Raw genomic sequence first — 57,671 nt, 5'->3', positions numbered from 1 at the left:
CCGTCTACGCTGTATCGGGGCTACCACACCGCAGGAGTACCGCATGATCGAGAAAGACGCGGCGATGGAGCGCCGCCTGCGCCCAATCATCATCGAAGAGCCATCGCCGGAGGAGGCGCTGCAGGTCCTGCGGGGGATGCGGGAACTCTACGAGCAGCATCACCATGTCAGCATTACCGAGGAAGCCCTTCAGGCCGCCGTCCATCTCTCGGTCCAGTATCTGCCCAACTTGCGCCTGCCTGACAAAGCCTGCAGTGTCCTCGATGAAGCTTGCTCGCAGGCCCGCGTCTTCTGGGTGGAGGATGAATCGGTCGAGCAAGACAATCGCGATGAATTAGGCGAGGAGCCGGTGATCACAGCGGCCACCGTAGCCGAAGTAATCTCTGCGCGCACCGGTATTCCTGTCAATGCGCCGGGCCGTGAGGAGCGCGATCGCCTGCTCAACCTGGAGAGCCGGCTGAAAGCCCGCGTGATCGGTCAGGACGAGGCCATCCGGCGCGTGACCCAGGCGATTCAAGTGGCGCGAGCCGGCTTGAAGCCGCGCAATCGCCCCGCGGGGGTCTTTCTCTTCTTGGGACCGACGGGCGTGGGCAAGACCGAGCTGGCGCGGGCTTTGGCTGCCGAGGTCTTTGGCTCCGATGAATATCTAATCCGTGTGGATATGTCGGAGTACATGGAGAAGCATGCCGTCTCGCGTATGGTCGGCGCGCCGCCGGGCTACATCGGTTACGACCAGGAGGGGCAGCTTACCGGCAAGCTGCGCCGCCGTCCCCACTGCGTGGTCTTGTTGGACGAAGTGGAGAAGGCTCATCCCGAGGTCTTCGATCTCTTCCTGCAGGTCTTCGATGCCGGGCGCCTGACCGATGCTCAGGGACATACGGTCGACGCTCAGCATGCCATCTGGATCATGACCTCCAACGTAGGCACCGAGATGCTGGGACGTTCCCTACCCAGCGGCTTCCGCGCCGCCAGTAAGACCTCGCTGGAGGAGATGCAGCGCGAGCAGCTGATGGAGCGCCTGCGCCAGACCTTCCGCCCCGAATTTCTCAGCCGCATCGATGAGGTGGTCATCTTCCACCCCTTGACTCAGGAGCATGCGCGGGCGATTACTCGCCTGCAGATGAATGAACTGGCCTCGCGCTTGCTGGAGCAGGGATTGACCTTGCAAGCCGATGAGAGCGCCATCGATCTGCTCTGTAAAGAGGGCTTCAGCCGCACCCAGGGGGCCCGTCCTCTGCGTCGGGCCATCGAGCGCTTGCTGACCGTGCCGCTCAGTTTACGCATTTTGATGGGGAACATTCCTAAGCCGGGTGTGGTGCATGTGACGGCGATTGAGGGCCGCCTGGAGATCAGTGTACGCGAACCGGGTGAGGAGCCGTTACTGGCCCCAACGCCGACGCCCGCCACCTCGACCTCAGAAGAGATGGCGCTCGAGGCCGATGCCACCGCTTACCCCGACCCTTGATCCTCTCTCCTGCAAGGTGGGCGTGGTGTGGTGATCGTCTAACGGCTCGGAGCCAGTCGGCTTGGCCTGCAGGGCTGCGCCCGGCTCAACGAGCCAGGGTCGGAACTCTGCGCTGCAGCCTCGCGCAGGGTCAGGCTCAACGGACCCTCTGCTGTGGCACGCAACAGAGCGCAACCGGAGCCTGTCCTGGGCTCCCCGGGCGCCGCGGCGCGGCGCGGCTCAACGGCCTCCGGTTCGGAGCACACGGGCATGCTGGCCTGAAGGCGCCCGGCTCAACGAGCACGCTGGCACCCAGACGATCACCACAGGTGACCCGACGCCACTATCTCTAGTTTACTCCCGCCCACTTCATGCTCACTTTCCTCTCACTAGCGGCCCGGCCTGCTCGGAAGTTCGTTCTTGGACCAGGTTCTCACACTTTTTGCTGCGCGCTGCTGCGCAACTTGCTCGCTTTGTCTCTCTCTGCTCCTCGCCTCGCTGCCGTCCGCAACCTGGTCCGACTAGAGAAGATTGGGACGCTCTTACATAAGACAAGATTCTGGCTGAGCTTCCTTCTAGAGAAGCGGAGGGTGCGCTGGTGTGCTCACTGTGGTATCATATAGGATGGCAAATCCTCTCTGAAGATCGGTACACGTTGACCCTCCTCGCTCACGCTGAGATTGTGCAGCGAGTGGCGTCGGTACCTGCCTATAGACCGCGGTAAGGAGGTTCTCTTTTTTTCTCATGAAAGCAGTGAAAACACATGTGGGCCGCTGCGATACCTGCGGCGAGCCGGCAGCCTATGCTCAGCTGCTCTCCGGCGGGCGGACCTTCCGCTTCTGCGAGCAGCATGTGCCTCCTCTAGTGAAAAGGCAAGCAGAAGCCACTGCCGCCAAGGAAGAGCAGAAAAAGTAAGCGAGTGCCTGAGGCTGGTGCGGTGCGGGCGGGCGGGCGAGTGGGGCAAGCGGCCAGATAAGTGGATCGGATGATCAGGCAAAAGGCAGAAGGGCAGAAAGAGAGGTGATTGTCTCTCCTCCTCCCCGCTGCCCTCTCTACTCTCCGCTGCCTGCCCATGCCTCCCTGGCCCTGGCCAGCCATATAGATCGCGTGAAGAACGCTGAGATTGCGCCGATAGAAGAAGCAATGATGGTGGGATCTCGCGACTGCTCCAGGCTCCTCCGCTAGCTAGCTGAGGCCGTTGCCCATCAAGGGTAGCTCAATAGTGAAAGTCGCTCCTTCCCCCGGTACACCGCTGCTCTCCACCCAGATTTTCCCCCTCATCGCCTCTACCAGGCGGCGCGAGATGTAGAGACCCAGGCCAGAGCCACGGACGGGACTGTTGACATCGCTCTCCAGGCGCACAAAGCGCTGGAACAGCTTCGGTTGGTCTTCGGGACGGATGCCTTTGCCACGGTCGCTGACGCTGATCAAGGCGCAGGGCCGTAGTGAAGTGCTATCTAGCGAAGCGCGGGCGCGGAAGGTGATCGGCGTACCAGGCGGTGAGTACTTGAGCGCATTCATGGCCAGATTGCGCAAGATCTGACGCAAGCGTACCGGATCGGCCTGCACTGCCAGATCGGGAGGGATGTCCAGATAGACGATCCGTTCCTCCTGAGTGAGCTGCGGCTCCATCATATCGACGACGCTCTGCACGATGTCCTCCACTGCCACCGTCTCGATATGGGCCGGGCGAATGCCAGCATCGACCTCCAGGCGGCTGGCATCCATGACGTTATTGAGCAGGAGCACCAACTCGTCGCAGGCCAGGCGCGTCTTATGCAAGAACTCGTGGCGCTGCTCGGGAGAGAGGATCTCATCGTACTGGGCCAGCAGCTCCAGATAGCCCTGCACAGCGGTCAGGGGGGTGCGCAGCTCATGGGAGGCTGTGATCATGAACTGGTCCTTGAGCTGGTCCAGTTCCTGCAGCTGCTGATGAGCTGTACGGAGCTGCTGGTAGAGCGTGGCATTGGTATAGGCGACGGCGGCCTGCTCGGCAAAGCCCTGAGCGCGTGGCAGATCGGGCAGGCCCAGAGGCTGGCGCTCCTGGGTGCCTGGGCGTAGCGAGCGTGCCAGGACCAGCAAGCCGACGGGGACGTTGTGTGAGAAAAGCGGGGCCAGGATGGCTGTCGGTACGTAGCGTCTGGCGAGCATCTCGCGCAGCGAGAGGGCGCGATGCATGCGTTGCCGCCGCGGCGGATGCGGCGACCAGGCCGTCGCCCCCACGGCGACAGCCCGGGCCTGGGCCTGCAGCGTCACCGGCGTTGGCGGCTGCGGCGGGTCAAGCTGGTAGAAGTGAGTCAAGGGGATCAGCGTAGGCTGGGGCGAGGCCAGGGCCTGGGCCTCGTACTCGTGCTCGTAGATCACCGGCCACTCACTCAGCTCGCTGGATGGCTCGCCGGCGCTGGCCGCAATGGCCTGGGGCAGCAGGCTGCCGTGCTGGTCGGGAGTATAGAGCAGCACATAGTCAGCATCGAGCGCATTGGCACCCTCGCGACAGATGATCTGATGGATCTCCGTCGGCTCGACAATGGCCGAATTGAGGCGGGTGGCGATATTGGCCAGGGCCTGGGCGAAAGCCTCCTGCTCGCGGGCCTCCTGGTACAGAAAAGCATGTTCGAGCGCAGTGGCGGCCTGCTCGGCGAAAGTGCGCGCCGTCGTCTTCTGCGTTGGTGAGAACGGGCGGTCTGAGCGGCTACAGAAGATCAAATTGGCCAGGTGTTTCTCTTGATACAACAGGGGGATGACCAGGCTCGTGCGGATGTCCATGTGGGTGTACCAGGCCACAAGCTCCGCGGGCAGATGCTCGGGCGTCATTACAGGCCAGCGCACCTCCAGCTCGCGTGGCTGCAGAATCGTGCAGACGTCGAGGCGCTGTCCCTCAAAGCGCCAGAGAATCACTGGCCCGGCAGGCGGAGCAGCCACATAGACCCTCACGCTGGCTGGCATCTCAGGAAAGGGAGCTTTCTCCTGGATGAAAAGCAGCGCTGCCTCGCAGCCCAGAGCTGTGGGGGCCAGGCTCACGATGCGCTCCAGTAAAGGATTCAACTCCAAAATCTCGCTGAGCTGGGCCGTTAGCAGCCGCAGACGCTCGGCCTCCTGACGGCGCTCTTCACGCTCGCGCAGCAGTGCACTATTCTGACGATCGGTCAGCAGATAGCGCAGAAAGAGGCAGATGGCCACCGCTGCCGTCAGCGTATCGAGGAAGGCGGCCCGGACACCATCATGGATGAGGCTGGAATAGAGCGTCAGCACGATCTCGATGGTGAACGGTAGATAGATCAGCAGGCTCTGGAAGAGCAAAACGTGATCGGAAGGGTACTCGCTGGCCGGAGACTCCTCGTCGCCCCTGGCGCGACTGGCTGTTTCCAGGACCTGGCTAAGCTCACGAAGCGGGACCTGCTGGCGGTAGGCATGCCGGGCGAGCGCAGTGTATTGCCAGGAGGCGGTCAGCCCCAGCGAAGTAAAGAAGAGCAGCCAGCCAGTATCGACATAGGGCGTTCCTGAAACGTAAGCCTGGTGTAGCACCAGGTAGCAATACCAGCTATCGGACCAGAGCAGAGAGCAGGCGCCGACGATGAGGAGCAGCAGCGAGGGGCGCAGAGGCCGCTCCACACGGACCAGGGTCAGGAGCATGGCGCTGGCGAGCACGACCTGCAGATCGAGGAAGGGATAGCTGAGGCTGATCCCCAACGTGGCCGGATCAATACCGCTCTGGCGCAGAGAAGCGTAGGAGGGGCCGATGAGAAAGAACCAGATCGCCCCCAGCAAGCAGAGTGTTGTGATCAGCGAGTCCAGCAAGATCAGGAGAACAGTGCCGTTCAGTTTGAAATCGCTCAGGATGAGTAGCTGGCTGCTGATTATCAGCGGATAGTTGAGCAGGAAGGCGAGGTCGGCCAGGGAAGGAAGAGCGTTGGCCTGTCCTGTCCAATCGCGATAGAAGTAGAGTAAGCCGCCGAGGGCGTCGAGCAGCAGAGCGATGCTGACGAGCGACCAGGCGGCCTGATAGCGAACAGTTAGGCGCAAAGGGCCATAGCGGCTTCGCCAGACGGTAAGGGCGGCCTGGGCGGCGGCACCCAGGGCGCAGAGGCAGTACATGGCATCAGCAAAAAGGGCGGTAGCCTGGCTGCCTCCCAGGCGCAGAGCCATCCAGAGGAGGCTCAGGAAGACAGTGAGGGCCGCTGCTCCGGCTTCCAGGCTGCTTTCGCGGTAGAGCCGTTGAAGATAGCTGGGCGTCAGGCGCTTCGTGACAACCGTTCTCATCGCTTGTCCCCACCATCCTGGCTTGCTAGTTCTCTTCCGATCTTGCCAGCCGACGTGCTCTCCTGTGGGCTGGCTGGCCCTGCCGATCAGGAGGCTGAGCGCGAAAGGCTTCTGCTTGCGCGTGGCAGGCCGGGGTAGAGAGTAGGGATGAACATAGTATATCATAGATCAATTTAAGTGGAGCATTTTTTCGAAAAGGATGAGGGAATATTGCGCCAACAGAGGAACAACTGATCGGGTTATTTACGGTTCTGCCAGTCTCCTGGCCAATAACGATCTATTGTGGGAAAAAGGTAGCAAGGAGAGAGGAAAGCGATGGTTGATCTCTCTGCTTGAAAAAGCTGTCTTGCCAGAGAACAAACGGTAGGGTGCGAACGTGAGCTTGATTCGGCCTGCCCAGCTCCAGCGGCATGGAGGCCGGGCAGGTGCGCAATCACGTAGCTCAGTAAGCTTAGCAAGAATGGCTCTAATGAGAGAGCTGGGCATGAAGGTCTGCCGCCAGCCGTTCCAGCTCGCTGCGCTCCGCCGGGCAGCCCTCCCAGCGCAGGAAGACGCGGCCCAGGGCGGTATCGTGAGGGAAGCGAGGCAGCAGGTGGAGATGGAAATGGCGCACCCGCTGCTGAGCAGCGTGGCCATTCGCCTGAACCAGGCTTAGCCCAGGGCAGTTGCTGGCGCGACGGATGGCGCGAGCCACGTGAACGGTGGCCTGGAAGATACGCGCGGCAAGCTGATCATCTAGATCGTAGATGGTCTCAATATGCTTGCGCGGCGCGACCACCACTTTGTAGGGATTGGGCTGCTCTTCGCTCAAAAAGGCCACCACCTCATCGCTCTGATAGACAAAGTTGGCCTCCACTTTTCCGCTGATCATCTCACAGAAGATGCAGCTCACGGCTGACCGCCTTTCCCACAACGCCAGTCTGGTCAGGCGTTGCGTTCCAATTTCGCTGAAAAATAGCTACGGTTCTGATGAGGAGAGAGCCGGCTTGAGCAGAGGAGTGACGGCCCTCTCCCCGGTGCATTAACAGTATACTCTGCAGCTCGTTGTAATGCAATTGTGCACAAGGCTCAAGACCGTCAAGGCCATCCCCGCTGGCAAGCGCTTGCCGGCCAGGGGGACGGCCTGAGTGCTCTTCTTCTCCCGCTTGAAGCGGCTAGGCGAGGTACTCCGCCACCAGTTGCGCCAGGTGCAGCACACGCAGAGGGCGGCCATTGGCGTCAACGCCGCCGCGCAAGTGCATCAGGCAGCCAGGATTGTCGGAGACCAGCAGCGTGGCCCCGGTCTCTTCGGCGTGCCTGAGCTTTCTCTCCAGCAGGCGCTCGGCAATCTCTGGGTGCTCGATCGAGGTAGAGCCGCCGAAGCCGCAGCAGACATCAGAGTCTCTCATCTCGCGCAGCTCCAGGCCAAGCACGTCGCGAATGACCTGGCGTGCCTCTGTGCGCAGGCCCAGGCAGTTACACGACTGACAGGAATCATGATAAGTCACGACGGGCGCCGTCTCCCCGGGCCTGAGACGGCGCAGCGTTGGCAGCCGCTGCTGGGCTACCAGGACCCGCAGCAGGAAGCTGGTAAAATCCATGATGCGCCCGGCCAGGGAGCGGGTGCGGTTGAGCCAGCTCTGCAGCTGGAGATCTTCAAAGAGGCGCAAGTAATCCTGGATGAGGGTCACGACGCAGCTGGTGGAGGCACAGACAATGTAATCTGCCCCGCTCTCGTCGAGGGCGCGCTCCAGCATGCGCACAGTCTGCTTGGCCATTGCCACGCCGTGCTGGCGATCGCCTGAATTGAGAGCTGGCAGGCCGCAGCAATGTTGAGCGCGCGGGAAGACCACGCGCAGGCCGCAGCGCTCCAGGACCTGGATGACGGCCTCGCCCATCTCGGGATAGAGGCGGTCGGTCATACAGCCGGCAAAATAGCAGACCGTCATCTCATCGGAACGACGTCCCTCCTGGTGAGTGGCGGCCAGATTGGCGCGGACCCCAATGCGATCGCGCAGGGGGCGGCGCGCGAACGCTGGCAGGCTGCGCCAGCGGGTCAACTGGGCCAGCGGGCGCAGGCCTGGCAGGCCCTCGAAGGGGCGCAGGTAGCGATAGCGCACATAGGGCGTACCCCTGGTGGCCGGCCACTGGCCGACGGCGGCCAGGCGTGTGAGCAGATCGAAGAGGCGTGGGCGGGCCAAAACCCCAAAAATGAGGCGTTTGAGCCAGGGCAGGCCCTCGCTGGCCACCACGCGGCTGCGCACATCCAGGATAAGGGAAGGCAGAGGAATTTCCACAGGACAGACGGTCTCACAGGCGTTGCAGCTCACGCAGAGGCTCTGTGGACCGGCGGCGGCCTCCAGGCCATGATGGAAGGGCGTCACGACCAGACCGATGGCTCCACTGTAGATGTAACCGAAGGCGTGGCCGCCGACCTGCTGATAGGGTGGGCAGATATTGGCGCAGGCGGCGCAGCGAATGCAACGCAGGGCCTCCTTGAAGCGCGGGTCGGCGCGCATGGCGCTGCGTCCATTGTCCAGCAGGACAATGTGCACCTCCTTACCGGGCCGGTCCGGTCCCGTAATAAAGGTCGTATAGCTGGTCATGGGCTGGCCGGTAGCGCTGCGGGCCAGCAAGCGGATCTGCGTCATGGCATCGGCGAAGGTGGGCAGCAGCTTATCGTAGCCGGCCAGCACCACATGCACTGGCGGTAGTGAGGTGACCATGCGCCCATTGCCCTCGTTGGTATTGAGCATCACTGTGCCGCTCTCGGCAATGAGGGCATTGGCGCCGCTGATGCCCATGCCGGCGGTCAGGAACGCCTGGCGGTGCTCGCGGCGGATAACCGCCACCTGCTCGGCCACATTCTCGCGTGAAATCTCGCGTCCGGTGGCGCGGCTGAGGACCTCGCCCACCTGCTGGCGGGTCTTGTGAATAATGGGCATCACCATATGCGAAGGGCGTTCATGGTCAAGCTGCGCCACCCACTCGCCCAGGTCGGTCTCGACGGCCTTGATCCCTCGTTCTTCTAGATAGTGGTTCAGCTCGATCTCTTCGCTGACCATCGTCTTGGACTTGACGATCAGCGTGATACCCTTGCGGCGGCAGAGTTCATAAATATAGCGGTTGGCGTCCTCAGCGCTGCGGGCCTCATAGACCACGGCGCCGGCGGCTGTGGCCTGCTCCTTGAAGCGAGCCACCAACTCCTGCTGGTGAGCAATTGCCTCATCCTTGGCGGCGCGCAGGCGCTGGCGCAGGGAGACGAAGCTATAGTCGGAACCATATTCTGCCGCTGTGGCCTCGAAGAGGGCCTGGCGTGACTGACGCCAGCTGGGCGCGAAGCGCTCCAGGGCGCGGTGCATGTTCTCATCCTCCAGGCCTCGCTGCAGGCGCTCTGCAAACGGGGGCATATCGTGAACAGCCGGGACTGGCCTGGCAGTGCCTGGTCGGGAGGTCGGGGTCTGCGCCTCGTTTGCCTGTGCATGCTCCTTATTGCTCATTGTCCCTGTCCTTTGCTTCCTCGCTAGAGAGAGATGGATCACTCGCAGGAGTAGCGACGACAATCACGCAGAGCGTGCGTGGCCCCTGCACGCCGATCGTCAGCGTACGTTCGATGTCGGCGGTGCGGCTGGGACCGGTGACCAGGGAAATATAGTGCTGTTGCTGGGGACCCGGGCGGGTCAAGGTCTGAAGCAAGGTAGCTGCCTCATCGAGGAGTGGAACTAGCTGTCCAGCGGAGACGAGAACAAAGTGGGTCAGCGTCAGCATGCCCACGATGCGCGCCGCCAGGGCATTGTCGGCCAGGAAGACCGAGCCAGTCTCGGCGATGGCCAGGGAGGCGCAAGAGAGGCCAGCCGGGGCATCGGCGACATGCTCGGGGGTCGTGGCCTCCTCCAGACGAATGCCGCGCGCGCTCAAAAGCGGCAGGAGTGCTCCCCAGGGCTGGCAAGCCGCAAAAGCAGGTGGGACAATCAGCCGCTGTTCAGCGAGCGCGGGATGGGTAGCGATGATCTCAGCGGCCTGAGCCAGGTCCTCGGCCCAGTGGGCAACGCCGCCGGCGGCGCTCAGACGGCTCTGAAACTGAGCGAACAAAGCTGAACTCTTCATTCGTGTAACCAGAGAATTTCAGCAGATAGCAGCGATCACTCAGGCTGATGCCTGCAACAAGCAAAATGGCGCGCCAGCAGTGAGACCTGGCTCGTCGCCAGCGACCGCGCTGCTGGATGCGCCGTAGGGTAGTAGGCCGAAGGCAATGATACACCCAGGCAGGTACTGGTCCGGCTCTCATCAGTCAGCGTGCAGCTGGCGTGGCGGGCGATTCTGCCGGAGCGGAAGAGGCCACACCGGCAGCAGGACGCACCAGGTCCAGATACCACAGCGGCTGGCGCTTGCGCAAGAGCGGCTTGGCGCGGACCACATTGCCGGGGATGGTTTCGCGGATATCGTAAGCCAGCTCGCCGGTCAAGGAGCCGGCCACATCGCCGGGCATATAGGCTGGCGAAAGCGTCGTCGAGCGTCGACCAGTGCGCTGCTCACGCGTATCGATGGTCATCAGCATCAGCGTTGACTCGCCCTCCTCGGCGATTACCTCACGCCAGGGGTAGCTGGAGCAAGAAGGCGAGTAGATGCCACTGAAGCCATTGGCGCGAACCCCCTGGGCCTCGCCGCTCCAGTTGGCAATGGTCAGGTAGACATGATGCTCAGCAGCGCGAATGCGCCAGGGTAAGTAATGCAAAGGATCGTAGCCCTCGGGGGCCACGTGTGGGCCGAAAGGGATCGCCGTCGGCCCCAGCCCGCTGGGGTTGGGGAAATTGAGCAGCGTCGGGGCACAGACGAGATCGCAGCCCTTGCCCGCCAACACACGCAGCGTCTCCGGGAAAAGCACGTCGTAGCCTGTGGCCAGGCCGATGCGTCCTACGGGGCTATCGAAGGTTGGCAGACCCAGGTTGCCTGGACTGGCCCAGCGCCGGTCGGCGCGCGTGAGATGCAGCTTGCGGTAGATCCCGTGAACTCCCTCGGGGTCGAGCAACAGCACCGTATTATAGTAGACTGGCTCAGGGTTTCCATCAGCATATGTACATTCAGCGACCCCCAGCACAATGCTGAGCTGGAACTCTGTGGCCAGGGCTACCAGGGCCTCGATCTCGGGGCCGGGCACACGAATAGCGCCGGCGCGTATCCGGGCCGCGAAATCGGGATGGGAGGGGTCGGATGGTCCTGGTAGCGCCAGCTCGGGCAATACCAGCACATCTGGATAGGCAGGTTCATGGACACGCAGCAGCGAGCGCACTAGAGACCGGAGACGTTCCAGACGCTCCTCGTTCGAGACAGTAGCAATAGCTGCTGTTTGCTCCTCCTCGGGCGCGGCGAGCATCTCACGTAGCTCAAGCTGAACAAAAGCGGCGCAGGAGAGCTGGCCGGGCGGCAGCTCGTGGGATTGATAGAGACCGTGGAAGCGCAGCGGCTCCCACAGATAGGTATTGTGCACCAGCGAGACATATTCACGGGGGCGACGATCCGCCAGGCGATCGCCCAGCGGCTCTTCGCCGGCAGGTCCCCACTGCTTGTTGCGACAGCGCTCTAGATCGACCTCGCCGTAGACAATACCCTCGCCATCGTCGCGGTAAGCCTGGATCGAGCCATCGGGATTCAGAATGCAGCTCCCGCCACTGAACTGCACCCCGCGCTCGCGCCCGTAGCGGTTGGCGGCGATCAGGTAGACGCCGTTTTCGAAGGCGCGCAGCATCCACCAGCTGCTGGGGCACTTTTCGTCTAGCCAGCCACAGGGGAAGAGCAGGACCTCGGCCCCGCGAACAGCGGCCAGGCGTGCGGCCTCGAAATACATCGCGTCCATGCATACCAGGATCGCCAGGCGTCCCAGAGGCGTATCCCAGACCGGCAGGCCCAGATCGCCATCGCGGGCCCAACGTGGTTCAGCAATGTATGAGTGCAGCTTACGATACTTGCCGAGCAGGCCCTGGGGGCCGAGCAGCGCCGTCGTATTGTAGTAGACGTCGCTTTCGGGGTCGACCTCGGCCAGGCTCAGCGCGATGTAGCAGCCGTAGGCGGCGGCCAGCTCGGCGAAGCGCAGGCAGGTAGGGCCGGGGACAGGCTCGACGTAGGGGGCGATCTCCTCGCGCGACTCCCAGCAGTAGCCGGTCGTGGCCAGCTCTGGTAAGACGATCAGTCGCGCGCCGTGACGGGCGGCCTCCTCGACGAGACGCAACAGGTCGCCGATGTTCTGCTCCTTTTGGCCCGGCGTGGGTTCGTACTGGATAGCGGCGACCCGGTACCTGGTAAAGGAGGACGCGGATGTACTCATGCTTGCAAGCTCCAGGCGTGATTGAGCAGGCGGCGCTGGTCGCGCCGCGCCCACAACCCCTATTATATACCATCGTGACGAGGAAGCGAGTGAGTGAGAAGATCGGATCGCTCACTCGGGTCAGCTCTCTCCGGGGCCGCGACGATAAAGAACGAACTCGAAAGCGTCAGGAACGTGATATCCCTGCGAGAAGAGCACAGGCCGCTGCTCCAGCGTATAGTCAACTTGCTCGATATAGAGCAAAGGCACACCAGGGGAGAGGCCGAGCTTCTGCGCCAGCCAGACTTCGGCCAGTACAGGCCGGAGCTGGGCCAGGCCGTGATGGATGGTGAGACCAAGGCGCTGGATAAGAAAATCGTAGAGCGAGTCGCTATAGAGATCGGTCAATTCATAATTGACCGTCTGCACCAGGGCCATCGGCAAAAAATCGATCGAGAAGACCACAGGACGCTGATCGGCCAGACGCACGCGCTCGATCGCCAGCACCTCGTCGGCGGGTGCCAGAGAGAGCTGCGTGGCCACATGGGGACTGGCTGGCATTGTCTGAATGACGACGTCACGTGTGCCGGGCAGGTGCCCCGAGGCCCGAATCAGCTCGCTGATGTCAAGGTTGCGGTCAAGGCTGCCCTGCACTTGCTGCGGATGCCGGTTCACAAAGGTCCCCTGACCATGTCGGCGCAGGATCAGCCCTTCCTCGGCCAATGCCTGAAGCGCCTCGCGTAGCGTTGTGCGACTGACTCCTAGCGTCTCAGAAAGCTCTTCCTCGTTCGGGAGGCGAGAACCGGGGGGATAAAGGCCCGTGCTGATCAGGATGCGCAGCCGCTGGCGCACCTGGCTGGCCAGTGCTCTCCTTCCTCTGAGCACCGTTCGACCCCCTTCCTGCTTCTGCTTGATTGTTGTGGGTAGAGCAGGTAGACTAGAGATATGGCAGAGAGCCAGTCACGAGTGTTTGATGTTGAGTTTACACTCGTGATGCAGAGATGTCAAGTGGTTCGTATGATTGAATGTTCCTGCTGTATAAAAGGCAATTGTCTTTAGAATTGGTGCGACCGTTGCAAGCGAAGGAAGGATATCCCGGCAGGGGGCTTGTGCTGTGCATTGTGAATCAATGCGCGCCCGGTGGCCAAGCCGCCTTATCAATGCGGCCAGTGATCCCCTTGTCTGGCTGTTTGTGACGGCTTTGTGGACAGCTGCCCGGTTGAACGTTAGTTAGTTCCACAGGCAGCAGGATCGCCGGAGGAAGCTCGGGAGTCAGCGAACCATGACTGATGAGAGTGCAGGCAAGCTGATGGATAGAAGGTGAGGCCGAGAGGAACCTGCTGCAAGGCAGAGGCCACTGCGAGCCGATCTCTCCCTGCTCACCAGAGTCAGGGCTGAGGTAGACCGCGCGCCTGGCATAGCGTGCGGGGAAGCGGACGAGACAGTGATGCTTCCCGCCTTTGTTCCTCGACTTGTATCCCTCTACTATAGTGAGAAGGAGCGAGCGAGAAGGCTGGCGGCCCGGCCTTCTTCATGTCACATCTGCGCCATCCGCTACGTTGGTGATCCATGCAGAGCAGCGAATCGTTTACTAATTCTAGTGTAGACTCGTTTGAGTTACTACCTCCCTATCTGGCCGCTGCCGGCGCTGAGCCATTGCATTTCGAGCAGTTGCGCCGGCAGGAGCAGATCATTAGCGACACCAGTCTGCTACCGGCGCCCTTCCGCGCTCGGCTCTTTACCCTTCTTACTTACCAGCGGCATGTGCCCTACTGTCTTCATTACTTACTCGCCCGGCTCCTCAGCCAGGGACAAAGGGCCGCGGCCATCGCCGCTCTCCTCCAGGAGCCGGAGAACGACGAGGAGCGAACAGTCCAGCTTGAGCTACTGGCGGCTCAGACAGAGTCCCTCCAGAGCTGGCCCGAGCCAACCTCAGCGCTGGAGCAGGCCCTGCTCTGGGCTGCTGTGGCGCTGCTCTTACCGGGCGAGCAGACGGAGCAGGCTCGCCTGGAGCTGCGGCGCCTGCTGCCGTCGAGCACCTATGCATCGCTTCAGGCGTTCCTGTCCTTTGTCCAGACCTGTCATCTCTGGATCATTGCGTATCCAGAGCGGGCGCACGTTGCCGACGAGCAGGCGCGGCAGTACTTACTACGGCTCCTGCAAGGTTGTGAGTCTGAGGAGCAGGAGCATCTGCGTTCGCTGCTAGAGCGGCTCGGCTCCTGCACGGACGAAGCTGTCTTCAGGCACGAGCTTGAGCTGTACCGTCGCCGACTGCGGGCCGTATTAGAGGCCATTGGCGATAGCGTTCTGCTGTATGATCATCGCGGGCGCCTGGTCTATGTCAACGCTGTCGCCCGTCGACTTCTCCCCCTCTTGCGACCGGATCACGCCCGTCGGGCGGCCCTGGCCAGTGCGGGCGTGAACGACCAGGGTGGGGCGGTAGAGACTGGAGAGACGGCGGAGGCGCTACTGCTCGCTGATACTCCCACCGTTGCGCCGCTGCAGCGTATTCTCCAGCAGGGATATGCCATTGCTGGCGAGCAGGCGGTTGATATCAAGATCAAGCTGACTGGAGGAGAGGAAGCCATCTTCAGCTTCAGCGGCGCGCCCGTACGCAGCAGTCGCGGGCAGATCATTGGTGCCATCATCATCGGGCGCGAAGTCACTGCGCGGCGGCGGCTGGAGCAGCGTGCTCATACCGCGCTCAGCGCCCTGCTGGCGATGGCCGAAGCGCTCGTCCAGGTCGACGATGAGCCGCTTCCTCTGCAGGAGTCCCAGAGTGAAGGGCAGACGCGTCTGATCATGTTGCGGCTCGGCGAGCTGACGCGCCAGGTACTTGGCTGTCGGCGCGTTGCCATGCTTGGGCTGGAGCGCGAAACCGAGCGCGTTCAGCATGTAGCGGTCACGGGCGTCACTCCTCAGCAAGAGCGCCTCTGGCAGGAAATCGTCCTCGGAGCCCCCCTGAGCGCCTTTCTCAATGCGGCCCTGCTGGAGCGGCTGCGTGCTGGCGAAAGCCTGCTCATCGACCTGGAGGCGCCCGAGTTCGATCACCTGCGCCGTCAGGTCCGCAGCTACTCGGTGCGGGCCTTGCTTGTTATTCCCATGTGCCTGCGCGAGCGGCTCATTGGCATCTTCACCGTTGACTATGGCCCCGAAGAGCACAGCTACAGCCCCGATGAGTTAGCACTCGCGGCAGCGGTGGCGCGCATGGCCACCCTCGTCCTGGAGCGCGAGCATCTGCTAGAAGAGCGGGCTGAGGCGCGGGCCAGCGTCCTGGCGCTGCGCGAAGCCAATCGTCGCATGGACGAGTTCATCAGCTTTGCCAGCCATGAGCTGCGGGCCCCCCTGACCGTCCTCAAGGCCAATGCCCAGCTCATCAAGCGGCTCCTGCAAAAGGCCAGCGCTCTCGGTCGTGATCTCGGTGGCGGCAGCTCCAGCGAAGACAGCGCCGACCGGTCCACGCTCCAGGCTCATCCTGTCCTCCAACGCCTGGCCACTATTCCCGAGCTTCTCGATCGCTCGATTGCTCAGGTTGACTTACTGGATCGTCTCGTCGGGGACCTGCTTGACTTCTCGCGTATCCAATCAGAGACCTTGCAGCTGGTCCGTCGACGTCTGGACCTGGCCGCTATCGTGCGTGACGTAGTGCAGAGTCAGCAGCAGGTCCACCCGGGGCGCGACATTCGCCTCAGCGTCGAGAGTGCCAGCGAGGTGCCGGTCGAGGTTGACGCCGCACGTATCAGTCAGGTGCTGACCAACTATCTGCTCAACGCCATTCGCTATGCGCCGCCCGACCGCCCTATCGAGGTCCGTCTACGCGTCGAAGGACAGCGGGCGCGGGTGCTGGTGCGTGACGAGGGACCGGGGGTACCGCCTGAGCTGCAGCAGCGCATCTGGGAGCGCTTCTATCGCGCGCCGGGCATCCCCGTGCAGGAAGGCTCGCCGGTTGGCCTGGGGTTGGGCCTGCATATCTGTCGCACCATTATCCAGCTTCACGGCGGTGAGGTGGGCCTGGAGAGTCAGCCTGGCCAGGGAGCAACCTTCTGGTTCGCGCTACCCCTGGCTCAGGTCTCAGAGAAGCCAGATGGTTGACTGACTCTGCTGGGGTGGGGGATCGAGGGTTCTCTCTCAGGCCAGGGCCACCTGCTCACTGATGCGCCGTGCCAGGGCCTGGAGGGCCGTGGACAGCTCGGGAGGATGGCGCACCCACAGACGGCAGTCCAGCCCGACCAGCACATGGGCGGCCCAGTCCAGATTATGCGTCGAGCAGCGCAGGAGGGTCGTCTGCTCATTCTCAGGCAGCGGCTCTAATACCGCCAGAGCAGGTGGTAGTCGCTGTTGCACCTCGAAGAGTGGCAACTCCAGGACCACCTCGATCTGCCAGGGGGCCGGTGTGAGCGCGATGGCGTGTTGAATCGCTCCCAGACAGTCGAAATCGACTGGTCGCGTAAACGTAGCGGGACGTTCCTCGGCCAGCAGGATGCGGTCGAGCCGGAAGACGCGCAGAGCCTGACGCAGGTGACAGTAGCCTGCCAGATACCAGCTGCCGTAGCAATAGGCCAGCCCATAAGGGTCAACCTCACGCTCGCTCTCGGCCCCACCCCAGGAGCGATAGCGCAGCCAGAGACGCTGGCTCTGCTGCGTGCAGTGGCTCACGGTCAGCAGCACCCCGGCAGCAGGTCGCTGGCTGGCCTGTGGCAGGTCGAAGAGCAGAGTCTCCTGCACCGCCTGTAGACGCTCACGCAGCGTTCCGGGGAGCACACGCTCAATCTTGGCCAAAGCCCCCTCGACAGCGCTCTGATCGCCAATGAGATTCAGACGTCGCGTCAGCAGCAGACCCAGAGTCAGAGCCAGGGCCTCCTCGTCGCTAAAGATCAGAGGCGGTAGGCGAAAGCCCGGGCGCAGGAAGTAGGCTCCGTAGCGGCCATGCTCCGCCTCTACCGGGATACCAAGATCCTGCAACATGGTGATATAGCGACGCACCGTCCGCGGACTTACCTCCAGGCGCGCTGCCAACTCGGCCCCGCTCATCCGCCCACGGGCCTGGAGCAGCTCCAGCACCGTGAGCACGCGCGTCGTGGGAAAGTACATAGCGACCTCGCTTTCTCCATCTGCGCCAGATGATCAGATCAGTATCAACGAATTAGGACGAAGTATAACCGCTTTCGCTGCTATGCTCAAGAGAGTGTAACACTGGTAGAGGTGCAGTGCTCGTAGAGAAATTGGCTTCTGCCGATGGAGCAGCAGACCAGAGAAGAACAGGAGAAGTCATCTATGGAGAAAGCTCGACTGCTCAGCGAGATGAAGCGTTGCTATCGGGAATGGAATAGCCTGCTGGCCACTTTGACCTCGGAAGAGCTGTTCCTGCCAGGGGGGGCGGGCGCTTGGTCTGTGAAAGATGTGATTGCCCATCTTACTGCCTGGCTGGAGCTGGCCTTCAGTGATATCTCCGCTGCCCGGGAGGGGCGGGAGCCGATGCTATGCTTTGACACCATGAGCGAGGAAGAACTCGAAGAACTCAACCAGCGTTTCCACCGCGAGCGTCAGGGGCAAACGCTGGAAGAGGTGCTGACGAACTTTCACACGACCTGGCGTCGTCTCTACGATGAGGCTATGGCTCTCGATGAAAGGCTTCTGCAGGAGACAGCCCAGCTGGTGCTGAATTGGCAGGCCAGGCCCCTTGGAGAGCTGATCTATGGCGAGGCCTGTGAGCACCTGGTAGATCATACCAACGCCCTGCGAGCCTGGTTGAGCGCCCGGCGTGGGAACGCCGCCGAAGCCTGAACCAGGCCAGGTTGAAGCCAGCTTCCTTCTCTCTTACTGGCCGCAGCCTGGCCTGACGACCCTGGCTCAGCTGCCCAGCACCGCCACCAGCATTGCCAGCAGGCCGATGATGCGCAAGCCATCGCCGATATTATCAACCAGCAGAGAGTTCACAAAGAAATACTTCTGGAAGATCATCAGATAGCCCAGGCCCAGGAAGAGGAAGGCCGTGCCCATCAGGAAAGCGAAGCGCGTTGGCTTCTTCAGCAGGGCCGTGGTATACAGATAGAAAATGCCCAGGCAAAGGAGCGAGCGAGAACCGCTCAGGGTAGCGCGGAGGCCCACATTGGGCAGGTCTGGCAGAATAGGGGATAGCAGCCCGACACAGAGGGCCACCAGCGAGCAGATGATCTGCAAGCGGAGCAAGGCGCTCAAATACTGATCAGAATTATTGAGCAGGCTGAGCAGGATAAACAGATAGGCGCAGGCTTGACCCAGATAAAGAAACCAGTCCGTGTGTAGGGTGACGCTCGTCACCAGCATCGACAGCAGATCGGCCAGGCCAGTGAGGGCGATCATTCCCATCGAGATTCCCAGCATCAGCAAGCGTGTGCTGCGCACCTGGGGATAGGCAACCGCCACACGTAAGGTCACAAAGAGCGTAATCGCAATCAGAATAATCGCGAGCACGATGGGCATCCAACTGAAACCCACGTCGGCCTCCTTCCTAGCGAGCCAGAGCTAGCAGAAAATCTGGAAAATAGCTAAAGTAAAGAAAGAAAGAAAAAAGCCTCAGCGATCCAAGGCGCCTTGACAGATCCCTTCCTGGCTGGCTCACGACTCAAAAAGCCGCTCAGCGCTGACGGGGCGCCCGTCGGGATCAACTAATTCCACGCGCCGCATCTTCACCAGGATCTGCAGAGCGGCCAGGACATCGGCCAGCTCCATGCCTGTGCTCTGGACCAGCTCCGCGATGCTCTGCTCGCCATCGATAGCGCCGTGAAGGCGGCGGGCGCGTTTATCGGCGATGGCGGCGGAGCGTGCAAAAGGGTTTTCTGAAGTCAGCAGTTCTGCATCCTCCTTGCGTCGTGGGATCAGGGCGGTCAAAGGAACTGGCTGCGATTGGCGACCTGGGCCTGGGACCCTGGCTGAGGTCCCTGGTGGACCAGCGACCACTGTTGTCGGCCCAGGCCCAGAGAGGGGGGAACCTGGGGCCGGGAGCGGGAGGAGCAGGCCACGCTGAGTTGCCAGGCCAATTGCCTGACGCAGCAGCATTGTAATTGCCTGCTGAAGATCAGTTTGGGGCTGGTAACCTACGAAGAACAGGTAGGTCAGTGCGAAAGGGAGCGGCTCCTGGGGACCCGGTGTGGCAGGCGGGGCGGGGAGCAGCACGGGACTGCTCATGAATCCGCCAAGACAGTAGTGGCAAGCGTACTGGTGCAACAGGCCCACCTGCTGCGGAGGAAAGAGCATCTCAATGGAGAAGGTCTGGATCGGACGTTGCTCAAAGGCAAAGCGCTGGGCAATGAGCAGCATCTGCTCATTGTAGGTGATCTGCTCCGGCAGGTTGGGGTCGCGGGGAAGCATCGTGCGCAGATGGAGCACGGAGGTACGGGCTGGTGTGAGGAGCGGTGTCCAAAACTCGATCAACTCAATCTGGAAGTGCTCGATAAAAGCATAACAGAGCCACTGAAAGAGTTCATCGATCGTATACATAGCGGCAACAGCGCGCAGGAGGAGATTCATCATTACAAACTGTTGCCGACGCGCGTCAGGTGAACCGGCTCTGCCTTGAGGGTACTGGCTGCTCATGAGCAAAAAAACCTCTGCGTTCAGGTGACGATCTAACCTAGTTAACCAGCTCCGGCGGTCACAGCTAGCTCCTTCCGCCTCTTCTTCAGAACGCCAGGAAAGGGGAAAATTTTCTCTTTTGGACCAACTCTCTTCAGCGAAGATGGCGGCTGCCAGCCCTTGGGCGGTGAAGATGGCGGGACCCCTATACTCGCACAAGGCCCAAGGTCACAATATTACCATAGCAGGCACTACACATAGTGTCAATGAAAATTGTATTAAAGTCAAGTTGAGAGATCGACACATTCTGGTCAATAATTGGTTATCATTCAACTGTGGGCCGGAGACACAGAGACGCCTGCTCTCAAGCATCGTGGACGACGGAGAGGAGAGCAGAGCAGGAGAGCTGGCTGGCCAGAACGAGGGGCCAGGCTGCTCCTGCCCTGATGAGGGGCGTAGCGCACGCAGCTTCAACAAGCAGGCATGCTCACGCCCCTGTCTTGGCAGACCTTCCTCGACGGAGAGTAGAGCGGCGTCGCTTACTGTGGAATAATGCCAGGTATCAGGTACTGCTGGACCATGACAATCACTCCCAGGATGCAGGCCAGGATGATACTGTGCCAGAATGTGCGACGTACCACCAGGCCCTCCTTGCCGGTCAAACCAATGGTCGAGGCCCCCGTTGTCAGATTCTGCGGAGAGATCATCTTTGACATCACTGCCCCGCTGGAATTGGTGGCCGCCATCAAGATCGGACTCAGCTTCAACTGCTGGGCCGCCACCACCTGCAGATTGCCGAAGAGGGCGTTCGACGACGTATCGCTGCCGCTCAGGAAGCAGGCGATCCAGCCCAGGAAGACGGAGAAGAAGGGGAAGACCACGCCCAGCGAGGATATAGCCAGGCCGATGGTATAGGAGATGCCTGAGTAGTTAAAGAGGTAAGCCAGACCCACGATGAACATCACCGTGAGAATAGCGTAGCGCAACTGACGCCAGGTATCGGTCAGTGCCTGCCAGAGAATAACCGGGCGCGCCCCGGCGGCGATCATCACCGCTGCCGTCAGCAACATAGCCAGCAGAATAGCCGTCCCTGTGCCCAGGGGCTGGAAGCTATAGATCGCGGCATAGGGCTTCTTGTAAAGGGTCAGATAAATCGCGTTATGCAGATTGGGCCAGGGCACGTTGATCTGACCGATCTTCGCCACGCCGGCGAAGGTCCAGATAATCACCACTGCGCTCACCAGCAGCCAGGGCAACCAGGCCAGGAGCGTCTCCCCCAGCGTCGGGCGCTCTGTGGTCGGCTGGCCCGTCCCGCCCTCGCCACTGGCGCTGGAACTGGCATTCGCAAAGGCTGCCATATACTCCGCCGTATCGCGTGGCTGCCAGATCTGTACAAAGAGGATCACGCACAGCAGCGACACCAGCGATGCCAGGACGTCGGGCAATTCCGGGCCGATGAAATTAGAGACCGCGAACTGGGTCAGGGCGAACGAGAGACCTGCCACCAGCGCTGCTGGCCAGCAGGTGCGCAGGCTGCGCACACCGGCATAGACCACCAGGGCATAGAACGGCAGCAAGAGACTAAAGATAGGAAGCTGGCGCCCCACCATTGCCGACAGGGCCAGCGTTGGCAGATTCGTCACGCCATGCAAGGTAGTGATTGGCACTCCGAGCGCCCCAAAGGCCACCGGCGTGGTATTGAAAATCAGGGCCATCACGATGGCATCCAGCGGCTCAAAGCCGAGGCCGATCAGGAGCGCGCTGCAGATTGCCACCGGTGTTCCGAAGCCCGAGATTCCCTCCATCAGCGCCCCGAAGCTGAAACCGATGATGAGCAGCAGAATGCGGCGGTCCGCTGGCACATTATGGACCATCCAACGGCGAAATAGCTCGAATTTCCCCGAGCGCACCGCCACATTGTAGAGCCACATCGCGTTCCAGACGATCCACATCACTGGCCAGAGGGCAAAGACCATGCCATTGAGCGTCGAGCTGGCCGCCAGCTGAAAGGGCATTTGCCAGACGAAAACGGCGATCAGCAACCCGACGATCAGCCCGATCAGGGCTGAGAGCCAGGCTGGCAGACGGATCACCCCCAGCAGGATCAGGACGACGGCGATGGGAATAATCCCTACAAGGAAGGAGAGAAAGAGGTTATTAGCAACGGGAGTCAGTAACTGGTGAAACATCGCTGTTTGGCTCCTTGCGTCCAGACTACGGTATCCTGGTTGCGCTCTCCGTGCCTGTAACAGCGTCCGCCTCAGCGCGAACGCCATGCTCAAGGGACAAGCCAGCGGGTGGCAGTCAGCGGAGCCGGACCAGATCAGACGCATCTGCCTTGGCATCATCGCCGTGCAGAGCAGAGCAAAGCAGAAACTACCCACTGAACCCAGGGGCGAGCGCCTGGCAGAAGAGAACAAGGAACCGGACTGTTTGGCCTGTCCTGCTGCGCTCCCTGCCTGTCTGCCTGCCTGGGGTGCCTGATCTGCTTGACGAGCTGAACTGAGCTGGCTGACTCACTGCCAGTGGCCTGTGCCAGAGACAAAGAGAGCGCGCCTCACGTTGCTGAGGTAAGCAGAATAGCGACCTCGCTCGTGGCTTGGCTAGAGCGCTGATGAGTGTATAGGTGTGGACGGATGTGAACGGATGCGAGTAGCGACCGGACCGGGCCATCGCCTCCTTTCATTGGGGCCGTCGCCACCGTCCGCCGTCGCCTTACGGTAGCTAGCTCGCCCGAAGGCGGCGAGGCGGCAGCGCCGCGACGCGCCAGGCGCTGGAGACGTCGTTTGGGGCAGGCATAGCAGACAACGAGGGGAGAGGAACTACGGGGGTAGGCCCTGTGCCTATGGCGAGATGGCCTTACTTAGCCAACCAGGAGGCGGCAAGCCATCAGTGGCCCGTCTGATGGGGTTGCCTGTCGGTGACCCACCCTGTTCTCCTCTTGGGACTGCTGGCACCGCTTCGTCTTGAAAAGAGGCGCGAAGCGGCTGAGCTTTTCAAGAGAGCAGTGAGCGGCTTACTCTGGCCGTTCCTTCCCTCCCTGTCATAGAGCCTTATTACTATAGAGTGTGGCATTACATGCTGTCACCTGTCAAGATGCACCATGCGGTCGGCCTTCGCGCCCGGTAGAGACGGGGTGTGATATAATGAATGAGAACATGGGCCGGTCAACTGGCGTCATCACCATAAGAGGGCACCCACCGACCAGCGCCAGCCAGGGATGCGGACGACCATGCCAGCCGGGCTGCAGGAGAAGAGAGCGACATGCAACTGCTAACAAAGATTCTGGGAGATCCCAATCAGCGCGAACTGAAACGCATCCAGCCGATCATTGATCGGATCAATGCCTTAGAACCTGAAATTCAGAAGCTGAGCGACGAAGAACTGGCGGGCAAAACAGCAGAATTTCGCGCGCAGCTCGCCCTGTATCTCAAGGGGGGGCGTGTCCTGGAGGACGAGCTGCTCAAGCTCTTCCGTGAGGCGGTCACCAACGTTGAGCCTCTGGCCGAGCGCTGCAGCGATGAGCAGCTTCGGGCAGCCATTACCGACTACCGTCAGAAGCTTGACCGGCGACGCGACGAGGAGGAGGTCCTGCGCGATCAGCTGGCAGACGTTTTAGACGAGCTCTTTGCCGCTGGCTATGAGCGGCTCAATCCCACCTTCAACGCCCTGCGCGTCGAAGCCGTCATGGACCTGGTGGAAGAGCGGCAGCTGTGGCCGGAGGAGGCGCCCAACCCTGAAGAGGCCATCATGGGCTTGCTCCAGGAGGTAGAACCGGACCTGGCGCAGCTGCCGGAGGAGGAGCGTCGGCGCGCTTTTGCCAAAGCCTGGGCCATCTTCGAAGAGGAACGCCGCCAGGCCCGTAATCCCGATGAAGAGGCTGACGAGCGTTTAGAGCGGCTCCTGAGCCGCATTCTCACCCATCTGCAGCCGGAGCTGGTCGCCTACAAAGCCGAGGCTATGCAGTCGCTGAGCGAGGACATGGCGCGGCGCTATCGCCAGAAAGGCAAGACCCTTGACGATCTTCTGCCTGAGGCCTTTGCTGTCGTGCGCGAAGTGGCGCGGCGCGTGCTCAACATGCGCCATTTCGATGTCCAGCTCATCGGCGGTGTCGTGCTCCATCAGGGCAAGATCGCCGAGATGAAGACTGGTGAAGGAAAAACCCTGGTGGCCACCTTGCCCGTCTATCTCAATGCCCTCACCGGCAAGGGCGTCCATGTCGTGACCGTCAATGATTACCTGGCGCGCCGTGATGCCGAGTGGATGGGGAAGATCTACCGCTTCCTGGGCATGAGCGTAGGCGTCATCGTCAACGCCGTTGAGCCGCAGAGTCCCGAGCGACGTGCCGCCTATGCCGCCGACATCACCTACGGCACCAACAACGAATTCGGCTTCGACTATCTCCGCGACAACATGGTTACCGACCTCAGCCAGCTGGTCCAGCGTGAGCTGAACTACGCCATCGTTGATGAGGTCGACAACATCCTGATCGACGAAGCGCGCACGCCGCTCATCATTTCTGGTCCTGGCCCTGAATCGACTGACCTCTACGTCAAGTTTGCGCGCCTGGTCCCGCGGCTCAAGCCTGAGATTGACTATACCGTCGACGAGAAGTCGCGCACGGTCATGCTAACCGACGAGGGCATCGAAAAGATGGAGCGCATGCTCGGCACCCAGAACCTCTATGCCGAGGAACACCTTGATCTGGCGCGCTATATGGAGAATGCCCTCAAGGCGCACGTTCTCTTTAAGCGTGATCGGGACTACCTTGTCAAAGATGGCCAGGTGATCATCGTCGACGAGTTCACCGGGCGTTTACTGCCGGGCCGGCGCTATAGCGAGGGATTGCACCAGGCGATCGAGGCCAAGGAGGGGGTGCAGGTTCAGCGCGAGAACCATACCTATGCCACGATCACCTTTCAGAACTACTTCCGCCTCTACCGCAAGCTGGCAGGTATGACTGGCACGGCCATTACCGAGGCGGAAGAGTTCCATAAGATCTACAAGCTGGATGTGATCGTCATCCCGCCCAACAAGCCGATGATCCGCCAGGACCTGCCGGACCTCATCTATCGGACCGAAGAGGCCAAGTGGCGTGCCGTGGTCCGAGAGATCAAAGAGCGCCACGAGCGCGGGCAGCCGGTGCTGGTTGGCACGACCTCGGTTGAGAAATCCGAGCATCTCTCGCACCTGCTCTCGCTAGAGGGCATTCCTCACAACGTGCTCAACGCCAAGCACCATGAGCGCGAGGCCCAGATCATCGCTCAGGCCGGACGCAGCGGAGCGGTGACCATCGCCACCAACATGGCTGGACGTGGTACCGACATCCTCCTGGGCGGCAACCCTGCCAGCTACTTTGACCTCGTGCTGCGCAAGCATGCCGAGAACGTCGACTACATTCGCGAAATGCCCGAGAATACACCGGAGGAGCGTGAAGAGAAAGAAGAGGCTATCCGACAGTATATCGAGGGCATGACTGAGGAGGAGAAGAACGAGATCCTCCAGGACCTGATCCGCCAGTGTGAGGAGGATCACCAGCGGGTTGTGGAGCTAGGCGGCCTGCACGTCATCGGTACCGAGCGTCATGAGTCGCGGCGCATCGACAACCAGCTACGTGGCCGCGCCGGGCGCCAGGGTGATCCCGGCTCCTCGCGCTTCTACCTCTCGCTCGAGGACGATCTCATGCGCCGCTTCGGGGCTGATCGGGCCTCGAATTTTATGAAGATGGCGGGCATGGACGATGACACTCCGCTGGAGAGCAGCCTCGTCTCACGCTTTATCGAGCAGACCCAGGCTCGCGTCGAAGGCTACAACTTCGACATCCGCAAGCATGTCGTCGAGTACGACGACGTCATCGCCAAGCAGCGCGAGGTCATCTATGCCGATCGGCGAGCTGTCCTCGAACGGGCCGACATGCACGAGCGTGTCCTGGAGATGATCCGCAACGAGATTGCGGCTCTCGTTGATCGCTGCATTCCCGGGCAGGCCATCAACGATGAGGGCGAGCTAGAGCTGCTCTTCACCCAAATCGAGCGCTGGGTGCATGTCCCCGAGGACTTCCTGCCGGAGAATCTGCATGCGCTGCGCAAAGACGAGCTGAAGGAGCGCCTGAGTGAGCTGGTCATCGAGCACTACGAAGCCCAGGGGCGCCGCCTTGCTGAGCTGGCGGAGGAGCACCTGGGTCAAGGCGTGCCCACTCTGGGCGACCTGGAACGCTCCATCACACTACAAGTCGTCGACCGTCTCTGGATGGATCACATCGATGCCCTCGACGTAATGCGCTCCGGCATCCAGTTCCGCGCTGTCGGTCAGCGTGATCCACTGACCGAATTCAAGAACGAAGCCTATCGCATGTTTGAGGAGCTGAAGCGCGCCATCCAGCATTACATCGTCGATGAACTGCTCAAGATGCTGCGCGGCGAGATCACCGTGACCGTCCAACGCCCGCAGCCGAAGCCGCGTCAACTGCCGCGCAACCTGCGCACCAACGTCGACGAGATTGCACGTCTGAGCGGTCAGGCCAAGAGCGACGGCAACGGGACCCGCCCGCGTAGCAGCGGCGGACGGCGCGCGGCCCGCGGCGGCACAGCAGTCGCCAGCCCCCCCGTGACGCAGCCAGCGGTCCCCCCGCGCAAGATCGGGCGCAACGACCTCTGCTACTGCGGCAGCGGCAAAAAGTACAAGAAGTGTCACGGAGCCTAGGCCAGGCCCGGATCAGTCATTGAAGGTGGGGAGCCAGTTCACCTCAGCAGAAACGAACTGGCTCCCCATCTTTGCGTTGGCAACCTATAAGCATTTGGTTATCGTAAAGCTTACCAGCTTTTAACTTATTTCATAGCAACTTCGCCTGTTCGTGTGTTATCCTTGTTATGGAGCGAGCAGGCCCCGCAGATCTATAGGTCAAAGCTTATCAAAGCGCTTCTGGAGAGAGGAGCAGAGATCATAATGAGCAGTCAATATACTATGAATGGCAATGGCGCACATGGAAAGCGGCAGACGCCCTATAGTGGCCCCAGTGCCGAAGAGCTGGAGCGTTCCTGGCGCGAAGATCCGCGCTGGCAGGGCATCAAGCGGCCCTATAGCGGACAAGACGTCGTGCGTCTGCGCGGCTCCATTCAGATAGAATACACCTTAGCGCGTCTGGGAGCTGAGCGGCTCTGGGAGCTGCTGCACAGCGAGCCATACGTGGCGGCGCTCGGCGCACTCACGGGTAACCAGGCGGTTCAGCAGGTCAAAGCTGGTCTCAAGGCTATCTATCTGAGCGGCTGGCAGGTGGCTGCCGATGCCAATCTGGCGGGGCAGATGTATCCTGACCAAAGTCTCTACCCCTCCAACAGCGTGCCGCACGTCGTCAAGCGCATCAACCAGGCGCTGCAGCGGGCCGATCAGATTCAGCAGGCCGAAGGAAAAGGAGACATCTACTGGTTTGCCCCGATTGTGGCCGATGGAGAGGCGGGTTTTGGCGGGCCGCTCAACGTCTATGAACTGACCAAAGCCATGATCGAGGCCGGCGCGGCGGGCGTGCACTTTGAAGATCAGCTCGCCTCAGAGAAGAAGTGTGGTCACCTGGGCGGCAAGGTCCTGATCCCCACGCGCCTGGCCATTCGCAACCTGATTGCTGCTCGGCTGGCGGCGGACGTCATGGGAGTACCGACCATTCTCATTGCGCGCACCGATGCCAACGCGGCCACCCTTATCACCAGCGATGTCGACCCGGCTGATCATCCCTTCCTCACTGGTGAGCGTACCCCCGAGGGTTACTTCCGCACGCGCCACGGGCTGGAGGCAGCCATTGCCCGAGGGCTGGCTTATGCTCCCTATGCCGATCTGATCTGGTGCGAGACCTCTGAGCCGAATCTGGACGAGGCGCGGCGCTTTGCCGAAGCCATCCACGAGAAGTATCCTGGCAAGCTGCTGGCCTACAACTGCTCGCCTTCCTTCAACTGGAAGAAGAAGCTCGACGCTCATACCATTGCCACCTTCCAGGACGAGCTGGGCAAGATGGGCTACAAGTTCCAATTTGTGACCCTGGCCGGCTTCCACGCCCTCAATCAGAGCATGTTCAAGCTGGCGCTGGGCTATCGTCAGCGCGGCATGGCGGCCTACGCCGACCTGCAAGAAGAGGAGTTTGCCCTGGAGCGCGAGGGCTACACGGCCACGCGCCATCAGCGTGAGGTCGGAACCGGCTACTTCGACGAAGTGGCGATGGTCATCTCCGGGGGCCAGGCCTCGACCGTGGCCCTGGCCGGCTCGACCGAGGCAGAACAATTCCATTGATATCCTTCCATCCATCTTCTGGTCACTCCTGACGGGTAGCGGCGAACGCCGACGCGCTTGAGCGTGCCTGCACCGATGTCGTACAATGGGGGGGAAAACGACGGAGGCTGGTGGGCGCGTTCAGGCGCGTCAGGCGTATCGGCGTGCCCCCATTGTTGTCAGGCAGAAAGGCGAAGCGAAGCAGATGACGAAGCAGAGCTATCCAGACGGGCTTGAGATCAAAGCACCGGTTCCGCCCGAATACGCAGAGATACTGACGCCAGAGGCATTGCACTTTGTGGTGACGCTGGTGCGCGAATTCGGGGGGCGTCGCGAGGAGCTGCTGCGCAAGCGTGTCGAGCGGCAGGCCGAGATCGATGCCGGCAAGCTCCCCGACTTCCTGCCAGAGACGGCCCACATTCGTGAAGGAGACTGGACGATCAACCCCGTCCCTGCCGACCTGCAAGACCGGCGCGTGGAGATCACCGGTCCCGCTGAGCGCAAGATGATCATCAACGCGCTCAACTCGGGGGCCAGGGTCTACATGGCCGACTTTGAGGATGCCCTCACCCCGACCTGGGCCAACCTCGTGCAGGGGCAGATCAACCTGCGCGACGCCGTCCGGCGTACCATCAGCTATGTCAGCCCCGAGGGCAAACACTACCGCCTCAACGAACAGATCGCCACGCTGCTGGTCCGTCCCCGCGGCTGGCACCTGCCGGAGAAGCATGTTCTGCTTGATGGCAAGCCCATTTCCGGCAGCCTCTTCGACTTTGGACTGTATTTCTTCCACAACGCGCACGCCCTGCTCGAGCGCGGGACTGGCCCCTACTTCTACCTGCCGAAGATGGAAAGCCACCTGGAAGCGCGTCTGTGGAACGATGTCTTCCTCCTGGCTCAGGAGCAGCTCGGCATCCCGCGCGGGACGATCAAGGCCACGGTGCTCATCGAGACCATCCTGGCGGCCTTCGAGATGGATGAGATCCTCTACGAGCTGCGCGAGCACTCAGCGGGTCTCAACTGCGGACGCTGGGATTACATTTTCAGCGCCATCAAGAAGTTCCGCAATCACGAGCAGTTCCTCTATCCCGATCGGGCCCAGGTGACGATGACCACGCCCTTTATGCGGGCCTATACGTTGCTGACCATTAAAACCTGCCATCGGCGCAATGCCCATGCCATCGGCGGTATGGCAGCCCAGATCCCTATCAAGAACAATCCGGCGGCCAACGAAGAGGCGATGGAGCGCGTGCGTGCCGATAAGCGGCGCGAAGCGACCGATGGTCATGACGGCACCTGGGTGGCTCATCCCGGCCTGGTGCAGGTGGCTCAGGAGGAATTCGATCGCGTCATGCCGCAGCCGAACCAGATCGATCGCAAGCGCGAGGATGTGCAGGTGACCGCTGCCGACTTGCTGCGTGTCCCCGAGGGCACTATCACGGAGGGCGGCCTGCGTACCAACATCAGTGTAGGAACGCAGTATCTGGAGGCCTGGCTTGGCGGCCTGGGCTGTGTCCCGATCAATAACCTGATGGAGGATGCGGCCACGGTCGAGATCTCGCGCTCGCAGATCTGGCAATGGGTGCATCATCCGCGCGGCATCCTGGACGATGGGCGCAAAGTAACACTGGAGCTGGTACGCCAGCTGGCGCGCGAGGAGCTGGAGAAGATCAAGGCCGCCGTCGGTGAGCGGACCTATCAGTCACGCCGCTATGAGCAGGCCTACAATCTCCTCGATGGCATTATCGCCAACCGCGAGTTTACCGAGTTTCTGACGCTGCCGGCGTACGAGCTCATCGATTGATGGGCCTGCCGATAGATGCGAGGGGAGGGAGGAGATCCCTCCTTTCGCTTTGTTTTGGTTTGATTTGGGTTGGGACTCTGGCCCTTGTCCCTCTGGCCTTACAGCTCATCTTGCTCAGCGGCTGGTGGCGCTGGCCGTCCCCGAGCCGACCAGAGAGCGGCCTTGGCTTCGATACCCCTAATGAAAGCGGTTTTTGCCTCGGTATAAGCTGCGACGTCGTTTGGGAAACGTGCCGCCAGCGCCCGCTTCAGGAGAGCGTACTCCTGGGCTGTAGCCGGATGGGCACGCAGGTAATCGCGGAAGAGCAGGTGACGCTGCCAGAAAGGGCTGTCGTACTCCACTATGTGCAGATGGTGGGTATGTTCCTCGCCGCGGAGCTTGCGAAAGTAGAGGCGCTCGGGAATAAAGCGCTCAACCTCTGGAAGGTACTCATAGCCGAGAGCACGTAGCGACTCGATGCAGGAGGTGGCATGCGAGAGCTGGGCTACTGCGGCCATGATATCGATAATGGGCTTGGCGGCCAGGCCGGGCACCGAGGTACTGCCGATATGCTCGATGGCCACCAGCCAGGGGCCGATGGCCTCAAGCAGCCGTTGGCGCTCAGCGGCGTACTCCTGCGGCCACTGTGGATCGTAGTCGACCAGCACAACACGGCGGCTCATACAGTGCGATACCTTTCCAGCAGCGACCAGACCTGTACCTGGATCTCCTCCGGTGAGCGCAGTCTCTCCTTCTCATCGACACAGGAAACGATCTCCCAGGGACCATCGGCATGGGCGCTGGCCAGCTGTTCATAGACCTCGGCGCAGCGTGCCAGATAGGCAGCGTTCTCCTCGTGGAGATCGCGCGCGCCCGATCTCCGCTGCTGCGCGCGCGTCGCCAGCAGGCTGCTGGCGACCGCCACCGGCAGGCGCAGATAGAGCGTGAGCGTGGGGCGCGGTAGACCAAAGACCTCATACTCCAGGTGCGCCAACCATGCCAGGAAAGCATCGCGCTCTGAGACGGCAAGGCGCGCTCCCTGATGGGCCAGGTTTGAGGCCACGTAGCGATCCAGCAGCAGGAGATCGCTTTCTGCCGCCAGGCGAGAAAGCAACTCCAGACTTTCCAGCCGGTCGCCGGCGAAGAGCAGAGCGGCTGAGCGCGGCGGCACCTCTGCCAGAGGACCGAACTCGCCGCGCAGATAAGCGGCCACGCAGCGCCCGAAAACCGTCTCAGTATAGCGAGGGAACGAGAGACTGGCCACGCGCAGCCCCTGGCGGCGCGCCCGCTCTTCCAGCAGGTGCAGCTGCGTCGTCTTGCCAGCCCCATCGATCCCCTCCAAGGCTACCAACATCGAACGGCAGACTCCTTTCTTCTAACTCCTCCCTTTCTCGGCGCCTCCCCACCAGACCAATGGAATGGATTGGACCAGGGCCCAGGCCAGGGGCTGAGAGCTGAGGCCCCCCTCTCTGCATGGCCTGGGCCTGACTATTTGCTGGATCATTGCTAGAGATCACGGCTGCGCGTGCGAATAATCTCCGTAATATGGGCCACGAAGTCCGCTAGCGGCATCGCGCCGCGGTTTTCATTCGTCCGCAGGCGCACCGCCACACTCTCGCTGGCCGCCTCCTTATCGCCGACCACCAGCATATAGGGAATTTTCTGCAGCTGAGCGTCACGGATCTTGGCATTCATCCGCTCGCTGCGGGCATCCAGCTCGGCGCGCACACCGGCGTTCTTCAGAGCAGCCAAGACCTTCTGAGCGTACTCCAGATGGCGGTCAGCAATCGGAATCACCACGGCCTGAACTGGAGAGAGCCAGACCGGGAAAGCGCCGGCGAAATGCTCGATGAGCATGGCCATAAAGCGCTCCGTCGAACCCGTCACCGCGCGATGGATCATCACTGGGCGATGAGGCTGACCGTCCTCGCCGATATACTCCAGCTCAAAGTTTTCCGGCTGCACAAAATCGAGCTGGATCGTCGCGCACTGCCACTCACGCCCCAGAGCATCGCGCACCATAAAGTCCATCTTTGGACCGTAGAAAGCGGCCTCGCCGATGCCCTCGCGGTACTCGATGCCGCGGTGCTCCAGCGCGGCCCGTAACGAGCTTTCGGCCAGCTCCCAGACCTCATCGCTGCCCACGTAGTCCTCCTTCTTATTTGGATCGCGCAGAGAGAGGCGAATCCAGTAGTCGTTGAGGCCGTACGTATTGAAGACCTCCAGCGTCAGATCGACAGCGCGATCGAACTCCTCCTGAATCTGGTCGGGACGCAGGAAGACATGGGCATCGTCCTGCGTCAAGCTGCGCACACGTGCCAGGCCCGTCAGCACGCCGGGCTTCTCATAGCGGTAGAGCGTAGCAAACTCGGCGTAGCGGATCGGCAGCTCGCGATAGCTGTGCAGCTGCGACTTATAGAGCAGGATATGATGAGGACAGTTCATCGGCTTCAGGACATAGGCGTCGTCCTCCGACTGCTCTTCCTCGCCTCGCATCACCGGGAACATATTTTCACGGTACGTATACCAGTGCTTAGACATCTTATAAAGGCGCACTTTCCCGAGATGACCCGTCCAGACGTGCTGATAGCCGTAGCGTTCCTGCGTCTCGCGCACGTAGGACTCCATCAGGTGGCGCAGCATCTCGCCGTGAGGCAAGAAGAGCGGTACCCCAGCAGGAACATCCTCGCTCATCAGGAAGAGCTTCAGCTCGCGGCCCAGCTTGCGATGGTCGCGCTTCTGCGCCTCTTCGAGGCGCCAGAGATACTGGTCGAGTTCTTCCTGCGTGAACCAGGCCGTTCCATAGAGGCGCTGCAACATGGGGCGATGCTCGTCGCCCCGCCAATAAGCGCCAGCGACCCGCATCAGCTTAAAGGGACCGATCTGCCCCGTGTGCTCCACATGGGGGCCGCGACAGAGGTCGAGAAAATTGCCCTGCTTATAGATGCCGACCTCCTCGTCGGGCAGGTTCTCAATAATCTCGACCTTATAGACCTGGCCCTTATTGCGGAAGTACTCCAGGGCCTTCTCGCGCGGCCAGCGCTCATGAATGAAAGGATACCGGGCCTCGATGATGCGGCGCATACGGTGCTCGATCTCGGGAAAGTCCTCGGGCGTGAGCGGGCGCGGCAGCTCAAAATCATAATAGAAACCATCTTCGATGGCCGGCCCGATGGCGAAGCGGGCTTCGGGAAACATCTCCTGAATGGCCTCGGCCATGACGTGGGCCGCGGAATGGCGCATACGCTGGAGCGGCGTATAATTGACCGTTTCTTGAATTTCAGCTTCGACAGATTCTGCTGGCATACTTTTGAGACACCTCCCTGTCTGGTCTACTGAGGCACTCGCTCATTGGCGAGGTTATCCATCCGGCACCAGGCCGAACAATAAAAAAGCCTTTCATCCCAACAGGGACGAAAGGCTGAAGACGCTTCCGTGGTTCCACCCATCTTTCGCAGGTGCTCATCCTGAGCAGGGTAGACATGCCAAAGGAAAGGCTCAAGACGCCCCATCAGAGCCACTCGTATGGCCCTGGTAGGAGAGCGAAGACCTGCGCTCGTGCGACCGCTAACGGGGTCGAGGCGTGTACCTTACTGGCTCGGTACAGGCTGGCGAGGGGTATCCCATTCCGTACTCCTTTTCCGAGCAGAGTGGCTGGCTGGTGCTCACGATTGCTGGAGCGCCAACAGAGTAACCAGGCTGGCTCGGAAGCGGATCTCCCTCGGGCAGGTACGCTTGCAGCCGCTGGCGTTACCTCTCTGAATGCCCTGCGGAGGGGACATGTCTCGCGTGATCGCCGCTGTTGCTGATCTTCTCTTGTCCTTGGAGATGCTTACGGTTACGCTATCGTCTCGCGACGAGACGCTGGGGCCATAATCTCAGTGCTTCCAAGTATAGCACACTTACCGTTCAGTGTAAAGGACAGCCTGAGAAATGGGCACGAGATGGCTGTTGCAGGCTCGCTCTCTATAGAGAGTCGATCTTTCTTTCAATATAGATTGCTTGCTTATAAGAAGATTCTTGTGTAATATAAAGGAAAGATCAGTGGTTGTAATAAGAAACGATATCTGTTATAATCAATTCATCAATCTAGTGTGTGAGGAGGAACAGGCCAACGGGGCAATGGGAACATCCTGGGATCTGGCGCTGAAGCGGCTCTTCGAGCTAGCAGCTCAGGATTTTGTCGAGCTTGTTTTGCCCGAGGCGCGTTATCAGCGCGATGCCTCCGCCGAGTTTGTGCTTGCAGATATTCCGCTCTTGAGAGAGCTAGGAGCGCTGCGGGCTGATGTGGTGAGCGCTTGTGAGCTGGCGGGCAAGCCAGTGATGGTGCATTTAGAGTTTCAAAGTGGTCCTGATGCTCGAATGGCCGAGCGCCTGCTGTTGTATAATGTTCTTGCGGACCAACGCTATCGATGCCCGGTCTGGTCGTGTGTCGTCTATCTCCGTCGTTGTGCCGCGCCGCTCACGCCCTATCAGCGCGAGTTACCTAATAAAAAGAAAGTGCATGAATTTCATTTCCTGGTGCTGAAGCTCTGGGATATGCCAGCGGCGGAACTGCTGCAGTCGGGACGCTGGGGCACGCTGCCGCTGCTGCCTTTGACACGTGAAGGGCAACGTCGTGAGCTGATTGTGGAGATGAAGAGGCGTCTGGAGCAGGCCGGACGCTATGACTTGTTGGCTATCGGTTTCTTGATCGCTGCCCTGGCCTGGGCGGTGGCCCCGGCCAGTGAGCGTCAGTGGCTAAAGGAGCAGTTTACTATGCTGGCTGATTTCATTCAGGAGCTGAAACAGACAGATATCTATCAGATGATTCTGGAGGAGGGGTTGAAGGAAGGGCGCGAGAAAGGTCTCAAGGAAGGGCGCGAGAAAGGTCTCAAGGAAGGACTGAAAGAAGGACGTCGGGAAGGACGTCAGCAAGAACGGGCCGAGCGCCTGAACGAATTGCGGCGCATGCTGGTAGTCATGGTATCGGCCCGCTTTCCCGAGCTTGGTGAGCTGGCCCGGGAGGTTGCTGCCGGCATCAACGAGCCAGCGGTCTTGACCGAGCTGGTGGTGAGCGTTGGCCTGATCCAGGAAGGCGAGCAGCTTCGCCAGCGATTGGTGGAGCAGACGAACGAACGTCGTCGCCCGTCCAACGGTGAAATCGGGCATCAGGAGCAGTAGACAGCCATCCACTGTACTGGCTGACTGCTCCTGCTCTGTGCTGCTGAAGATGAAGGCGAGCAGTCTTGCCTTCTAACCCGAGCGCCGCCGACTCTTCAGCAGCGTTGCCAGGCGCACCTCGCTCATGATCATTCCCAAGCAGATGCAGGCGCCTCCCACCCAGGCCAAGCCGCTCAAGGTCTGGCCTGCCAGCGTCCCAAAGATTCCCGCCCATACCGGCTCGCAGGCATAGATCAGCGCCGCATGTGTGCTACTGATATACTGCTGTGCCCAGTTCATCGTCCCCATACAGAAGCCGATATCCACCACACCCATAAAAAGCACCGCTCCCCAGATTGGCGCGCTCGCTGGCAACAGCAATCCCTCATGGGTCAACAGCGCCGTTGTCAAACTCAGTGCTGAAGTCGTAGCCAGCTGGATAATCGCCAGATTGAGTGCATCAGCCCCCACCACAAACTTGCTGATGCAGACAATGTGCAGTGCGAAAGCAATCGCACAGCCCAGAATCAAGGCTTCGCCCAGACCAAAGCTCAGATTGAAATCCTTGTTCACCGAGAGCAGCGTCAGGCCCAGCAGCGAGAAGAGAAAGCCAAGCCCTGCCTCTAGCGAGGGGCGCTGGCGAAGGAGCAGGACGGCAAAGAGCGGCACCAGAGGAATATACAGGCCCGTAATAAAGCCCGCCTTGCTCGTGATTGTGTACTGTAAGCCCAATGTCTGCAGAGCATAGCCGCTAAAGAGCAGCAGACCGAGAATCAGGCCACTGCGCAGCTCTGCACCCGTCAGGTGGCGTAAGTGGCGGCGAAAAAGCAACGCCAACGTCAGCGCTCCGATGCCGAAGTTATATCCCAGGTAGGTAAAGAGACCGACAAAATGGATGGTGTACTTCGTCACCAGGAACGTACTGCCCCAGATCATTGTCACTACCAGAAGCAACCCATCGATGCGCAAGCGCCACCAGAGTCCTCTTGCTGGAGATGGCTCTCCAGGAGCAGAGGCAGACGAGACCAGTCCGGGCTGTTCCTGCCGAGCAGAGAGCTTCTCTTGTGGGGTCATAGCGATGAGACAGGTACCTTTCCAGGGGACCGCGAGCCTATGGTTCCCAGTGTCTATCGAGCAAAGTCGCTATCGCACCTCTCTCCAGTTTCCGGCTATCGAGGCAGCGCGGAGGTCGAAGGGCAGGCAGAGAGGTAAGGTTATCGTAGCGGGCTCGGCCTATCTATGTGTCGGAGCCGAGCGGTAGGCCGCCAAGCTGCCAGCCATCAGTCTAACACAAAAAGCCCCGCCCCGTCAGCCCGCAGCGGACGGCGAGGCGGAGGCAGGCGAGAGCGGTGTCGAAGAGAGAGCCTCGGCACCTCTACCTCTGAGTGTGACCGGCTTCGGCCTGCAAGCCTGCCGCGTCGGGAAAAGCGCCCTCGTGTCGCAGAGCCTCGACCAGCTCGCGCAGGAATAGCTCAGCGTCGGTGACCAGACCAGCCGCCTGGAAACTGCCGCGATCGGCCAGCTTCGTCACCACTGCCGGGTTGATATCCACCACCACCGTGCGTACTGTGGCTGGCAGCAGGTTGCCGGTGGCAATGGCGTGCAGCATCGAAGCCACCATAATCGCCATCTCCACCCCAGGCAGAGCGCGGCGCATCTGGCGCTGCGCCTCCTGCATATCGGTAATCACGCCCGGCATGGGACCATCGTCGCGGATCGAACCGGCCAGCACCAGCGGCACCTGGTGCTTGATTGCCTCATAGATCAACCCTTCACGGAGCAGACCAACCTCGACCGCCTTCTCTAACGAACCAACTGCCCGAATAGCATTGATCGCCCGCAGGTGATTGCGATGGCCGCCTTCGACCTGTTCACCCGTGCGCAGATCGACCCCGAGCGAGGTACCGAAGAGGGCCGCCTCCACATCGTGGGTCACAATAGCGTTCCCGCCGAAAATGACCTGCACGTAGCCGCGCCGGATCAGCTCCGCCACATAGCGGCCAGCCCCCGTGTGGATCACTGCCGGACCGAGCACAAAGAGAATCTTGCCGCCGCGGGCCCGGGTCTCCTGCATCTGACGCGCAATGTGCTGGATCATCAAGATCTTCGCTTTCTCAGAAGAGACATCGCTCTGCATAAAGGCAAAGATCTCGCGCTCGCGGGCGCGCTCAAAGGACTGTACCCGGATACCTTCGTGGCCGACCACCACCTCGTCGCCGACCTCGACCTCATGCATCGGCTTGCAGTAGGCACGGCGGTGCTCACGATCAATGACGATGGCCACGTCCATCTCGATGTGTTCCACGTCGACCCACTGGCCCCCGAGCCGGACCTGCGTCGGCAGGTTCGTCGTCGAATAGAAGCCCTCGGGGAGCACTCCCCGCTGCTCCACACGCGCTGTACGCACATCGTGACCATTGACGAGCATGGCCCCGAGCTGCTGCAGCTCCGAGAGGATCAGATCGAGCGTCTGCTCGTCATCGGCTTTGATCTCCATGCGCACGTAGCTCGGCTCGCTCTTATGCTTACCGACCTGAATCTCCTGAATCAGGAAGTCACCGCCGCGATCCATGATGATGTCCCAGGCGCGCGGCAATGTCCAGGAGTCAATGATATGTCCACTGAGTTCAATAATTTCGCTCGCCATGAGAAAGACGCTTCCCCCAGACCAAACAAGATGGAACGCTCAAGCACCGCTTGCTGCTTGGGCGTTGCGGAAGTAACAGGGCAAGGACGGAACAGAGAGGAAAAGAGGCGACTCCGTTGCCCACCTGTGGCCCCGCGCGCTGTTCTTGGGTCCAAGTTTAGTGCGCCCGGGCATGGCTGTCAACTCCTGACACTGGCCAGAGCCGCCGCACTGGTGGCTACCAGCGTCGTCCAATAGGACAGATGCTTTGGAAGGGGCAGGCACGGCATTTGGCCGCCTTCTGGCGAGCAAGGACCGGCGGCTGCTCGGCACTGCAGCGCTGCATCTCTTCTAGCAGGCGAATCACTTTGCGCCGCAGCGCCGGCGTATATTCGATCGTAAACTCGTTGTCGGCATAGCGCAGAATACCGTGTGTTGGGGGAACAGCGAAGTAGTCCTCCAAAATCAGACAGTAAGCGCCGATCTGCACCACGTGATTGCTATAGGGAGCGGTGGCATTCTGCACCTGTGGCTTCAGCTCGATCGGCACAGGCCGCCCGTCTGGTAGTTCGACCACGTAGTCCGGCTTACCAACCAGCGGATAGCTACTCGATACCAGCGGCTCCCCCTGGCCGTCGGCGTCCTCGTAGACAAGAGTGCCCTCCGGCAGACCCAGAGCACGCTGGCGCTCTGCCAACAGGCGAGCACGCTGGGCAGCACGCTCATTGCGAAGCAGGAGCAAGAGCGCGATGGCAATGAGCAGAACAGCAAGGCCAAGCGAAAGCAAGATGCTATTGAGCATGGTTCATTTCTTCGTACAGCCGCTCTCTGTTGCTCACGGCGTGCGCCGCTCGCTCACGACCGGCTCGGCCCGGCCCGGCTTTGGCTGCGCCGAGCAGGCGAAGAGGAGCGAGTGCACGCCCTCAGCCAGCCAGTCAGCGCAGGAAGACGGCGGCGGCGATCAGCGCAATGGCGCTGATTAAGAGCACAATGGCGACCAGAGTGAGCCGACGGCTACAGCCGGCGAAGGGCAGGGCGCGCGCTTCATCGTAAACGTCTTCCAGCGCCTCCGCATGTTCTCGATGCTGCTCCTGCCCGGTATCGAAGGCACCACGCCGCAACAGGAGACGCTCGTGCAGCTGGTACTCTGGGAGCGCCGTGGCCTGGGGGCCGTGCTCGTGCTCCAGCTCAACCATGCGCGCAAATAGCTCTTCTGTATCTGCCTGGGCGGCTGGCTCGTATTGCTCGTACCACCAGGCGAGCGGGCAGTATTCGAAGGCTGCCACCTCGCTGGCGGTAAAATAGCGTTTGGACTTTTCTTTCCCTCGCGGTTGGCGTTGCTCTGGCTGCATGGAGGTTCCTCCACCGCGGCAGCGTGACGGCCCTCCTTCCCGCCGTGACCGCCACCGGCCTTATTCGCTGCGGGCGGCCTGCTTCGCCTCGCTGGCCTCGGGGCTGGGACTGGTACCGGCCAGCCCTAGCTCAGCGGCGATGCCCGACATGGCCGTGATGACATTGGCAATGTGCTCGTCAAGGTCAATGCCCAGCTCCGCGGCTCCGCGTACGATATCTTCGCGGTTGACGCCGGCGGCGAAGCCCTTTGTTTTCATCTTCTTGCGCACCGACGAGACCTCCAGTCCAAGAATACTTTTGTTGGGCCGTACGAGCGCAGTCGCAGTAATGAGGCCAGTGATCTCATCACAGGCATAGAGTGCTTTGGAGAGCAGATCGGTCCGTGGGTGAGTCTCGGCATTGAGGTCATTATGGGCCAGAATGGCATAGATAATGCGCTCGTCGTAGCCGGCCTCGCGCAGCCAGCCGGCCAGCACGCGGGTGTGCTGCTGCAGGTCAGGGTATTCCTCGTAGTCGCAATCGTGCAGCAGACCGGTAATGCCCCACAGCTCTTCGTCCTCGCCGTATTTGCGAGCGTAGAAGCGCATGGCGGCCTCGACGGCTAACATATGACGCTGCAGATTCAGATTTTTCACGTGCTCGGTCATCAGACGATAAGCATCATCGCGAGTTGGCATATGCACGTTTTCTCCAGTTGCTCTCGTTTCTCTCAGGCGAGTGTCCTGGGAGTTTCCATTATAGCACAGGTCTCCCGTCGCGGGTGTATGGCCTGCTGCCACCGCCCTGTGGGAAAAGCAGGGAAAGGATAGCGTCCTGCGCGCAAAGTATGCTATACTGGGAGCAATCGAGATGGGCGCGGCGCGCTCAGCTCGTTGCAGAGCAGCATGGGCCCGCGCTCCTCGGGAGTAAAGATCATTACAGCATTTCTCATCCTTCTATTGTATGCCTGTTACCGACGGCGGGCTGCATGTGGGCCGCTGCGGGTAGCGGCAGATCTAGATAGGGGCTGGTTTTCTCGATGAGCGAGATTAAGGTTAATCCGGGCGAACCGTTTGACGTCGCCCTGAAAAAGTTTAACCGCCGCGTGCAGCAGGATGGCATTCTCTCTGAAGCCCGCCGTCGTGCGCGCTATGAGAGTCCGCAGGACCGCCGCAAACGTAAGGCGGCCAACCTGCGCCGTAAACTTCGTCGTTCGCGCCGTGGTTGAGGATGGCGCCAGACCCGCAACGGGATGCTGGCCGCCACCTACCGATGATTACCATACAAGCTGTTCCTCTCTGGATATGGGAGAGGGGAGTGGCTCGCTGAGGAGTGGGACCTGTCTGGCGCTCCCTCTTTGCCGGCTTGGGGTATCTCCTTTCCTGCAGTGACATCTTCCCATCTCCCCTTTTTCGATAGAAGCTTCCCCCTCCCCTGTTTGCAGAAATACCTCTCTTACTTTGCCTGCTCCCCTTGAAGTCTGGCCCTAACGCCTGAATCCTCGCCTGCTGGCTCGCTGGTGTGTCAGGCGCGCGGCGTCACCCCCAGGCCGGGGGCGTCAGGCAGGATCAGCTTGCCCTGAACGACCCGTACGCCGCTGAAAGGGTCGTTGTCAATGAGCAGGTTGCCGTCGAGATCGGCGTAGTCGACAAGTGGCGTCAGGTGAGCGGCAGCGGTGATTGCCAGCGAGCTTTCGATCATACAGCCCAGCATGACCTGAAGGTGGTGGGCGCGGGCTGCGTGGATCAGCTTAAGGGCCCGGTTGATGCCGCCACATTTCATCAGTTTAATGTTGATGCCATCGACGCAGCCGACAAGGCGTGGAACGTCTTCCAGCGAGACACAGCTTTCATCGACAATGATTGGGACGGGGACCTGCTGGCGCAGGAGGCGCAAGCCCTCCAGGTCGCCGGGGGCGATGGGCTGCTCGACAAACTCGATACCGTACTCAGCCAGGGCGTTGATGGTGCGGATGGCTTCCTTGACGGTCCAGCCGGCATTGGCGTCAACGCGCAGGGTGGCCTGCGAGACAGCGCGGATGGCCCGCACGTTCTCAACGTCGTGCCTGGTGCCTACTTTGATCTTGAGGATCGGATAGTCGCGGGCGCGAGCTGCCTTCTCGGCCATGCGCTCAGGAGTATCGAGGCCGATGGTGAAGGAAGTGAGGGCGCTGCGCTCAGGATTGAGGCCGAGCAGACGATAGAGCGGCAGGTTGAGCCGCTTACCAACGAGGTCGTAGAGGGCCATGTCAATAGCGGCTTTGGCGGCAGGACTGCGCCCGATGGCCTGATCGAGGCGCGTCAGAATGTCCTCGATGAGGAACGGGTCATCTCCAAGCTCTTCAGCAAAGCGCTCCAGGCAGGCGCGTGTGGTGGCCAGGGTGTCGCCATAGTAGGCGGAGGGGGCGGCTTCGCCGTAGCCGCTGAGGCCGTCGTGGGTGATGGTGACGAGCAGATTGTCGGCGACCTCTTCGACGCCGCGCGAGATGCGGAAAGGCGTACTGAGTCTGAGCTGCAATGGACGAGTCTCTAACTGCATGATTGGCTGCTCCTTGCTCTCCTCGGGATCTTGATTGCTGCGGGCTGGCTCCTCCTGACTCCCGTCGCGCCTCCTCCTTCGCTCTCTCCTCGGACCTGACTGGTTGACTCCAGAGCTGCTCTCTCAGCATAGGAGGTCCGACGCAACGCCAGGGCTGGAGGGCCGTATCTGCTTCAGAGCATAGCATAGGAGGCCAATGGCTGTCTGCTCCTTGCTCCTGGTTTGGTCTGGAGAAAGGTCGATGATGAGGTTGCGACAGGCTTGAGACAGAACTCTGCCTTCATTGCAACAGCGACTGACTATACTCTCTCCTGTACCGACGCCCTCGCTCCTGTAGGCAGTCAGACCTACAGCCTGGCGGCTCTCTCGGGGCCCGGGTTCTCGAGCAAGAAGCTGGAAAAGAGGAAACAGAGCATGCATATGAATGCGATAAAGACAGCACTTTATACGTGTTTGAAGCGCTGTGTCAGTTACTGTTTTAATCTGCTGAATCGCCTGCTCGGCGGGAAGCTGCCGCCCTTCGGGAGCGCAGCGGTGGTCGTCGAGGAGCAGGGACGCTACCTGGCGCTGCTCCTTCCCAGCGGGCGGGCCGTCTTCCCTGGCGGCTTTATGACCTGGCGAGAGCACCCACGCGAGGCGGCGGAGCGTGAGGGACGCGAAGAGACGGGTCTCCTGCTGGAGGCCGATGATCTGATCAATTTTTATTCGCTGGTGACAGCTGACTGGCAGGCCATGAGTACGATCAGTTTTGTCTATCACGCGCGCGTGCGCGGTGGGCTGCTGCATCCGGGAATGGAGGGCCGCCCGTGCTGGCTTACAGAGGAGGATCTGCGACAACGCATGGATAGCCAGTCGCTGCGTGTCCTCGATGACTACCTGGGCTATCGTCAGCGCCGGCGCGATGAGCTGAGTCACGTCAAAACCCTGGTACCTCTGATGCACTGAGATCCTGGTCGAAATGGGGAGGGGCGGCCGCTGCTGGCTGCCTCTCCCACGGGCGCCTGCTTGTGTTTCAGCCTCCTCTCTATAGTAGTAGCAGAACATACGGATATATAACCATCGAAGATTATATATCCGATTTTGGAATAACATCGTAATGATAGTGGAGAGGAAAAAATGAACGCAACGCGCCTCCGAAAGCTCCTCGTGTGGGCCGTAGCCATCGGGCTGATCGTGCCAGCGTCGCTAGTGGTAGCTCCGCCGCGGGCGCGTGCCCTGCCCCAGTCCGAGCCGATTGGCAAGATCAGCATCTTTGCAACTGGGCTAAACAACCCGCGTGGCTTGCATTTCGGTCCTGACGGGCAGCTCTATGTCGCTGAAGGTGGCCTTGGTGGCAAGCAATCTACGGTGGGTCGCTGTCAGCAGGTGCCGTCGCCGATCGGGCCGTACACGGGCGGCTTCAGCGCGCGCATCTCGCGCATTGACCGTCACGGCAAGCGTGTCACCTTGATCGATCATCTGCCTTCCAGCCAGACCAGTCCGGCCAGCGGAGGCGAGATCAGTGGCGTCTCTGATCTCAGCTTCATTGGCCACACGCTCTACGGCCTGCTCGCCGGTGCTGGCTGCTCGCACGGCGTACCACAGGTGCCCAACGCTATTTTCCGCTTTGAGCCGGAGCGTCATCGCGTTGTCTACATTGCCAACCTCAGTCACTTCTTGCAGACGCATCCGGTCAAGCATCCTGAGCCGGAAGACTTTGAGCCTGATGGAACCTGGTATAGTATGGTGGCGGTCGATGGGAGCCTCTATGCGCTGGAGCCGAATCACGGTGAACTGGATCGGATTACCCCGCGCTGGCAGCATGATCGGCATGCAGGGAGTGAGATCCAGCGCGTGGCCGATATCTCGGCCAGCCAGGGCCACATTGTGCCGACAGCGGTGGCCTTTCGTCGTGGTCTCTTCTATGTGGCCAACCTGGGCACCTTCCCGGTGCATGTTGGCACAGAGAAGCTGCTGGTGATCACACCGCGTGGCCATGTACGTGTCTTGATGAGCGGGTTGACGGCAGTGGTTGGCCTGGCTTTTGATTGGCGCGGGCGACTCTATGTCCTGGAGACAACCACTGCTAATAATGCTGGCCCGGTGCCCGGTACTGGCGTGATTGTGCGCGTCAGCGAGCGTGGACGTCAGGTACTGGTGGCCTCGGGCCTCAGTTTCCCGACAGCCATGACCTTCGGGCCGGATGGCGATCTCTATGTATCGAACAAGGGCTACGGCTACGCCCCTGGGCAGGGAGAGATCCTGCGCATCCATCTCCCTGAGCATTGACCCTTGTTGCCCTCGCCGGCCCGCTCTAAATCCCGTCCTGATCCGGCGGGGCAGATCGATCAGCTTTCCCTAAGAAAAAAAGGCACGGGCCTGCTGAGTGAGGCAGCGCGAGCTGCCTGTGAAACGCTCAGGCTCGTGCCCTCTGGCGTTTTGGACTGGACGTTCTCTCATGCTTATCTTATAGTCTTGCTTACCCGAAGGAGAGAGGAGCTGATCGGCGAGAGTGGTAAGGAAGAAGGAGTTAAAGAGGGAAAAGTGATACTAATGATGGATGATTATAAGAGAAAAAGAGCGGTATATATCTATGAATACAGAAAAATCGATCAAGGCTCGAATGCGCTGCAATCGAGGGGGCGGCAGAGATAGGTGTAAGTGGGGAACAGTGGGAGTGTGCGGCGGAAAGTAAGCAGGCTTAAATTGTTGAGAGATTCCTCTCAGAATGGACGTAATATCTATACAGCTCAGCCTGCTACTAAGGAAGGCAGCAAGTGGACGTTTCAGCGATCGAAAGGAGGCAATGATGCACAAGAAGAAACGTCACCATCCTCGGGGGAGCGCGTAGCAGGAAGCATCTTCTTGATGTTACCAGTCGGTGCCGGCTGGTACAAAGCCACTCATTACCATCTTCTCCGTCCCGACAGGACAGAAGCCAGAAGAGAGGTTACCCGTGCGTAAGAGCAGACCATTCCCTTTGGCCTTAATTCCGGCCTTGCTCTGCCTCATTGCGCTGCTCGTGGCCTGCGGTGGAGGGCAGAGCAGCACCAGCAGTACACAGATTGCGCCGCCTGACAAGCAGGTGCTGCGCATTCCTATCGGAGCGACCGATTTTGGCACGCTGGACCCGGCCCTGGTACAGCTTGCTGTCGACGCCGACACCATTCAAGCTATCTGGACGGGCCTGGTCGAGTGGGATCATAACGTCCAGCTTCGCGACCAGCTAGCCCAGTCTCATGAGGTCTCCGCCGATGGCCTCACCTATACCTTCCATCTGCGGCCCAACCTCAAATTCAGCGACGGCACGCCGCTCACCTCGCAGGACGTTATTTATAGCATCGATCGCACCCTGCAACCGGCCACCAAGTCGCAGGTCGCCTACTATCTCAATCTAATCAAGGACTACGACAAGATCACCAGCGGTAAGATCCCGACCCTGATCGGCGATAGCCTGCTGGCGCCTGATCCCAACACGGTTGTCATCAAGATCAGCAAGCCTGCGGCCTACTTCCTGCAGGCTCTGACCTATCCCTGCTCATACGTGGTCGAGAAGAAGCTGATCGACAAGTACGGCAGCAAGTGGACCGACCACCTGACCGAGGGAGGTGGCGACGGGCCGTTTAAGGTCCAGAGCTACGATCACACCAAAGGCATCGTTCTGGTACCCAATCCCAACTATTACGGTCCCCAGCCCAAGATCCAGAAGTTGGAGTACCTGATCTCTGGTGACCAGGACACCACCTTCCGCGCCTACCAGTCGCATCAGTTCGACTATACTGGTGTTGTTGGCATCCCGCCGGCTCAGATCGATGCGGTACGCAGCTCGCCGGAGTTTCACGAATACGTGAACTTCCGCATCAGGTACATCACCATGAACTACCTGGTGAAGCCCTTCGACAACATCCACATTCGCCAGGCTTTCGCCCTGGCCATTGACAAAGAGCTGCTACAGCAGACCGTCTTCAGGAACACCGTGGAGGCCACCAACCACATTGTTCCCCAAGGCATGCCGGGCTACAACCCCAACCTGGTTGGCCCGGCTGGCGTCAGCAGCCTGTCTGGTGATAAAGCCAAGGCCAAGCAGCTCTTGCAGCAGGGCCTGCAAGAAGAGCACATGACCTCGCTGCCGACCATCACTTTCAACTATTACACCGATGTCAAGGCCATCGTTGACGCCTCCCAGGCCATTGCTCAGATGTGGCAGACTGTCCTCGGGGCTAACGTCAAGCTGGTCGGCACCACCTACGAGAAGCTTATCACCCTGGAGAACGCTACCGTTAACAACCCCAATGGCCTGCAGGTCTGGATTTCTGGCTGGTTGGCAGACTATCCTGATCCGCAGGACTTCCTGTCGGTCTTCTTCGACAAAGGCTCTGGTTACAACCAGATGAACTACGGTCAGAACAACTCGACCGATGCTGCGCAGCAGCAGCAGGTTCAGAAGCTCCTCGAAGAGGCCGATGTCAATCTGAATCAGACGCAGCGCATGCAGCAGTACAATCAGGCTGAACAGCAGATCGTCGATGACGTGGGCTGGATCCCCATCTATCAGAACAAGATCCAGCTCATGCAGAGCACGAAGCTGCACGGTATTGTCTACAATGGCCTGTCGATCATTCCGCCCGACGACTGGGCCAACATCTACTTCACCGTCTGAGACTGCGCGCTGGCCGGCTGCTGGCGAAGCGCTGAGCAGGCCGGCAGCGCTCTTGAGGCGCTGCTGAGTAAGCCTGGCATTCTGCACTCTCGGCCCGCACTGCAGGCCCGCTGGGCGGGTGTGTGTGGGTCTGCGGGTTCAGGATGCCAGGTTTTGCCTGTTACCAGGCTTGTCTGTTTTCTGCCTGGCCGGGCATACTCTAGTCATGGATATGGTTGTGGCAGCCAGCGCTCTGGGAGTTCCGTATCCGCCGCCAGCCAGTGGCAGTGACGCTGGACCTGGGGCGCGCAAGCAACGGAGAGTGGGAGTCTATCGATGCTCCAATTCCTGGTGAAGCGCCTGATCGGGCTTATTTTTGTGATTGTGGGCATCACCTTCATCACCTTCATCATGGGCTATCTGGCCCCGGGTGACCCTATTCGGGCCCAGATGGGAGACCATTTTGACTATCACACCTGGCTGATGCTGCGTCATGCCTATGGGCTAGATCTGCCGTGGTATCAGCAGTACTACAACTACTTAGTGCATCTTGCTCATCTTGACTTTGGCATCTCCTTCAAGTACCAAAACCGACCGGTGTGGGACATCCTCAAGGATGGCGTGCCGGTCTCGTTGGAGCTGGCCTTCTGGGGCCTCATCGTCGAGCTGCTGCTGGGCATTCCCGTCGGCATTCTCTCGGCGATCCGGGCCAACAGCTGGATCGATACCCTCAATATGGGGGTGGCTCTGATTATTTATGCCCTGCCGCCTTTTGTTATCGCCATCCTGGCCCAGGTGATCATCGTCTGGATCGACAGCAAGACCGGGGCCAGCTGGCCTTCTTCGTCCTGGGGGGCGCCCTGGCAATATGATTGGGCTGACCTGCAGCCGAAGATCGTTCCCATCCTCGTCTATGGAGCTGCGGGCTACGCCTATTTTGCCCGTTTAGCGCGGACAACCATGCTGGAGGTGCTGCGTCAGGACTACGTGCGCACGGCCCGAGCCAAAGGTTTGCGCGAGCGGGTCGTCATCTACTGGCACGCCCTGCGCAACGCTCTCATCCCACTGGTGACTGTCCTTGGGGTGGCTATTGGCCTGCTGGTGGCCGGCACCTTCTTTATCGAGCAGATTTTCAACATCCCGGGCATCGGGCGCATCTCCCTGCAGTCCGTGATCGACCTTGACTACCCTGTCATCCAGGCCACTGTTGTACTGCTGGCGGTCGGCGTTGTGATCGGTAACCTGATTTCCGACATTCTCTACACGATCGTCGATCCGCGCATTCGGCTTGAGTAGGGGAGAGGAGAGAAGCAGTATGTCTATGGACGCACACCAGAGACCATCGGAGGCTGCCGGTGAGAGCTTCGTGAAGCCCGATGCGGTCCTGCAGCCTCCGCCGGCTGAGCTTCTGGAATTAGCTGCCGGGGTGAGTGAAACGCCGCCAGGCGCTGTTCCTCTCGGCGAGGAGGAGGTGCTGCAGGAGCGGCGCGCGCCTTCTCCTTTGCGGGAGTCGTTGCGTCGCTTACGCCGTGACAAGCGAGCGATGGTCAGCCTGGGATTGATCATCTTCTTTGTGCTGGTCGCCTTCTTCGGTCCCCCCATCTACCAGCACATCGGTGGCATTTACCAGAGTCCTCAAAATGGACCAGTGCCTGCCAGCGTCTATCACAGTTACTATCATGAGGAGCTAATCCGCCAGGATGAAGGGCCTTCGGCCCAGTACTGGCTGGGAACCGACGACCTGGGGCGCGACATTCTGGCGCGGCTCATGCAGGGGATGCTGGTTTCTATCATTGTCGCCACCCTTGTTGAGGTCGTCGACATTGTGCTGGGCCTGATTGTGGGCGTGCTGGCCGGCTACTTCGGGGGCTGGATCGATCAGTTGCTGGCGCGCTTCACCGACCTGATGTTCGCCTTCCCGGGGCTGCTCTTTGCCATCATGCTGACCGGCATCATTGGCCCAGGGGCCTCCGATGCCCTGGCCAAGCTACCGATCATCGGCCCCAACGGTAATGGGCGGCTGCTCCTCGTCTCGCTGGCGCTGGCAATCACCGTCTGGCCGCTCATGGCGCGCTACGTGCGCGGGCAAACGCTGCAGCTCAAGGAGCAGCAATTTATCGAAGCGGCGCGCACTTCTGGCAGCAGCGATCTGCGTATCATCTTTCGCCACGTCATCCCCAACCTTATGAGCATCGTGGTGGTGGCCTCGACGCTCAACATTTCGAACACCATCATTGGCGAGGCTGGCATCAGTCTCCTTGGACTGGGGGTCCAGGCGCCCGGCTCCAGTCTGGGCCTGATGATCTCCGATGCCACGCCCTATATCAATACGCACCCCTGGGAAATCCTGGTCCCGACAACCGTCCTCGCTCTGATCGTGCTGGCCTTTTCCTTCCTCGGCGATGGTCTGCGCGATGCCTTTGACCCACGCTCCAAAGATTGAGGGCCACGCTTCCCCCGTGGCCCCTCAATCACCTGGGGCGCGAACGTGCTTCCCCAACCGGCCCAGCTCTGTGGCCAGACTAAAGCCGGGCGCTCTCCCAGTTGGCCTCGCTGTTAGCGAACATGCTGCCGATGGCGGCGATTACTAGATAGGCGAAGGTCAGCACGCTGATGATGATGAACCACTGCGTATTGCTGATCAGGCTGGTCCACGAGTAGAAGAGCGTGCCGATGATGGCCAGGAAGCAAGCGACCGAGCCGCAGAAGACGCAGCCCCACAGGATCGGGGCCGGTACGATGCGCCGCTCCCGCAGCAGAGGATGGCGCATGCCGTGGAGCCGGATCAGGTTGAAGAAGAGGAAGCCCGCCGAGAAGGCCCAGACGAGCGTCGAGGAGGCCAGCATCACGTTATAGACCTCGGTCGAGAGGTTGGCCGGCGTCGTCACCTTGACTGTGTAGGGAGCCAGCAGGAAGACGAAGGCCGTCACCACAATGGCCACCGCCGCCTGGAAAAAGATGGCGTTGGCCGGCACGCGCTGACGATTAAGGCGGGCCACCTTCACGGGCAGGCGCTGGTCGATGCCTGCAACCATCAGCAGGCGGGCATAGGCATAGTTGTAGACAACCATTGCCATGACGAAGAAGCTCATCAGGCAGAAGGCGGCAACGTTGCCCATGAATTTGCCTAAAGCCAGATCGACCACGTGCACCAGGGCGAAGGGCGCAGCGCCATCCTGGGGACCGGCGATGACTAGCAAGGCGAAGGTGGCGATGCCATAGCCGGCGATGACCAGCAAGGCCCCCCAGAAAAGATGACGGGTGATTACTCGCAGCCGGGTAACTTCGCCGCCCATGTTGAGCGGTACCTCTGTTCCCAGATAGGCCAGAGTGATCAGGCCGAAAAGGTAGAGGTTGCCATTGTTCTTGTCAAAGCGAATGCTCCAGTCGGAGAGATGGCTGAAGCTGGTGGCCGCAGGATGACCGCCCAGGAGCCAGACCAGCCCGGAGAGACCAAGCAGCGCCACCGCCAGCATGGTCAGCCCGACAACCAGGTTGACGAGCTTCTGGACAGCGCTGTAGCGCTGGATGGCCAGAGCGCTGGTCAGGCCGATGAGGGCAATGATAAAGAGACCCTGCTGCCACGGCTCGGTCAGCCAGCCAGGGTTAAGCCCCTGTAAATAAGAGACAATGACGTCTCCTGCGCTGATGATGACCAGAACGCCGGGAAACCAGGCACAGAAAGCTGCGAAGAAGCTCCAGTAGCCGCCGAAGGCTTTGTGGGTCCAGTTGTATAGCGAGCCTTCGTGCGGAAAGATCACGCCAAGCTGAGCGGTGGCAATGACCCCCGGAATGAAGAAAGCCAGAGCGCCAATAGCCCAGTAGGTGAAGGCGGCAGCTCCACCTGCAACGGCAGTGGTGGCGTTGGTGATGAAAAAGACGATCATCAGAAAGGTGGCAATCATGTCTCCCGTACTCAGCAAACGGGGCATGACGCGCGGGACGTAGCTTTCCGATGGCAAGACCGCTTTCCAGGCTTCCCGCTCCCCTTCCGCCTGCTCTGCCTCGCTCTCGACCAGGGAGGGGGTGCTCTGACGGCTGCCCCCGGTGTTGCTGGCTTCGAACCCGCCTCGCTCCTGTTGCATACGCATAGCCCTTCTCCTCCTTCTCCCCTTCTCTGCAACTGCAGCCAGCAAAGCTGCTTATGCTTGCTGGCCACGAGAGAAGGGATGTTCGGCAAACTCGGGACGCGCAGTGAGCATGGATTGCCTCGACACTGGCTCCTTCCGCCCATGATATTACTCAGTGCGTCAGAAAGGCTGACGAGCTGTGTGCCGGCTGAGTAGGCTTGTGCACTGTGATGCGCCAAAGGAAGGGGCGGCATGCATAGCTAAAAAGTACTAATCTGTGACCCATGCCGCGGGCTACTGAGCGGGCCTGGCGGCGGGGGATGAGGTGGTCAGGGCCAGCTCCTGGAAGGCGCTGATGGTGATCACGCTTCCCGGAGCCAGCACCAGGCGCAGGCCGCCAAAGCCGCTCTGGAAGGTGTCGTCGCGCGCGCTCACCTGCCACTGGCTCGGCTCGGGCGTGCCCGCCAGCCAGGCTCGTGCCTGCAGCCTGTCGCCCTGGATGCGGAAGCGCAGGCAGTAGAAGCGCTGAGCCTGGGCTGTAAAAGGAACGGAGGCCAGGCGCGTCTGCATACCGCCGCTGCTTTTGAGGAGCACGAGCTGGCTGCCGTCGATGTAGGCTTTATACCAGTTATTGGTGTCCATCCAGCGCAGAACCGCGCCAAGGTTGGCCTGCTGGAAGCGGTTGATGGCTCCTGTGAAGAAGACCTCGCCATCGCTGAAGGCTGGCCCTAAGATGGCGTTGTAGGCCCCCTGGCCGTTGCTAAGCTGGCCCTGTTGATGGCTGATCGCGAAAATGGCGCTCAGGCGTGCATCGCCTTGCCAGGGATGGCCGTCGGTGGCCGTCCCCCAGCTGCGTTGATCGGGACGCTGAAAGGTATCTGCTGCCAGCAAACTCATGCCTGCGGGCAGCGCTGTGGGAGAGGCTGTTACCGGCGATCCACTTGAGGAGGAGGACGTAGCCGCTTGGTCAGCTGGACCAGTCTGGTTGGTGGACGGCCTTGACTGAGCGGTGGACGGAGGGAGCTGAAGCGCCGCTTCGATCGGGGGGAGCAAGATTAAGGAAAAGAGCACCGTAACCACAAGCAGACCCGCTAAGAGCAGAACGCCCCCCTCGCTCGACGGCCTGGCTGTCGCCCCCATCTCAGCTTTCTCGGCTGCGCTGTCGCTCTCTCTGATCGCAGGAGCAGGGCGTGACACTTCGCGCTCCTTGGAGGCCGCAGCGGCTCTGACTCCTGCCGCTTCCTCGGGCGGGCGCCTCACCCTGTCCGCCGGCTGCCTCTGACGACCCAGGCGTAGCGGCTGCGGCTCGGTAATCGTGCCGCTGATGGTGGTGACCTCCTGGCGGTCGTCACCAGAGGCTGTGCCTGGCGCAAACCATTGCTTGCGTTCGCCGCTATTCATAGTGCCTCTTTTGCAAGAAATGTTCTATTTCGTCTATGAGTGAAGCTGGCTCCTGCGCAGCGGCTCCTGGTGGGGGAGCCTGGCCCCTCTGGAATCCTGGCTGCTCCCAGGGTGTAGGCCGGAAGGGAGCAGACTGGCTCTCTTCTGCTCTATACCCGATCAGTTGCCATAATCCAACCAGGCTAACCAGGAGTACCAGCGCGATCAGGAGCGTGCGCCCGGCCAAGATGAGCAGCCCGTCGACGGTCCAGCGTCCAGTGAGCCAGCCGGCCACCGGAGTCAAGAGCAGCGTTAGCACTCCCTCGGCCACGAAGAGAAAGCGATTGACGTGTTCCTCCTGAGCGCGCTCGTAGGCGAGCTGCCCCTGGTCGAGGGAGAGGTCGGGTGGCAGCAGATGGCGCTGAGAGAAGATCACTGTACTCAGGCTCGGCCTCAGCCGTGGGAGCAAGATGCCCCAGGCGGTGGCGGCGAGGGTATAGAGGCCAAGGCTGATGGCCAGCCAGACTGGTGCCTGTAAGCTAGGCAGACCGAGGGTCAGCAGACTGATGGCCATCACGAAGGGCTGACAGAGAGCCACCGCCTGGCACCAGGGCCGCCAGCGCTCGGGAATCAGACGGTCGGACGGACCCAGCAGGCCGCGGAGGGGCAGCTGGAGGGCGAAGGCCAGTCCCAGGGCCAGGGCCTGCGCCAGTAGCAGCCAGAGCAAGGTGGGCAGCGTCCCCTGCTCCTGCAGGATAGCCGCAAAGGGGGTAGGCACAGCGTTCCAGATGCTGCCGAGTACGATGGCCAGGCCGCTGGCTAGCAGGACCAGCCCCAGCTGTCGGCGGCGTGCCAGATAGCGCCACCAGCCTCCTTGCAGCAGCCAGTCGAGGGTCAGCTGCAGGCGCCAGCGGCGTGCCCCCTCTGTCAGGTCAAACCAGTTGTCGACCATGCGCCCGGGTGTCGGCAGAGGGGCGCGGGCCTCGGGCCAGTAGTCAAGGGCAAGTAGTGGAAGCAGACAGAGAATAGCGAGCAGACCCGACCAGGCGGGCAGCAGCCAGACCAGGCTCAACCCGAACATTGTCCCGAGAGCGGCCCGCATCAGGGCAATGCGCTCGTCGACCGCTGGCCAGGGGCGGCGCTGGAGCAGCCAGGCATTGCCGAGAAGAGAGGAAAAAGCGGTAAGCAGCCCCAGTTCGAGCGTAGCTGGCCAGAGCGAGACGGGTAGTGGTCGCAGTACAGGAAGAGACAATTGCGGCAGCATACAGAGGAGCAGGCCAGTTCCCCAGTAGCGGGCCGCGCTGCGCCGGCGTCCGGTGAGCAATGTGGCAGCCAGCAGCGAGCTGGCCAGCCAGACTGCCGCCACCAGGGCTGTTGCCAGTGCCTCCCTGCCCTGTGACCAGCTCTGAGCCAGGAGACGCATCTGCAGGATACTCAATCCCAGGCTGCCGCTGAGCCAGCCGGCATTTAAGAGCCGCCCGCCGATCACCGCGTCCAGGCGTTGCTCAGCGAACAGAACAGCTTTTGTTGCTTTTCTCTGACCAGATATCATTGTTCATCAAGTGCAAGTCTCTTTGCTTGCATATTGTGTGTGATGAAGGCAATCGACCAGCGGTCGGCCTTGGGCCTGAGTGGGTATCACAGGGCCGGCGAAGGTGAGGGAAAAGTCTCTGACTCCTGCACCGGCTGTAGGCGGGTGCGCAAGCGCCTGTTCAGACTTTCGGGCGGGACCATCTCCGGCTCCTCGCTAGTGACCGTTGTGACCAGTAGCGGCGGTTCCTGGCGATAGAGCAGGGCCTGATCGCACTCCCGCAGCCAGGCGCGGATCTCAGGCAGGAAGCGGTCCAGTTCCTCCAGAGGCAGCGAGGCGTAGCGGTAGCACGCGTCCACGTGAGCAGAAAAGAGGCTATGGGCCCAACCCAGGTAGACCACCCACTCTGGATGGAACTGCACAGCCAGCCAGAAGCGGCGTGGATCACTATCCTCGATGGCCTCGATGACACCATCGGGAGCGGTCGCTGCCACAGTTTGGCCCGGGGCCAGATAACCAATCAGCTCGCCTTCGGGGGTCACGTAGCCCACAATCTGGTGATGCATGGAGAGGACAGCGTCGATATAGTTACGTTGCGGGCCGCGCGCCTCCGGTCCGCGCAGGATGCGAGCCAGGCGGCTGCGCGGATTGACGGCGATAGGATGCTCGACCCAGTTGTCGGCGGTGATGCGGCCCCGGGCGCGATGGGGCACCAGCGGCGGCATATTCCGCGGCCACTGCGAGCGGAGATCTTGATAGAGGCCACCGCCGCGTACCACGTTCATGACCTGCATGCCGCGGCAAATACCCAGCGTTGGAATGCAGAGCAGCCAGGCCAGCAGGGCACAGTAGCGCTCCCAAATGTCGCGCCACAGCTCTGGGGTCTGGGTCTGGGGGTGTAGCACATCACCGTAGAGGCAGGAATAGAAATCGCCACCGCCGGCAAAGACCAACCCGTCGACGTTGCGCACCACCGGCCAGATAATGCGAAAGACCTCCTCGAAAAGATCCTCACTGCCCAAGATGTCGAAGGGATCGCAGCTCTGCAGCATGGGCAGCGTCGGCAAGACCAGCGGCTCCCCCCCGCTCTCGAAGATGGCGTTGATCGTGGCGGCATCGCCAGCGTACACAGGCCAGCCGCCGTCGCGCAGGCAGCCGCTGGAAGAAAGCACGCCGATGCGGGGCCGATAGTAGGAAGGGAGCGGCGCCCGTTGCTGGCTGTTGATAAAACGGGCAATACGTTCGGCCAGCGACGCGCCAGCGTTCAGCGGGCCGCTCAGCTCATCGGTGCGGCGCTGACTAAGCGCGCTGCCCTGGTTGGCTTCTGGACTCTGATTCTGCCCTTGGGTCGCGGTGCGTGCCTCGCGCACTCCTCTTGTAATCATATGGACATAGTAGTCAGGATCGCGCGCCATAGCTGCTTTCTACTCCTCTCTTCAACTTTTAGCTACTGCTTTCCCATAGCCTGGCCTCAGCGCAAGGACTTCATTGTTGAGTTGCTGATGATGAATTGTTGAGCGGGGTCACATCCAGCGTGGCCAGTCGCTCAATGGCATAGTGGATCTGGGTCACGCCGTCCTGCAGCTCGCCCGTCTGCGGATCGAATTGACCCACGAAGGCATCCTGAGCCTGCTTGACCAGTGTGTCCAGCAGAGCCAGGGCTGCCGGCTGACGCAGCTGGCTGCTGCTCATGTGGACAAGCTGAATAGCATCCTGACGGATCTGCTGGTAGAGGCTCTGGACCTTGTTGAGGGCCTCGGTGATCTGTTGCGCCAGCTCCTGCTGCTCGCGGGTCGAGCCAGGCGACTGCACCACGCCCTCCAGATGGATGCCAATATGATGGAGGTAGCCGGGCGGCTGCTGGTTAGCGTCGAACTGCAACAGCCCCACGCGCCCGATATGGGGGTCCACCAGCACTGGCGAGCCGGCAGGAACGTCATTGCCCAGAAACTCGATGCCGTCGAGATAGTCGAGGATACGGATAAACTGGCGATGCATCAGGTCGGTGCTGCCGTGGTTCCAGTCGTCGCGCGCCGCCCCGGCCCACTCAAGGATCTTTTGCCCGTTGCGGAAGAGCCAGATATCCAGACCGCCGGGCAGGCCCAGCTTCTGCAGTGTGGGGTCAAGCGCTAACAGGTGGCGCAGGTGATCCAGCAGGCTGTAGTGATGCTCGCTGTCCTGGGGATCGGGGGTATTCGGAATAACTGCCAGATAGCGCCAGGTGCTGCGATCGAGCGAGGGTACTGTTGGCGTCGTTGCAGCGTCCTCCTCGGTGACCAGAAAACGACTGGCGATGGCCAGCAGATTGGTGTGCTGTGGGTCACCCTTGTAGAAGAGTTGAGCGGTGCCCTGGCTCAGGGCGAGCTTACCCAAGAGGATAGACTGACTTTCGACAGAGTTGTCGCTCTGGAGCCAGGCATAGTAGGCTTTGCCGGGCGCTGGCGGTGGAACCTTGCTCAGGTCAACTTGCACCTGATCAGCGATACCTTGACTGGTACTTACGTTGACCTGACCACTGCTCAGGAAGAAGACATGACCAATGACGTCGCTTGTGGCACCAGCCCCTGCCGGCTGGGACTTCGTACCGCTACTGTGGGCAAAGGGCAACAGATTCAGACCCCCGCTGACCAGCAGGACCACCAGCGAGGCCACCAGGGCCAGGCCAACGATAATGGTCGGGAGCCAGGGCCGGCGTCGTGGTGCCCCGCTACCGAATTGACCAAGCGGGCGGGTTGTGGGTAAAGGGCTGAGCGGCTGCAGGCCCCCGCTGCTGTTGCTGCCGCTACTGTAACTGCTGTTGCTACCGGTCGCTGGACCGGGGCGCGTTGGTTGCTCAAAGCGAAAAGGCTTCAAGGCAGGACCCTCCTGTCTCTCTCTGGCCGCAGTCAATCAACAGGAACAGGCAGCGAGCGCAATCTATCCGCTTTCGCTTCACTGCTGAGTGAGGTACCTTCAGCCTGGCTCGCTGGCCTCTGCTGCAAGTGTATGCGCCAGCTAAGGAAGGAGGGGCTTTTTTTGAGAAGGCTTTACAGGACAGGTTCCCCGAAAATTTTGGACAAAGTCCCTCGCTGGCGTATCGCAGCAATCGCAGCATCCATTAATCGCTGTTACGCGCCTCGGGGGCCTTGCTCGACTCGAAGTAGAACCGGCATACAGCTGAGAGAGGTCGGGCGGAGCCGGGTGCAGCGGTTGGAAGGAAAGCTGGGCTGGGGAGAAAAAATAGCCTGCCAGGCCGAAGCCGGCAGGCCAGCGATGGGAGCGTGAGAAAAGGGCAAGTAGCCTAGCGACTGCGGGCAGCCGCCTTGGGGGTCTTGGGAGGAATGTGCAGCGGGCGCCCCTCGGCTGCCAGGATGGCCTCGCGCAGTCCCTCGCTCAAGGACGGATGCGGATGGATGGTCTCGATGATTTCGTCGCCGGTCAACTCACCGCGCATTGCCACCGAATACTCACTGATCAAGTTTGTCGCATCGGGGCCGATGATATGGGCGCCGAGAATCTCGTTATACTTGCCCAGAATAACCTTGGTGAAGCCGTCCGTCTCGCCGATGGCCACCGCCTTGCCGATGGCGCTCCAGGGGAAGCGCTCCACACGCACCTCCTGGCCATACTGCTCGCGGGCCTGGGCCTCAGTCAGGCCGACGAAGGCCACCTCGGGGAAGGTGTAGATTGGGTTAGGCACCACGCTATAGTCCATTCTGGATGCATGGCCGAGAGCATTTTCGGCGGCCACCTCGCCCTCCATCGAGGCCACATGCGCCAGCCCGGCCCCGTGTACCAGATCGCCGATGGCGTAGATGCCGGGCAGGTTCGTCTCCATCTGCTCATTGACGCGCACCCTGCCGCGGTCATGGTCCAGGCCCTGCTCAAACAGCTGCTCCAGGCCGCTCGTATTGGGGCGGCGGCTGACTGCTACCAGCACATAGGCGCCGTGGAAGACCTGCTCACCCTGTTCGCCGCGGGCGATGACCTTCTTCTGCTCGCCGTCATCCTCGATGGCCTCAACCCTGGCCCCGGTGGCGATGGTAATGCCGCGGCGGCTCAGGATGCGCACCAGCAGGCGGCGCACCTCCTCATCAACGGGCGCCAAAATATCGGGCAGCATCTCGACGATGGTCACGCGTGAGCCGAGGGCCTGGAACATGCAAGCCAGCTCGACCCCGATCACGCCGCCGCCCACGCAGACCACGCTCTCGGGCACCTCAGTCAGGTTCCAGCAGGTATCACTATTGATGACATTGTGCCCATCGATGCCGGGAAACGGTGGCATGAGTGGCACCGAGCCGTTAGCCAGAATCACCTTCTCGGCGCTGAACTGCTCGTGGCTGCCATCGCTCTTTGTCACCGTCACCGTGCGATTGGCCTCAACGCTGCCCAGTCCCTCGTAGATCGTCACATTGTTGCCCTTCAGCAGCGTCCCCACGCCGTTTGTCATGCGTTTGACTACCTTATCCTTAAAGGTCATGGCGCGCCGCATGTCAAAGGTGGGCGGCTGCGGCAGAGTGATGCCCAGCTCCGCCAGAGATTCGAGGCGGTGCAAGCTCTCTGCGACGTGCAGCATGGCCTTGGAGGGGATGCAGCCAACGTTGAGGCAGGTCCCGCCAAGATACTGCTTCTCGACAATGGCAACGCGGGCACCGAGCTGGGCCGCCCGAATAGCTGCCACGTACCCGCCCGGGCCGGCGCCAATCACAACTACATCATAGTGGCTACTGGTCATGGAACTTCTCTCCTGCAACCCATTTGCGTTGTGGGTACCTCAGTCAGTATAGCACGTTCCAGAGTGTGCGACCAGCAGCCTGCTCTCTTCCTCTCCGCCTGTCCGCCCCACTGGCTCAGCGGTGGGGGGAGCGCGACAGC

The 57,671-nt window shown here is 61.0% G+C and carries 39 protein-coding genes (1 of these 39 only partly in view); 14 read left to right on the top strand and 25 right to left on the bottom strand.

The window, feature by feature from the left end; genetic code table 11:
* A protein-coding gene (locus KTAU_RS09570; RefSeq protein WP_151728169.1) for an AAA family ATPase crosses the window boundary here: on the top strand, window positions 1–1,465 show its 3' portion. 2,222 nt of this gene lie to the left of the window's left edge; the window shows 1,465 of its 3,687 coding nt (coding positions 2,223–3,687); the start codon falls outside the window, past its left edge; its stop codon occupies window positions 1,463–1,465.
* 723 nt (window positions 1,466–2,188) lie between these two features.
* Window positions 2,189–2,359 carry a hypothetical protein gene (locus tag KTAU_RS21540; protein WP_170293180.1) on the top strand — a complete coding sequence of 57 codons (171 nt, stop codon included), beginning with the start codon at window positions 2,189–2,191 and terminating at the stop codon, window positions 2,357–2,359.
* Between the two features lie 270 nt (window positions 2,360–2,629).
* Here the strand turns inward: KTAU_RS21540 and KTAU_RS09565 are convergent, their stop codons facing one another.
* The 6 genes from KTAU_RS09565 to KTAU_RS09540 all read right to left on the bottom strand — a co-directional run bounded on the left by KTAU_RS09565 (window position 2,630) and on the right by KTAU_RS09540 (window position 12,869).
* A complete protein-coding gene (locus KTAU_RS09565; RefSeq protein ID WP_170293179.1) occupies window positions 2,630–5,704 on the bottom strand; it encodes a GAF domain-containing sensor histidine kinase in 3,075 nt (1,024 codons plus the stop codon).
* Between the two features lie 466 nt (window positions 5,705–6,170).
* On the bottom strand, window positions 6,171–6,596 hold the full coding sequence (locus tag KTAU_RS09560; protein WP_151728167.1) for an HIT family protein: 426 nt from the start codon (window positions 6,594–6,596) through the stop codon (window positions 6,171–6,173).
* Window positions 6,597–6,858: 262 nt separating this feature from the next.
* Window positions 6,859–9,183, bottom strand: coding sequence for an LUD domain-containing protein (locus tag KTAU_RS09555; RefSeq protein WP_228026377.1), 2,325 nt, complete (start codon window positions 9,181–9,183; stop codon window positions 6,859–6,861).
* Window positions 9,173–9,775: a LutC/YkgG family protein gene (locus KTAU_RS09550; protein WP_170293178.1), complete on the bottom strand. Its 603-nt coding sequence runs from the start codon at window positions 9,773–9,775 to the stop codon at window positions 9,173–9,175. The genes KTAU_RS09555 and KTAU_RS09550 overlap by 11 nt, the downstream gene beginning before the upstream one ends.
* A gap of 199 nt (window positions 9,776–9,974) precedes the next feature.
* Window positions 9,975–12,005, bottom strand: coding sequence for a nitrilase-related carbon-nitrogen hydrolase (locus KTAU_RS09545; RefSeq protein ID WP_151728165.1), 2,031 nt, complete (start codon window positions 12,003–12,005; stop codon window positions 9,975–9,977).
* Window positions 12,006–12,125: 120 nt separating this feature from the next.
* On the bottom strand, window positions 12,126–12,869 hold the full coding sequence (locus tag KTAU_RS09540) for a GntR family transcriptional regulator (protein ID WP_151728164.1): 744 nt from the start codon (window positions 12,867–12,869) through the stop codon (window positions 12,126–12,128).
* A 684-nt stretch (window positions 12,870–13,553) separates the two neighbouring features.
* On the opposite strand from KTAU_RS09540, the gene KTAU_RS09535 reads away from it, so the two are divergent.
* On the top strand, window positions 13,554–16,076 hold the full coding sequence (locus tag KTAU_RS09535) for a sensor histidine kinase (protein WP_151728163.1): 2,523 nt from the start codon (window positions 13,554–13,556) through the stop codon (window positions 16,074–16,076).
* A gap of 36 nt (window positions 16,077–16,112) precedes the next feature.
* On the opposite strand, the gene KTAU_RS09530 is transcribed toward KTAU_RS09535, so the two are convergent.
* Window positions 16,113–17,075: a helix-turn-helix transcriptional regulator gene (locus KTAU_RS09530; protein WP_151728162.1), complete on the bottom strand. Its 963-nt coding sequence runs from the start codon at window positions 17,073–17,075 to the stop codon at window positions 16,113–16,115.
* A 183-nt stretch (window positions 17,076–17,258) separates the two neighbouring features.
* Between KTAU_RS09530 and KTAU_RS09525 the strand changes: the two genes are divergently transcribed.
* A complete protein-coding gene (locus tag KTAU_RS09525) occupies window positions 17,259–17,768 on the top strand; it encodes a ClbS/DfsB family four-helix bundle protein (RefSeq protein ID WP_170293177.1) in 510 nt (169 codons plus the stop codon).
* A 66-nt stretch (window positions 17,769–17,834) separates the two neighbouring features.
* On the opposite strand, the gene KTAU_RS09520 is transcribed toward KTAU_RS09525, so the two are convergent.
* The 3 genes from KTAU_RS09520 to KTAU_RS09510 all read right to left on the bottom strand — a co-directional run bounded on the left by KTAU_RS09520 (window position 17,835) and on the right by KTAU_RS09510 (window position 21,727).
* Window positions 17,835–18,461 carry a hypothetical protein gene (locus KTAU_RS09520; protein ID WP_151728160.1) on the bottom strand — a complete coding sequence of 209 codons (627 nt, stop codon included), beginning with the start codon at window positions 18,459–18,461 and terminating at the stop codon, window positions 17,835–17,837.
* A 120-nt stretch (window positions 18,462–18,581) separates the two neighbouring features.
* A complete protein-coding gene (locus KTAU_RS09515) occupies window positions 18,582–19,559 on the bottom strand; it encodes a hypothetical protein (protein ID WP_151728159.1) in 978 nt (325 codons plus the stop codon).
* A gap of 518 nt (window positions 19,560–20,077) precedes the next feature.
* On the bottom strand, window positions 20,078–21,727 hold the full coding sequence (locus KTAU_RS09510; protein ID WP_151728158.1) for an L-lactate permease: 1,650 nt from the start codon (window positions 21,725–21,727) through the stop codon (window positions 20,078–20,080).
* Between the two features lie 1,075 nt (window positions 21,728–22,802).
* Between KTAU_RS09510 and secA the strand changes: the two genes are divergently transcribed.
* From secA to aceB, 3 genes are all read left to right on the top strand, one after another.
* A complete protein-coding gene (gene secA / locus KTAU_RS09505) occupies window positions 22,803–26,240 on the top strand; it encodes a preprotein translocase subunit SecA (RefSeq protein ID WP_151728157.1) in 3,438 nt (1,145 codons plus the stop codon).
* Between the two features lie 261 nt (window positions 26,241–26,501).
* Window positions 26,502–27,815 (top strand): isocitrate lyase, encoded by a 1,314-nt coding sequence (aceA, locus tag KTAU_RS09500; RefSeq protein ID WP_151728224.1) that lies wholly within the window; start codon window positions 26,502–26,504, stop codon window positions 27,813–27,815.
* Between the two features lie 184 nt (window positions 27,816–27,999).
* On the top strand, window positions 28,000–29,598 hold the full coding sequence (aceB, locus tag KTAU_RS09495) for a malate synthase A (RefSeq protein WP_151728156.1): 1,599 nt from the start codon (window positions 28,000–28,002) through the stop codon (window positions 29,596–29,598).
* A gap of 98 nt (window positions 29,599–29,696) precedes the next feature.
* Here aceB and KTAU_RS09490 read toward each other — a convergent pair whose 3' ends face one another.
* The 3 genes from KTAU_RS09490 to thrS form a co-directional block, all read right to left on the bottom strand.
* A complete protein-coding gene (locus KTAU_RS09490; RefSeq protein WP_151728155.1) occupies window positions 29,697–30,260 on the bottom strand; it encodes a GrpB family protein in 564 nt (187 codons plus the stop codon).
* Complete coding sequence (locus tag KTAU_RS09485; RefSeq protein WP_151728154.1) at window positions 30,257–30,931, bottom strand: dTMP kinase; 675 nt, start codon at window positions 30,929–30,931, stop codon at window positions 30,257–30,259. The genes KTAU_RS09490 and KTAU_RS09485 overlap by 4 nt, the downstream gene beginning before the upstream one ends.
* Before the next feature lie 152 nt (window positions 30,932–31,083).
* Complete coding sequence (thrS, locus tag KTAU_RS09480; protein ID WP_151728153.1) at window positions 31,084–32,883, bottom strand: threonine--tRNA ligase; 1,800 nt, start codon at window positions 32,881–32,883, stop codon at window positions 31,084–31,086.
* Window positions 32,884–33,621: 738 nt separating this feature from the next.
* Here thrS and KTAU_RS09475 point away from each other — a divergent pair.
* Entirely contained in the window at window positions 33,622–34,740 is a 1,119-nt protein-coding gene (locus KTAU_RS09475) for an RpnC/YadD family protein (RefSeq protein ID WP_151728152.1), read from the top strand.
* Window positions 34,741–34,812: 72 nt separating this feature from the next.
* On the opposite strand, the gene KTAU_RS09470 is transcribed toward KTAU_RS09475, so the two are convergent.
* The 5 genes from KTAU_RS09470 to KTAU_RS09450 form a co-directional block, all read right to left on the bottom strand.
* A complete protein-coding gene (locus tag KTAU_RS09470) occupies window positions 34,813–35,688 on the bottom strand; it encodes a DMT family transporter (RefSeq protein WP_170293176.1) in 876 nt (291 codons plus the stop codon).
* A gap of 406 nt (window positions 35,689–36,094) precedes the next feature.
* Entirely contained in the window at window positions 36,095–37,366 is a 1,272-nt protein-coding gene (locus KTAU_RS09465) for an ornithine cyclodeaminase, nickel-pincer nucleotide-dependent (RefSeq protein WP_151728150.1), read from the bottom strand.
* Window positions 37,367–37,583: 217 nt separating this feature from the next.
* Window positions 37,584–38,147, bottom strand: coding sequence for a CRISPR-associated protein Cas4 (gene cas4 / locus KTAU_RS09460; protein ID WP_151728149.1), 564 nt, complete (start codon window positions 38,145–38,147; stop codon window positions 37,584–37,586).
* A 133-nt stretch (window positions 38,148–38,280) separates the two neighbouring features.
* Entirely contained in the window at window positions 38,281–38,697 is a 417-nt protein-coding gene (locus KTAU_RS09455; protein ID WP_151728148.1) for a hypothetical protein, read from the bottom strand.
* A gap of 60 nt (window positions 38,698–38,757) precedes the next feature.
* Complete coding sequence (locus tag KTAU_RS09450; protein ID WP_151728147.1) at window positions 38,758–39,375, bottom strand: HD domain-containing protein; 618 nt, start codon at window positions 39,373–39,375, stop codon at window positions 38,758–38,760.
* Window positions 39,376–39,716: 341 nt separating this feature from the next.
* Between KTAU_RS09450 and rpsU the strand changes: the two genes are divergently transcribed.
* On the top strand, window positions 39,717–39,905 hold the full coding sequence (gene rpsU / locus KTAU_RS09445) for a 30S ribosomal protein S21 (RefSeq protein ID WP_052890055.1): 189 nt from the start codon (window positions 39,717–39,719) through the stop codon (window positions 39,903–39,905).
* A 296-nt stretch (window positions 39,906–40,201) separates the two neighbouring features.
* Here rpsU and KTAU_RS09440 read toward each other — a convergent pair whose 3' ends face one another.
* The gene (locus KTAU_RS09440; RefSeq protein WP_151728146.1) at window positions 40,202–41,215 is read right to left on the bottom strand and encodes a dipeptide epimerase; all 1,014 of its coding nucleotides are present in this window, start codon (window positions 41,213–41,215) and stop codon (window positions 40,202–40,204) included.
* A gap of 420 nt (window positions 41,216–41,635) precedes the next feature.
* Here KTAU_RS09440 and KTAU_RS09435 point away from each other — a divergent pair, with 420 nt between their 5' ends.
* The 5 genes from KTAU_RS09435 (at window position 41,636) to KTAU_RS09415 (ending at window position 48,276) form a co-directional block, all read left to right on the top strand.
* Window positions 41,636–42,160, top strand: a complete 525-nt coding sequence (locus KTAU_RS09435) for an NUDIX domain-containing protein (protein WP_170293175.1) — start codon at window positions 41,636–41,638, stop codon at window positions 42,158–42,160.
* A gap of 171 nt (window positions 42,161–42,331) precedes the next feature.
* Window positions 42,332–43,483 carry a ScyD/ScyE family protein gene (locus tag KTAU_RS09430; RefSeq protein WP_151728144.1) on the top strand — a complete coding sequence of 384 codons (1,152 nt, stop codon included), beginning with the start codon at window positions 42,332–42,334 and terminating at the stop codon, window positions 43,481–43,483.
* A gap of 667 nt (window positions 43,484–44,150) precedes the next feature.
* The gene (locus KTAU_RS09425; protein ID WP_151728143.1) at window positions 44,151–45,854 is read left to right on the top strand and encodes a peptide ABC transporter substrate-binding protein; all 1,704 of its coding nucleotides are present in this window, start codon (window positions 44,151–44,153) and stop codon (window positions 45,852–45,854) included.
* Between the two features lie 315 nt (window positions 45,855–46,169).
* On the top strand, window positions 46,170–47,129 hold the full coding sequence (locus tag KTAU_RS09420; protein ID WP_151728142.1) for an ABC transporter permease: 960 nt from the start codon (window positions 46,170–46,172) through the stop codon (window positions 47,127–47,129).
* 19 nt (window positions 47,130–47,148) lie between these two features.
* Window positions 47,149–48,276 (top strand): ABC transporter permease, encoded by a 1,128-nt coding sequence (locus tag KTAU_RS09415; protein ID WP_151728141.1) that lies wholly within the window; start codon window positions 47,149–47,151, stop codon window positions 48,274–48,276.
* A 79-nt stretch (window positions 48,277–48,355) separates the two neighbouring features.
* On the opposite strand, the gene KTAU_RS09410 is transcribed toward KTAU_RS09415, so the two are convergent.
* The 6 genes from KTAU_RS09410 to lpdA form a co-directional block, all read right to left on the bottom strand.
* A complete protein-coding gene (locus KTAU_RS09410) occupies window positions 48,356–49,924 on the bottom strand; it encodes an APC family permease (RefSeq protein WP_151728140.1) in 1,569 nt (522 codons plus the stop codon).
* Window positions 49,925–50,197: 273 nt separating this feature from the next.
* On the bottom strand, window positions 50,198–51,304 hold the full coding sequence (locus KTAU_RS09405; RefSeq protein ID WP_151728139.1) for a hypothetical protein: 1,107 nt from the start codon (window positions 51,302–51,304) through the stop codon (window positions 50,198–50,200).
* A complete protein-coding gene (locus tag KTAU_RS09400; RefSeq protein ID WP_151728138.1) occupies window positions 51,297–52,835 on the bottom strand; it encodes a hypothetical protein in 1,539 nt (512 codons plus the stop codon). The genes KTAU_RS09405 and KTAU_RS09400 overlap by 8 nt, the downstream gene beginning before the upstream one ends.
* 86 nt (window positions 52,836–52,921) lie before the next feature.
* Window positions 52,922–54,229 carry a gamma-glutamyl-gamma-aminobutyrate hydrolase family protein gene (locus KTAU_RS09395; protein WP_151728137.1) on the bottom strand — a complete coding sequence of 436 codons (1,308 nt, stop codon included), beginning with the start codon at window positions 54,227–54,229 and terminating at the stop codon, window positions 52,922–52,924.
* A gap of 70 nt (window positions 54,230–54,299) precedes the next feature.
* Window positions 54,300–55,667, bottom strand: coding sequence for a hypothetical protein (locus KTAU_RS09390; RefSeq protein WP_151728136.1), 1,368 nt, complete (start codon window positions 55,665–55,667; stop codon window positions 54,300–54,302).
* Window positions 55,668–56,094: 427 nt separating this feature from the next.
* Complete coding sequence (lpdA, locus tag KTAU_RS09385; protein WP_151728135.1) at window positions 56,095–57,531, bottom strand: dihydrolipoyl dehydrogenase; 1,437 nt, start codon at window positions 57,529–57,531, stop codon at window positions 56,095–56,097.
* Between the last annotated feature and the right edge of the window lie 140 nt (window positions 57,532–57,671).

This window comes from Thermogemmatispora aurantia, assembly GCF_008974285.1.
In the GTDB taxonomy this organism is placed as follows: Bacteria; Chloroflexota; Ktedonobacteria; order Ktedonobacterales; family Ktedonobacteraceae; genus Thermogemmatispora; species Thermogemmatispora aurantia.
The sequence above is the reverse complement of the archived record's forward strand: the minus strand, read 5'-3'. Positions and strand labels throughout refer to the sequence as shown.

Bases quoted from the DNA above. Each gene is read 5' to 3' on its own strand.
- KTAU_RS21540 (WP_170293180.1), top strand. From the start codon at position 2,189: ATGAAAGCAGTGAAAACACATGTGGGCCGCTGCGATACCTGCGGCGAG.
- KTAU_RS09565 (WP_170293179.1), bottom strand. From the start codon at position 5,704: ATGAGAACGGTTGTCACGAAGCGCCTGACGCCCAGCTATCTTCAACGG.
- KTAU_RS09555 (WP_228026377.1), bottom strand. From the start codon at position 9,183: ATGAGCAATAAGGAGCATGCACAGGCAAACGAGGCGCAGACCCCGACC.
- KTAU_RS09545 (WP_151728165.1), bottom strand. From the start codon at position 12,005: ATGAGTACATCCGCGTCCTCCTTTACCAGGTACCGGGTCGCCGCTATC.
- KTAU_RS09535 (WP_151728163.1), top strand. From the start codon at position 13,554: ATGCAGAGCAGCGAATCGTTTACTAATTCTAGTGTAGACTCGTTTGAG.
- KTAU_RS09530 (WP_151728162.1), bottom strand. From the start codon at position 17,075: ATGTACTTTCCCACGACGCGCGTGCTCACGGTGCTGGAGCTGCTCCAG.
- KTAU_RS09525 (WP_170293177.1), top strand. From the start codon at position 17,259: ATGGAGAAAGCTCGACTGCTCAGCGAGATGAAGCGTTGCTATCGGGAA.
- KTAU_RS09515 (WP_151728159.1), bottom strand. From the start codon at position 19,559: ATGAGCAGCCAGTACCCTCAAGGCAGAGCCGGTTCACCTGACGCGCGT.
- KTAU_RS09510 (WP_151728158.1), bottom strand. From the start codon at position 21,727: ATGTTTCACCAGTTACTGACTCCCGTTGCTAATAACCTCTTTCTCTCC.
- secA (WP_151728157.1), top strand. From the start codon at position 22,803: ATGCAACTGCTAACAAAGATTCTGGGAGATCCCAATCAGCGCGAACTG.
- aceA (WP_151728224.1), top strand. From the start codon at position 26,502: ATGAATGGCAATGGCGCACATGGAAAGCGGCAGACGCCCTATAGTGGC.
- aceB (WP_151728156.1), top strand. From the start codon at position 28,000: ATGACGAAGCAGAGCTATCCAGACGGGCTTGAGATCAAAGCACCGGTT.
- KTAU_RS09490 (WP_151728155.1), bottom strand. From the start codon at position 30,260: ATGAGCCGCCGTGTTGTGCTGGTCGACTACGATCCACAGTGGCCGCAG.
- KTAU_RS09485 (WP_151728154.1), bottom strand. From the start codon at position 30,931: ATGTTGGTAGCCTTGGAGGGGATCGATGGGGCTGGCAAGACGACGCAG.
- thrS (WP_151728153.1), bottom strand. From the start codon at position 32,883: ATGCCAGCAGAATCTGTCGAAGCTGAAATTCAAGAAACGGTCAATTAT.
- KTAU_RS09465 (WP_151728150.1), bottom strand. From the start codon at position 37,366: ATGGCGAGCGAAATTATTGAACTCAGTGGACATATCATTGACTCCTGG.
- cas4 (WP_151728149.1), bottom strand. From the start codon at position 38,147: ATGCTCAATAGCATCTTGCTTTCGCTTGGCCTTGCTGTTCTGCTCATT.
- KTAU_RS09455 (WP_151728148.1), bottom strand. From the start codon at position 38,697: ATGCAGCCAGAGCAACGCCAACCGCGAGGGAAAGAAAAGTCCAAACGC.
- KTAU_RS09450 (WP_151728147.1), bottom strand. From the start codon at position 39,375: ATGCCAACTCGCGATGATGCTTATCGTCTGATGACCGAGCACGTGAAA.
- rpsU (WP_052890055.1), top strand. From the start codon at position 39,717: ATGAGCGAGATTAAGGTTAATCCGGGCGAACCGTTTGACGTCGCCCTG.
- KTAU_RS09440 (WP_151728146.1), bottom strand. From the start codon at position 41,215: ATGCAGTTAGAGACTCGTCCATTGCAGCTCAGACTCAGTACGCCTTTC.
- KTAU_RS09435 (WP_170293175.1), top strand. From the start codon at position 41,636: ATGAATGCGATAAAGACAGCACTTTATACGTGTTTGAAGCGCTGTGTC.
- KTAU_RS09430 (WP_151728144.1), top strand. From the start codon at position 42,332: ATGAACGCAACGCGCCTCCGAAAGCTCCTCGTGTGGGCCGTAGCCATC.
- KTAU_RS09420 (WP_151728142.1), top strand. From the start codon at position 46,170: ATGCTCCAATTCCTGGTGAAGCGCCTGATCGGGCTTATTTTTGTGATT.
- KTAU_RS09415 (WP_151728141.1), top strand. From the start codon at position 47,149: ATGTCTATGGACGCACACCAGAGACCATCGGAGGCTGCCGGTGAGAGC.
- KTAU_RS09410 (WP_151728140.1), bottom strand. From the start codon at position 49,924: ATGCGTATGCAACAGGAGCGAGGCGGGTTCGAAGCCAGCAACACCGGG.
- KTAU_RS09405 (WP_151728139.1), bottom strand. From the start codon at position 51,304: ATGAATAGCGGCGAACGCAAGCAATGGTTTGCGCCAGGCACAGCCTCT.
- KTAU_RS09400 (WP_151728138.1), bottom strand. From the start codon at position 52,835: ATGATATCTGGTCAGAGAAAAGCAACAAAAGCTGTTCTGTTCGCTGAG.
- KTAU_RS09395 (WP_151728137.1), bottom strand. From the start codon at position 54,229: ATGGCGCGCGATCCTGACTACTATGTCCATATGATTACAAGAGGAGTG.
- lpdA (WP_151728135.1), bottom strand. From the start codon at position 57,531: ATGACCAGTAGCCACTATGATGTAGTTGTGATTGGCGCCGGCCCGGGC.